This window comes from Nostoc sp. (genome assembly GCF_036917195.1).
GTDB lineage: Bacteria > Cyanobacteriota > Cyanobacteriia > Cyanobacteriales > Nostocaceae > Nostoc.
The window spans coordinates 1-57,671 of the sequence record NZ_JBALDG010000011.1; the positions used below are offsets into that span (position 1 = coordinate 1).

Sequence of the window (57,671 nt, forward strand, 5' to 3'; positions counted from 1 at the left end):
TCTTCTTTCAACACCCGATTGATGTCTAGCATTTTTCTGTCTCATTCCAGTTGCTAATCGTTACTCTACCTTATTAAGCGACAAGTCTAATATTTCCGATGATGCTGGCTTGCTGGAGATGTTGAGGGAAAACATCAGCTATTTCCGGTCAAAACCAATGAACATTCCTAAAATTACCATCCTACTCGACCAGGGTTATCATCCAGAACATCTGACACAGGAACTAGAAAAGGTATACCCGCAGATCATGCGGAAGATTAAGTTTGAGCGCTCGACCAAGCCTTCCACCCAAGAAAAGGCAGCGCAAGGCAAGTCAGGATTTGTCCCAGCAGTAGCTAGGTGGGTAATTGAGCGGTCGAATGCTTGGATGGGGCGCTGCAAGATCCTGGTCAAGAACTTTGAGCGAACACTATCGAATGCCACGACCAAGCTCAATCTTTGTTTTGTTAGGCTCATGCTTAAGAGACTCGCAGCTTCTTAGAGATATCAAATGGGTTCTATAAAGGATTAAGCATTGATTTGCAGCACGATTTTGCCCCGGACATGACCGCCCTGACTCAATTCCTGAGCTTGACGGGCTTCAGACAAAGAAAACGTCTGAGCAACAAGCGTCTTAACCTGCCCGGAATCGACTAAACTAGCAATTTCCTCCAGCAGCGAGGCCGAGGGTTTCATATTCATCATCTCTGCACGGATACCTCGTTCTTCAGCTTTTTGAGCATCGGGGGGAGCGCTAGTTGAAACCATAATGCCACCCGGCTTCACTACTGAATAAGAACGTGCTTGCGTGTCACCGCCTAACGTATCTAGAACTACATCAACATTCTCAACAACTTGTTCAAAGGGTGTGGCGTTGTAGTCAATCACTTGATCTGCACCCAGAGATTGAACAAATTCTGCATTTGCAGCTGAGGCAGTTCCAATAACGTGCGCTCCTTTCCATTTAGCAAATTGCACTGCGAACATGCCAACTCCGCCTGATGCAGCATGAATTAGCACGGTTTGACCTGGTTTGAGATCAGCATGATCAAACAGCCCTTGATAGGCAGTCATTGCTACCATCGGCACTGATGCCGCTTCCACAAAATCGAGCGTCTTAGGTTTGAGCGCGATCGCATCTTCTGGAGCCGTCACGAACTGGGCATAAGCTCCCATTCTCAGTTCGCCATAAACTTCTTGACCGACTTGGAGCGCTTTGACATCTGCGCCAATCGCTTCCACAATGCCTGCGATATCCATTCCAGGCGTAAATGGCAAAGGCATTGGAAAAATTTCTTTCATATAGCCTGCCCGGATTTTCCAATCGAGCGGATTGACTCCGGCAGCCTGAACTCGAATTAGTACTTCATTCGGTTGTGGTTCGGGTTGTGCGATCGTTTCTAGCGTCAGCACGTCTGACTCGCCATAGTTATGAATGCGGATTGCTTGTATCATATTACTCATCCAGATTGTTATAAACTGTCAAAAATGATCCAATCCTGAATCCCTTGGGTTTTCAAAACGGTTTGAGCGTTTTGAAGTTCATCGTTCGTTCCCTCAAGGACTATCAAATACTGTCCTTGTGCTAACCGCTCGTTGTAAAGCTTGATTTGCTCATCTGGGATGTTCGTGCCGATCGCGGCTCCGAGTAAGCCGCCTGCTACAGCTCCATAAAACGCTCCAGTCGCCAGTCCCACCGAAGCAGCTCTTGCTCCAACCAAGACAATCGAGCTAATGCCTGGAATCGCTAAGGTTACTAGTCCACCTCCTAAAAAGCCGATAATACTGCCCCAACTTCCAGCATCTAATGCACCATGCTCGATCCGCTCAATCGTGCGATCGCGGGCAAATTTAGCTTCAGACTGTACAGTTGCCTCTGTTGCTTTAAGCGTCACATCTTCTGAGTTGACGTGTTGAGCAACAACTGAAACTTTGTTCATCGGAAAATCAGCCGCTTTAAGTTGATCAAGGGCTGACTCAGTGTGTTGGCGATCAGGAAATATCCCGGCTGCATTTTTATGTTCTAGCGCCATATTTAATGTCCTGGTTGAAAGTTTGCGATCGCAAGCCCAATTTATGCCTACGAATTACTTTTCGAGGTAAGGAAATCAGTAAGCAAAAAACCTCCTTGGGTTTACTGATTACTGTTAGTTATATTAAAGCCAAATGCGGAGCAAGGATGGCATCAGAGTGTAATTAACTTTATGGTTAATCTTTTAGCTCGACTAGTGGCTTACACTTATCAAAATAGGACTTACGCAAAAACCCTCTCAAACTCTCATTTCTCTGTGACCTCTGCGTCCTCTGTGGTTCGTTTTCTGTTGCCTGTGCGTAAGTCCTAAAAAGAAGAAACCTTTATTCTTTGTTGTTAATTACAAATTAAATTGACTGTTTGCGCCAGTTGTGTTTTTTGAGCTTTGTTTGCCAAGACTCCATGTAGGTGTAGAAAACGGGCGTCAAATAAAGTGTGAGAAACTGCGAGAACACTAACCCCCCAACTACTGCTAAACCAAGAGGACGGCGTGTATCTGCTCCGGCTCCCAAACCGAGGGCAATTGGTAAAGTCCCCATGAGTGCTGCCATTGTGGTCATCATAATTGGGCGGAACCTCACCAAGCAGGCTTCATAGATAGCATCATAGGGGGTTTTGCCGTTTTGACGGGCAATGATCGCAAAGTCAACCATCATGATGCCGTTTTTCTTCACAATGCCAACCAGCAGGATAATACCGACGAAGGCGTAAATATTCAAGTCAACTTGAAATAGCAACAGGGTTAGCAGTGCCCCAAATCCAGCGGAGGGTAAGCTTGAAAGGATAGTCAGGGGGTGAATAAAGTTCTCGTAGAGAATCCCCAACACGATATAAATCACGAAGATGGCAACCAGCAGTAGCAGTCCTAAGCCCTGAATTGATGACTGGAATGCCTGCGCTGAACCTCGGAAGCCTGTACTAATAGTTGGTGGCAGTGTTTGACGAGCAAGTTGCTCAATCTTCCCAGTGACGTTACCGAGTGACACTCCTGGCTTAAGATTAAAGGAGAAGGTAACAGAAGCAAGTTGCCCTTGATGGTTGATAGTTAAGGGGCCCACATCTTTGGTCAAAGTTGCTATAGCGTTGAGAGGTATAAGTTGTCCACTGGGGGCACGAACTGAGAGTAAATCTAGAGCATTGGAATTTTGTTGATATTTTGGTTCCACGCCCATAATTACTTGGTACTGGCTATCGGGGGCGTAGATGGTGGAAACTTGGCGAGTGCCATAGGCATTACTCAGGGCAGTTTCGATTTGATTGGCGGTCAAACCTAAAGCCGAAGCGTGGTCACGGTTGATGTTTACTTTTACTTGCGGATTTTTGATTTGTAAATCGCTGTTGACATCTTGTAAATCTGAGAGTGATCGCAGTTTTTCTTCTAAAAGTGGAGCGTACTGGTAAAGTTCCTGAATATTGGGAGTTTGCAGAGTAAATTGATACTGCGCTTTTGTCTGTTGTCCACCGACATTGATGGCTGGGGGATTTTGCAAGAAAACTTTGATTCCAGGCACACCTGACAACTTAGGTCGGAGTTTTTGCACAACTTCATCAGCACTGAGACGGCCCTCATGGCGGGGCTTGAGTTCGATTAAAATTCTTCCAGTGTTGGCGGAAGCATTGGGACCGCCAGCCCCGACGCTGGAGTTGATGGAATCGACATTCGGATCACGGTAAGCGATCGCAGCTATTGCCTGTTGATGTTTTACCATTTCATCAAAAGATATATCCTCTGATGCCTGAGTAGTTGCAGTGATTTGTCCAACATCTGCGTTGGGAACAAACCCTTTAGGCACAATTATAAATAGATACACTGTTGCTACAAGAATCGCTCCCGAAATCACCATCGTTGTGCGGTGATACTTGAGTGATTTCTTCAAACTCCAATCGTATCCGCCTAATATCACATTAAAAACGTTTTCTGAAAAGTTGTAGAGACGACGGTTAAAATTTTGGATTTTGGATTTTAGACTTTCCTGCGGAACGCTACGCGAACGGCGTGAGCGCTCAGTCGAACGATTTTGAATTTTGGATTGGGAATTGAGAATTTCTCCCTCATCTCCCTCATCTTCCCCTGCTTCCCCTGCTCCCTCACTCTCCGGTTCATGATGAGGTGGACTCAAGAATCTGGAACACAGCATTGGCGTCAAGCTAAGGGAAATTACGCCAGATACCAAGATTGCAACGCTAATAGTAACAGCGAACTCACGGAACAGTCGTCCCAGAATGCCTTCCATGAACAGTATAGGGATAAATACTGCTACTAAGGAAATGGTCATAGATAAAATTGTAAAACCAATTTCTTTAGAACCATTTAGGGCTGCTTCCATCCGGCTTTCGCCCATTTCCATGTGGCGGACAATGTTCTCCAGCATGACTACGGCATCATCAACCACGAAACCTACTGAAAGGGTCAACGCCATCAGTGACAGGTTATCGAGCGAGAAGCCCAGTAGCACCATGACCGCAAAAGTCGCTACTATCGAAAGCGGTACTGCCAAACTGGGAATGAGTGTAGCAGAGATATTGCGGAGAAACAGAAAGATTACCAGCACCACCAAGGCAATGGTGAGCAACAGCGTAAATTGTACATCATCCACCGACTCGCGAATTGACTGGGAGCGATCGTAGAGAATATCTACGTTCACAGCTGCCGGAATTTGTGTGCGGAAAGTAGGTAGCAGTTTCTTGATTGCATCCACTACTTGAACGGTATTAGTTCCCGGTTGGCGCTGAATTGCCAGAATGATCGCCCGGACGCCAGAATTTTGGATTGAGGATTTTTCCCCTGCTCCCCTGCTCCTCTGCTCCCCTGCTCCCCTGCTCCCTACTCCCTGCTGCTTACTTTCCTTCTTAACAGGAAAATACCAGCTTGCTACCTTGTCATTTTCCACACTGTCCAGGACTTGCCCCAGTTCTCCTAGCTGCACTGGTGCGCCGTTTTGATAAGCCACACTTAGGGAGCGATAGCTGGCAGCATCGTTGAGTTGACCGTTTGCTTGGATCGTAGAATTCTGTTGCTTCCCGTAAAGTGTTCCAGTGGGCAGATTGACATTTCCGTTAGCGATCGCATCAGCTACTTCATCAATTCCGATTCCCTTAACACTCAGTGATTCGGGGTCAAGCTGAATCCGTACCGCGTATTTTTGGGAACCGTACACCTGCACTTGCGCCACTCCATCCACCATTGACAGGCGTTGTGCCAGCAATGTCTCAGCATATTTGTCTACAGTTGAGAGGGGCAGAATAGATGAATTGAGCGAGATGTAAAGGACTGGCTGATCTGCCGGATTTACCTTTCGGTAAGACGGGGGATTAGGCATATTCGTGGGCAACTGCCTCGCTGCCTTAGAAATAGCAGACTGCACATCTTGTGCTGCCCCGTCTATATCCCGATTTAGGTCAAATTGCAGCGTAATCTGGGCACTACCCAAAGAGCTGCTAGAGTTCATTGAACTCACTCCCGCTATACTAGAAAACTGCTGCTCTAAAGGAGTTGCTACTGAGGCAGCCATCGTCTCTGGACTAGCTCCGGGCAGGTTAGCTGTTACCTGAAGTGTCGGATAATCCACATTGGGCAGATCGCTAACGGGTAGCTGTTGGTAACTGATCAGCCCAAATATCAAAATGCCAACCATAACTAGAGTTGTCATGATTGGACGCCGGATGAATAGCTCGGAAATGTTCATCGCGCTCCCTGCCTCTTGCTTCCTACTTCCGGTTTCACTTGGACTATGGCACCAGCCACTAGGTTGAATTGTCCATCAGTAACTACTTGCTCACCTGATTTCAACCCTTGCTTGATCACTGTTTCGTTCTTAACGGTGTCACCGACGGTAATTGGACGCATTTCTGCTGTTTTGTCGGGTTTGACTACATACACAAACTGCCCCTGCTGTCCACTCTGTACCGCCTGAGAAGGAATAGTAATAGCATTTGGTTCTTCGCTCAGTTTGAGGACTACATTGACAAACTGCCCTGGAAAAAGTCGCTCATCAGCGTTGGCAAAATTACCCTTAAGTTGAATCGTACCTGTTTGGGTATTGACTCCACTATCAACAAAGGTGAGTTCGCCTCGTACCGGATGCCCTGCATCTTTAGGAGGTAAAGCATCGACTTCTAACTTACCGTTAGCACTGTATTTTTTGATGTCTGGCAGCAGTCGTTGAGGAATGGAAAAGTTGACGTAAATCGGGTGGATTTGGCTAATCGTAATCAGCGAATCCTCGGCATTTGCAGCATTTGCTTTGACTAAGTTGCCTTGAGTTAGTTTCAAGCTACCCGTGCGTCCAGCAATTGGTGCGTAGATGGAAGTATAAGAAAGCTGAACTTTGGCATTGTCGATCGCAGCTTCATCTGATGCTACTGCTGCCAAGGCATTTTGTACATCTGCTTGGGCTGCCGCTACCGCTGCCTGAGCATTTGCTACTCCACCTTGATCTGCCTTCACCGTTGCCTGTTGAGCATCAGCAGTAGTCTGGTACTGTTGGGCCTGTTCTTTACTGATTGCCCCTTGCTTAAGCAAACGAGTATAACGTTGAGCTTGCACATCTGCATTTGTTGCCTGCGCCTTATCCTTGACTACATTCGCTTTTGCTTGGTTCACATCGGCAATGGCTTTGAGCACATTTGCCTGTGCCTGTTTCACCAGCGCTAAATCTTTGGCTTTGGCAGCATTAGCTTGCATCAGCGCGGCTTGTAGAGAGCGGGAATCAATTTTAAATAACAAGTCTCCTTTGTTAACGTTCTGTCCTTGCTGAAAATATACGCCAGTAAGTTGTCCGCCCACCTGAGACTTGACAGATACCGTGGAATATGCCTCTACTGTTCCAGTAGCCGATAGTTGTATTGGAATCGTTTTTTGAGTTGCAGTGGCAACCACAACTGGCACAGCTCGTTTTTTTCCTGCTTCTTTTTTACTAGATTCGGCTTCGGAAGCATTACACGCACTACACAAGTAGGCCAGACTTAATATAAGTACCGAGAACCGCCCTCTTTGAATAATGCTTTGAAAACGAGAAACAATTTGAGCAGCCAAGGACGAAGGCTTTGTCGTCTCAACAGGGGCTAAACAGCGCATATCAACAATCTGGGGGAAAGGGGAAAGCACAGACACGTACTAGCTTGTCGTTAGACATCGCATTTTCTGCAAAATGGTTGGTTGCGATTAATTCTAATTAGAAAAGCATAATATTAGTTAATCTAAACATTAGTGTACTAATAATTTATTGTTTAGCCTACTCCTTTTGGAGATAAATTGTTGTTAAACTCTTGTGACTTTGGTACTAAGCCATTGTGACTTTGGTACTAAGGCGTTGTGACTTTATTTGTATATATAAGATTATGTTGCAAAAATTGTTTGAGAACAAATAAAATAGCCTAAGCAATAACTTTATTTTACGAAAGCGATCGCTGTTTGTCGTTAAGCCAAAATAAATCTTTTAACTGAGACATTCAACAGAAGCGATCGCCCTCAACTGAAATTTAAGCAGCACAAAAAATCGGGGCAGGTTGTAAACCCGCCCCGATCGCTTCTGATATACTGCGCCCAACGGCTGTTGCTACAGGCTTTAAACTATCAACTAGATGCACCATATCTTCTAAAGAAAGTGCTTGACGGGCATCAGAAACAGATTTTTCTGGTTCTGGGTGACATTCAATAATTAATCCATCTGCACCGCAAGCGATCGCAGCCCTAGCCACAGGTGCCACCAGTTCCCGTTTTCCGACGGCATGGGAAGGATCTACAATCACAGGCAGGTGAGTGATTTGCTTGAGTGCTGCCACTGCCCCTAAATCTAGGACATTGCGAGTGTAATCATCGAAGCTGCGGATACCGCGTTCGCACAACACTACATCAGGATTACCGTGGCTGAGGATATATTCAGCAGCCATGACGAATTCTTCAATTGTCGCTGCTAAACCACGCTTGAGCAGTATTGGTTTACCAGCTTGTCCTAAAGCTTTGAGCAAGTCAAAGTTTTGCATATTGCGGCTACCAACTTGAAGCATATCAGCGTGGGCGGCGACTACTTCAATTTGGGAAATTGACATCACCTCGGTGACAACTGGCATATTGTAATGCGATCGCACTCTTGCCAAAATCTTCAATCCTACCTCTCCCATACCCTGGAAGGCGTAGGGAGATGTGCGGGGTTTGTAGACACCACCACGCAAGCCCTGCACGGATGCAGTAGAGAGATTTTGGGCGACTATCTCCATTTGTTCTAAGTTTTCAACGGTGCAGGGGCCGCCGATAATTACCAGTTCTTCGCCCCCGAAAGCGACTTTTTCTGAAAGTTTAACAATTGTCTGATGGTTCGGATAGGATTGTGTGGCAAGTTTGGCATTAATCATGGTTCCATTCTCCTAAAAAATTAAGTATTGGGCACTATACCCCGATAAGAAAAAAGCCCAGAACCTTTGAGGAGTTCCGGGCGCGTTCTGATTCATTGGCATGACGCTATTTACCCGGAACTTATTCTGGGCCAAAAGTAAAAGCCATAAAACCAGCTACTGAAATAAGTCATAACGATGAAATTCTCCTTAAAAAAACAAAAACCGCAGAGTTCGCTCTGCGGTTCACCGGGCGGTTTCCGTTAGGAAACTCGATTCACTCCCGGTGAACCACCCTAAACCAAAAAGAAAAATAAGAATTTGTGTTAAGCATTTGCGGGGCTTTTGCTGGAAAATTCAATAACTATACCTATGTAGGGTAACATTAACAGAAAAAGTCGGTGGTGTCAAGACCCCCATAAACCATGAAAAAGCGATAGACTCAGTACAACTGTAGGAGTCAAGACTATTGACATGCTCACGCCTGCTGAAGCCACGGTGATTCCAACTTCACAAGACGCGAGTTTTCTGGTTCTGCGAGTCGGCTTACTTGGGTATCGTTGCCGTTACCTAAGTAGAGGTCATCCACTTAAGAGACGTTAATTCCGGTATGCCCTACGGTACTCAATCCAATACGAAAAATATTCACCGCAGCATTATGATTCACAAGCTAAAACCGTTCCACATAAACAAGCGTGAGTCCTAGTGCTTAGAGGGATTGAGAAGTTAAAATATATAATTCTCCTGACTTATCACCTCACTTTGCGAAAGCTGATTGCAGACAATTGACAATCACCATACATTATTCTTACCCAAGTCCTTATTGACCAGATTAACTTTTTAGGATCATCAGTTTCATTATGCCCAGTTCCAAAATCTTAGCCCAATCTTTCGACTATTATGGAGTTTACCCCTGCCCAGTCTGTCGGATAGGTAAGATTTCTCATATGCCATTAATGGAAGCTATGGCTTGTGACTTTTGCCAAGAGATTTTTACAGTCAACCTAGAACTACAGCAAATCAAAATGCCTTCTAGGCAACCACCCTTAGTTTGGCGTTGGAATGGGTTTAGTTGGACAGAAGCCCAGTTGGAAGGTATGGAATTAGGTTGGGGTTATGGAGTAGCAGCAGCAGCTTTTGTAATTCTTCCCACTACTTTAATTGGTATAGTAGCTTACTATTTTCCTGCTAATCTCAAGGAACCCATTACCTGGATGCCATATATTTGGACTATATTAACTTTCTTATCACATTTATCAATTATTGTTTGGATTTTTATTGAAGTCTATCAGATTCCAGTTGCAGCATATTTGAGAGCGATCGCTCGATGGAGAAATGGGGAGATGGAGAGATGAGGGAGTGGGGGGCTGGCGTTGCAGAGGGAAGTTGTAGTAAGTCTTTCTCCTTTGCCCCTTTGCTCCTTTATCTGTTGTGCCCCATGACGCCAGTCGCCTCTCCTAAGGGAGACGCTGCGCGAACAAGTCGGGAAACCCTTGACGCTCGATTACTCGCTACCGCTACGCTAACGGCAGTGGCTCCCCAATGCCCCATAATCAATGACATAATGATTCAGCGGATAGATCGACTCCATAACTCATAATTAAGTTGATTGTCCACCAAAATATCGTATGAGCGATCTGGAGCAGTACTATAGAATTTTGGAATTAGAGCCTGGGGCAACACTTGACGAAGTGAACCAGGCTTACAAAGATTTAGTCTTTGTTTGGCATCCCGATCGCATTCCCAAAGACAATCTCCGTTTACAGCAGAAAGCACAAGACAAGCTGAAAGCTATAAATGAAGCTCGTGAAAAGTTGCGCTCTCTAAAAACCAAACCTCAAACCACGCTTAACTCACCACCACCTGAACCACAAAAACCATCTCAAACAACCCAGCAACCACCAAAGAAAAGCTCAGACTTGAGTGGCAAAGACTACAGTCGGGCAAATTTGAGCAATAAAGACTTATCTGGCAGAAATCTAAGTTATGCCAATTTGAGTGGTGCTAATCTCAGTGATACTTTTATGCACAAAGTTAACCTCAGAGGTGCGAATTTATCTGAAGCAAATTTATTTCGGGCAAACTTACTTTTAGCGGATCTGCGGGAGGCGAATTTACGTGCTGCTAATTTGATTGGAGCGGATCTCAGTGGGGCCGACTTGCGGGGAGCCGACTTGACAGGAGCGCGGATTCGCTCTGGTGAGCGCCTTTTGGTTAAACTAATTGGTACTAACTTAGCTGGGGCAATTATGCCTGATGGTGCAATTTACCAATAATTGAGGTTGCGGCAAAACACAGAATTGATGTGACACTTGAGGGTGCCGAATGTGGGATATATTCCTGGTGTATTCCATACCAAACTCTTAATACACCCGCGATTAATGCAATCGTACTTGTCAGCAGCTTGCGGTAGCTTGCAATTATAGGCAACACCTCTACCCCTACTCGCCTATGAACAATAACGGTGTTAGGATATCTTTCACCAGCGGAATCTGACTTATGAAATTAGTTTGCTCCCAAAGCGATCTTAGTACAAACCTCTCACTCGTCAGTCGTGCAGTACCTTCACGACCAACTCATCCTGTACTTGCCAATGTGCTGCTACAAGCGGATGCTCAAACTAACCAGGTAAGCTTAACAGCCTTTGATCTCAGCTTGGGAATCCGCACCAGCTTTAACGCTGAGGTATGGCAAGGAGGTGCGATCGCACTTCCTGCTAAATTACTTGTAGACATCACCTCTCGTCTTCCAGAAGGCGAAATCACTCTAGATGATGAATCAGCCCTTACAGGTGCAACATCCGGTGGAGAAGGTTTAATTGTCACACTCACACCCAAAAGTGGACATTACCAAGTCCGAGCAATGGGGCCTGAAGAATTTCCGGAACTACCTGTAATTGAAAATACAGAAATAATCCATCTCACCACCACCGCATTAATTGAGGGATTACGGGGTTCATTGTTTGCTACTAGTGCTGATGAAACCAAGCAAGTACTCACTGGAGTACATTTAACAGTTAAACAAGATACCCTAGAATTTGCAGCTACCGATGGACATCGCCTAGCAGTGGTAGAAACTAGCAACGAGCGTCCTCTAGGCGGAACTAGTCAACTAGAAGTGACAGTACCAGCTAGAGCATTACGCGAACTCCAACGAATGTTAGCTCATAGCGCCTCATCAGATGAACCTGTAGCTTTATATTTCGATCAAGGTCAAGTTGTATTTTCATGGCAAAATCAACGCTTGACTAGTCGCACATTAGAAGGGCAATATCCTGCCTATCGACAACTAATCCCGCGCCAATTTGAGCGACAAATTACAATTGAACGGCGGCAATTTGTAAGCACTTTGGAGCGGATTGCTGTACTAGCCGATCAGAAAAATAATATTGTTAAGGTCAGTATTGATAGCGAAGCTCAAGAAATTACCTTATCTTGTGAAGCTCAAGATGTGGGAAGTGGTAGAGAATCAATGCCGGTCCAGATTTCTGGGGAAAACATAGAAATTGCTTTTAACATTAAATATTTGATGGAAGGCTTAAAAGAGTTACCATCTTCCGAAATTCAAATGCATTTGAATCAAAGTCTAACTCCAGTGATTTTTACACCATTGGGTGGTTTGAAAATGACCTATTTAGCTATGCCTGTGCAACTTAGAAGTTAATCGGACTTATACCAACCAATTCTATGTGAGGCTGTACATAAACGCCCTCAGACTAGAAGCTTTTGTCGTTACCCACATTTTTGTAAAAATCAAAGTATTGCGCTCACCCGACATCCCGCTCTGCACTGAAGTGCAAGGCTGATAGCCTAAATCCACTCAAGTGGATTAAAATCATCTACTCAGTCCGCTTTGGTTTAAACATTGTTTCTAATTAAAACTTTATCTCTTTAGTGGCTCCCAAACCTACGGGAGTTGATTGTGCGATTTGGTGATTTGTCTAATCGGAATTTCAATCCAAAATTCTGTACCTAACCCTGGCTGAGAATCACATTTAAACACACCACCGTGTTTATCCACCACAATCTGATAACTAATTGACAACCCCAAGCCAGTGCCTTTCCCCACTGGCTTAGTAGTGAAAAATGGGTCGCAGATTCTTGCCTTTATAGCTTCGGGTATTCCTGAGCCATTGTCTGCAATGCGAATTACTACGCTCTTGACATAGCCTTCAAGCTCACCAAGAGCAGTACGGATAGTAATTTGATGGCTATGAGGTTTCGATTCAGATTCCCTGTAATCTTCTAGGGCATCGATCGCATTGCTTAAAACATTCATAAATACCTGATTCAGTGGGCCAGCATAGCACTCTACTAAGGGCAAGTCACTGTACTCTTTGACTAATTTAATCGCCGGACTTTCCGGTTTTGCTTTCAAGCGATGCTGCAAAATTAGCAAGGTGCTATCAATGCCCTCATGAATATTAACTGGCTTTTTTTCTGCGTGGTCAAGGCGGGAGAAATTCCGTAAACCCAAGACTATTTGACGGATGCGATCAATCCCAATTTTCATAGAAGATAGAGTTTTAGGCAAATCCTCGATGATAAATTCTAAGTCTATTTCTTCTGAGCGATCGCGAATCTCAGGGTTGGGGTTAGGGCAGTTTTGCAAATATAGGTCTAGTATACTGAGTAAATCTTGGGTGTAATCATTGACATGGTTGATGTTGCCATAAATGAAGTTCACCGGATTATTAATTTCGTGAGCAACACCAGCTACCAGTTGACCTAGTGAGGACATTTTCTCAGTTTGGATCAGTTGGGTTTGAGTTTGCTTTAAATCATGCAGAGCTAGAGCCAGCTTTTCTGTCTGCTCCTTAGTCTGATTATGCAATTGGGCTTGTTGGAGTGCAACCCCAAGCTGATTGGCAATTTGAGTGATGAACTTAATTTCTGAGGCTTCCCAGTGGCGGGGTGCAGAGTTCTGGTAAGCTGCTAGTAAGCCCCATAGCTGTTGCCCGATAAATATGGGTGCGATCGCATACGCCTTTACTTGTAATTGCTCCAGAGCCGCAATATGACACTCCGAGTGACCAGACTGATAGATATCATCAACTATATAGCTTTCATTATGGCGATATCGTCCACCTTGAGTTTCCTGTAAATAGCTATCTTCCCAAACTGTCTTGAGATCAGAACCTACAAGTTTTACCCAACCATCACCCACAAACTCGGCGATATATTCACCACTCCAATCTGGATGAAAGCGATAGACAGCCACACGATCCGCTTGCAGTGATTTGCAAATTTCTTGAGTGGTAGTCTGAAAAATCATATCTAAGTCAAGAGATTCTCGGATTTTCGCAACAACTTCAAACAATACCCGTTGTTGTTCTGCCGCTTGTTGCAAATCAACAGCCTGATGCTTGGTTTGTTCAAGTAAATCAGCTTGTTCCAGTGCTACAGAAAGCTGTGCAGCAACTTGGGTAGCAAACTGGATTTCTGAGGATTGCCATTCACGCGGTTGGTAACACTGGTGAATGCACAACAAACCCCACAGTTCATTACTTTTAGCCAGTGGCAAAACTAAATTGGCTTTAACTTGGAGTTGCTCCAGCATTTGGACATAACAAACATTCAGCTCAGAGTTGTGGATATCAGCGATCGCGTGGATGCGTCCCTGACGATAGAGGGCATCATACTTCTTCTTAAAGCAGGTGTCTTGAATTTTTAATGTTAAAGCAGAAGTAAACTCTGGCAAAAGATCCTCTGAAACAATTTCACCTTCATCGAGTTGGGAATTCGCGTCAAAGCGGTATACTACTACTCTGTCAGCATTCAAAGAGCGACGGACTTCACACACAGTTGCGGCAAAAACTGTATTTAGATCAAGAGATTCCCGAATTTTGGCAACAACTTCAAACAATATATGTTGTTGTTCTGTCGCTTGTCGCAAACTTAAGGTCTGCTGTTTTGTTTGAGTGAGTAATTCTGCTTGCTGAAGTGCTACTCCCATTTGGGCAGCAATCTGACTGAGAAAGTTAACTTCAGAGGCTTTCCATTGTCGGGGGCCAGTGTGTTGATAAGTTGCCAGCAAACCCCAAAGTTTTTGTCCAACAAAAATCGGAGCAAGCACAAAAGCGTGAATTTGAAACTGTTCTAGATTATCGATATGACACTGAGCAAACCCCATACTGTAGATGTCATCGACTGCAAATGTTTCATTGTTGCGGTAACGTCCTCCTTGTGTGTCTTGTAGGTAGGTATCATTCCAAACTGTATTGATACCTAGTTCAGACTCATTCGACCAGTATGGATTAGCAGCCTCAAAATCCCCGACAAATTCACCACCCCAATTAGAATCAAAACGATAAACAGAAACGCGATCGGCTTTGATTAATTGACAAACCTCTTTAGTGGTTGTTTGAAAAATGGTATTTGTATCAAGAGATTCCCGAATTTCGGAAATGACTTTAAACACAGCCTGTTGTTGTTCAGTTGTCCGTTGTAATTCAACTGTGCGTTTTTTAACTTGTTTTTCTAAATTTTCATTGAAGGCTTGCACTTGTTGGTATAGTTCATATTGCTGAACTGCTGAAGCAAAGTGTTTACCGAGGTCTCTAGCCAGTTCAATCTCTTCGAGCGTCCATTTTTGAGCTTGTGCTTTTTTAGATTCGCGCCAAACCTCAAAGGATTGTCGGGGGTACAGTTGCCTTTGATCGCTGTCATACTGCCCCGCCCACAGCGTTTCTGTATCGATTTCGTCGCGGAAAATACTTAAATAGCCCAGCAACTGCTGACGATACTGGAGTGGGATCATCAACATGCTGCGAATTTTAGTTGGTTGAAAAGCAACTTGCAAAGTTCGCAAGCTAGGAGTTTGATATATATCTAAAATCGGCCAAACATCGTAGTTACTAGACTTGTAGTATTCCTGCCAGACGCTATACTGCTCTATGAGTGGATATATGGTTTGTTCTGGCATCACAGGTTGCTGTCCACAAATATAAAGCTTGATACAAGTATTTCCTGGTATTAAGCATTCTGTTAAGCTGGTCAGGCTGCCATTGTGGGAATCAAAAGTTGCATTTCTAATGCAAAGCCTACCACCAACACCATCAAAGGCAGCAACAGCCGCTTCTAGGGCTGGCTGTAATATAATAGTGGGTAGTGAATGCAGCAGGGTAGCAATGCGGTTAATGATAGTTTCTCGTTCGGCTGTTTTGCGGACTTGAGTCAGCAGGGTACTTTGAGCGATCGCTACTGAAAGTTGATCTACTACCATCTGCACAGCTTCCAGTTCATATTCTGAAATCTGGCGTGAGTCAGAATGGTGAGATACCAGCAGCCCCCAAAGTTGATCTTGATAAATAATGGGTGCTACTACAGAAGATTTGACCCCCATCGCACTCAAGTACTCAACATGACATGGATCTACAGGGCGGTAACGGATATCTTCTGATATAGTTTCTCCATTTTCCAACTCATGCAAGTGACTTTGACCAATCTCTTGAGTATCAAGATTAACAACAGAACGCACTCGTGATTTAATAAATAGTTCACGCGCGGTGGGCGGAATATCATCAGCAGGAAAGTTCAGCCCCAATAGCGACGGCAACCGATTTTCGTAAATTGACTCAGCAATCACTTGACCACTATCATCGGGATGAAATTTGTAAATCATCACTCGGTCAGTTTTTAGTAGCGATCGCACCTCTGCCGTTGTCACTGTGATAATTTCTTTCAACTCTAAGCTTCGTCGGATACGGTTTGTAATGCGGCGTAGTAAACTTTCTTCATGGCGACATAAGGGCAAATCTTGTTCAGGGTTGGAGATCATTGCTTATAGCAAAATAAATTAATAATTTGCAAACTGAAATAATTAAATCTAAAGCCATTTTTAAATTTATTTCATTAAATTGTCTTCAGTGAAACTACTGCCAAATCCCGAAGAAAAATATTTATTTACCTTTTATAAAAATTTACCAAAAACTCATAAAAACAGACGCTAAAAGAATTGCGTCTGTACTAGTTATAAGAAAAGATTCTTGCTTTTTAAGTTTGAGTTTTTGTCAAATATTGCCGGAGCAACAAAATTAAACTCTTATGTTGTCAGTAAAACGAATTTTAAGATAGTCGTCTTCCATCTTTGCCCCTCCTGGTTGTAGTGCTGCTAGGGCTTGCGGCAAAACTAAGTTACGACGGTGATTGCCAATAGTAATGTTTAATTCGTCCCCATTTTTACTCAGTTGAACTTGGTTTTTAGGAATACCAGGTAAGTAAAGTTCTAAACTGTATTGGTTTTGCTCTTGCACGACTTTCATGGTCGTTTCTTTATAATAAACCTGAGTCGGATCTTCATCTTTATAAAGGGTTTCCTTCAGGCGTTCTAATGAAGCCAATCCGCACATTTCCTCAGAAAAAAGTGGGACTTCTTTCACAGGTAGAGGGTGGAAATTATCATGAATTTCCTGACGATATTGCTCCTGACTTTCCTTCCAACGTTGGAAAAATGGGTCTTGGACAACGCTAGGAATAATCCGATTAGCCACCACTAAATCTGTTGCAACATTATACAAACTCAAATAAGCATGGGCACGGAGAGACTCTTTAATCACCATCTTTTCAGGATTAGTGACCAGACGCACTGAGGTTTGAGTATTGTCTGTTAATACTTTTTCCAGAGCTTCAATTTGTTCATAAAACTCATAAGGTGCATCCATCACCTCTTTATCTGGTAGCGAAAAACCAGCAATTGGTCTAAAAAAAGGTTCAACCAGAGGGCGAAGTGCTACGGAGATGTTTTGAAATGGTTTGTAAAAACGGCGCATATACCAGCCACTGACTTCAGGTAAACTCAGCAAGCGCAGTGCTGTGCCAGTGGGGGCTGAGTCGATAATTAAAACATCAAACTCACCTTCATCGTAATGGCGTTTCATCCTTACCAAGCCAAAAATCTCATCCATGCCTGGTAAAATTGCCAATTCTTCTGCCTGTACGCCGTCTAGACCCCTTGCCTGTAAAACTTGGGTAATGTAACGTTTCACAGCACCCCAATTTCCCTCTAATTCTTGCAGCGCATCCAGTTCTGCACCCCAGAGATTTGGGCGAATTTCCCGGGGTACATGTCCCATTTCTATGTCAAAACTGTCTGCCAGGGAGTGAGCGGGATCTGTACTTAAAACCAATGTTTGATAGCCTAATTCTGCACAACGGAGTCCAGTTGCAGCAGCAACGGAAGTTTTGCCCACGCCGCCTTTGCCGGTCATTAAAATTACACGCATAGATGCTTCTGTCCTGCCTAAGGATTTTTTACATTTATTTACATTATCGACTGTTTAAGGAAAATAAATTAGTAGGCAAGGTTTTGAGTTTATCAAACTGATTATCAATAGTGTCAGTTTATTGATAGACTTTTAACAGAAAATCAAGGATTTTAAAAATAATTTTCCGTTCTTCTGCGTCCATTTGATTGCCAGTTCGACTTGTGTGTACACGGTAGCCCAATTTATCAGGGAGCGGGTGCGGTCTTCTCCCTACAGCCCTTCCCTAATGGGACGCCTTGCGGCGGCATCCTACGGCAGGCAGGCGTTAGTTTCTCCCTTGGGGAGAAGGGGAGACTATTTATTCCAGAGACTTAAAAATGCTTGAGAGATAACTGGGGTAATCTGACTTTGTAAGTGATTTAGTGCATCACGATGATTTGCATTGTTGTCATCATAATAAGTGAACAAATTCGTCAGCTTGACAATCTCAGGATTTTGATCGTTTGTCCCCCTCCATTTATTAGTAACTTTGTATAAAACGTCCTTAGGTAGATTTTGTTGTAAGTTATTTAGGGCTGCGATGTAAGAAGGATTTTTAGGATTCTTTTTGAATTGGAAGCACAAATCTATCAGCTTAAGTTGTGATTGTGGCTGGGGCTGGGGCTTATTTGTTAGAGTAGGTTGCTGTAGAATTTGACGCTGTTCAATAGTGGCAATGCCATTTTCAGTTAAACCCTGAGATTTCTGAAATTTCTTGACTGCTGTATAAGTGGCTGGCCCATAAAAGGGCTTGTCTAGAGGAATTTCGGCATTGGTTGCAAAACCATGAAACTTCAATCTATTCTGAAGCCCTTTGACTGTATCTTCCATTACAGTTCGAGTCTCTGAATCAGCGTTACCATTTACCACAAGTTTTTGTGAGTACTGTTTCTGAAACTTTTTAATCGCTTCTTCGGTAGGATCATCAGTCAAGGAGTTATTGTTCCTCTTCCAGGGAGCAAATTTTGTGAGATCAGGCTTAGGATCAATTTCAGGAGCTAAATATCCCAGCCCAATCAATATATGACGGATGACTTCAGGGCTACTAATGGTCATGCTTCTTGATTCCTTTGCTACTAAACTACCATTTAATGTATCTTGTTTTACAAAAATTACGTAAGTAGAAATAAATAAATCTAACATATCTTGTTTAGAAGGCGTTCTAAAAGTTAAGCAATGTGTGATAACAAGGTGCAACTCTTTGAGACGTTTGGCGTAAGTGACTACACACTGGTAAAAAGAAAGGTGGTTTTAAGTCTTAGTAAGCGATCGCTTATTCTCAACTATTGATGATACTACGCAATGTTTCCTTTACACCAGCTTGCAAGCGGCTCTCTGTACTTGTGCGATCGCTCTTTGCTATTTTGCTACGTTTGTAAAAGAAAGTTACGATTGGCAACGAAGAAAAAGGGGTAAGCGATCGCTTCAAATTGCTTCAAAATAGCGATCGCATCTATTACAGCAGATTTCAACTTAGTTAAGTACAGTGCTTTAGTCTACAAGCCAGATAAAAAACCTTTTTGACTCCTAACCAAAGGCGGAGCGTCTCCGGCTTTGCTCTTAACTCCTGCTCTAAAAGGTTGTTTGAAAAGTGTTTCCCTGGTGACTTTAAGCACTTCCAGATCCCCCCCTAACCTCCCTTTTTAAGGGGTACTTAGAGGGATCTAAAACTTTTGATACTGAGAAGAGAACTTTTCAAACATCCTCTAAAGGACTGACAAAAAATAAATTATCCAAAATTGTTTGTACATTTGTAGGGGCGTAAGGCCTTGCGCCCCAAAGATGGGATGTTTTTTTAACTGGAAGTCCCTAATGATAAGTAGCTGCACAAAAATATTCACAGTCATTACCAACGAAGTAAAGCAATCCTAAACCGCAAGCAAATTGCAACTTTACAAGACGCTACGCATAGCTTGCTTCTTCATAGGAGTGCGTTTCACTTCGTTACATTTACAATGATATTGTGTAATTAATTCTGTCCGACTACTTACTTAACAGTTTGAGCGCTCTTTTTTGATTTTTGCTTTACGCCACCTTTCAAACGGGTTATCCTGCTTCTGCGGATGCGCTCGCTTTTGCGAATACCACCCGCCATCTCATATTCGATGCTATCGTTACCGTACTTGAAAGCAACCCCCATCAACATTTTCGCAGTAAGATTACCTAAGCTTGTTTCCAACTCTTCAATCTCGGTTCGGTAAGAATCAATCATCGCTAGAGCGCTGTTATACTCATCAATTTTGGTGCGTAACTGCTCAATTAGTTGTGTGAAGTTTTTTAAGTTGTGAGTATCCCCAAAATCTATCGTTGGATCAATCGCCTTCAGTCCAGAGGCTCTTAACTCAGCCTTTTCTAGAATGCGGGATATTAATTTTTTACGAGTCATAAATTTACTCTTATCAAAAGCTTATAAAGCTAGTTTGCCCTACAGTGACTATATATCGCAGCAGTATAATCCGCAAAACATTTGCGTTGCGGTGAATCCAGCGCTGTAGGCGGGTTTCACGCCGTAGGCGACTGGTGAATCCCAAGGGCGTCTCCCCCATCCCCAAAGGAGGCCCCGAAGCCCCCCGTTGTAGCAACTGGCGTTTGAGGAACGAAACCCAACATTATCAAGACTTTGTTGGGTTGCGCTGCGCTTAATCCAACCTACGATTCTTCTTAAGTGAACCGTATTGCTACGCGAACAGCATCCCTCTTATTTCAAGAACTGCTGCGATCGTTGTTAGCTATTTCACCATCTTGGCAAAAGGGAACTGCGATCGCATTACCTAAAAGAAAATCAGTCACTAAAAGCAATGAAACCGCGCTATTCAAGGGACACGATAAAAAGTGTGTTAACAAATGCGATAGTAGTCAAATAACAAGAAATGCAAGCTTGAGACAAAAGTATTGTCAAGTACAACTGATATTGGCACTCTAATTAGCTCTTAAAAAAGAAAACTTACCATTGATACCGTTTGGTTCCATTTTGAGTTGTGCAACGTAAAACTCTTTTTGAATTACATCACCTACTGGTGTAAAAGCAATTTCACCGAGAGGAGTTTGATATTTTCCTCTTAGTAACTCTTTATTCAATTCTGTACGCAACTGTGGCAGTGTCAATTTGTTAATGTTGCTTTTTTTATCTAAAGATTGAAGAGTTTCTACATATATCTGTAACGCAGCAAAAGCTTGAGCACTTACTTGGGGTGGTTCTCTATGATATTGTTCAAGGTAGGCTTTGCGAAATGCGGTGTTAATTTCACTGGCATACACAGGGCTATAAGCTTGAGCCACAATCACGCCATCACAAAGCGCTCTGCACACAGAAAATATATGGGATGTGTTAAAACCATTGCCACCAACAATTATTCCTTTATAACCAAGTTCTCGTAATTGTTTAACTAAATTACCTCCATCTACAGCTAACCCGGATATAATCGCTAAATCTGGTTTTAAATTAATAGCACCGCTGGCTTGAGCTTGAAAGTCGGTATCTGTAGTTTGAAACTTTTGGACTGTGACTAAATCTAATCCTAAATTTCTAACTGCTTTCTGAAAAATTTCTGTTTCCGACTTATTGAAAGCGTCATTTTGAGCGTAGAATACAGCTACTCTTTTCAGATTAGGATTTTGTTTGAGTGCAGCTTTCACCGAATAAGGAGCGACGACAGCAACAGATGAAGAAACACGAGTTACATAATCACCAATTTCGGGAATGCCTTTAGCAGTGTTTGATGCTCCAATAACTGGGACTTGATTGCGTTCTGCTACGGGATCAGCGCTAAAAGCTTGTTGTGATAAAGTAGGGCCAACAATGCCAACAACTTTATCTTTACTAATTAAAGTTTGAAAAGCGTTAATGGCTCCAACTTCATCGCCACCAGTATCTTGATAGACTAATTTAATTGGTCTACCATTGATACCTCCTTTGTCATTAAAATACTTCTGGGCAATTTTTACTCCATCAGTTCCCTCCTGACCAAGTAATGCTACATTGCTCGTTTGTGCGAAGGCGATACCGATAGGAATAGGATTAGCTACACCTGTTGTCGCTGTTGGATTATTTGCGGAATTCGCTTCATTACTGCCACTTTTACCACAAGCTACCAGCAGCATAGAGCATGTAAATAGTAAGGCAGTTTGATGTGCGATCACTTTTTTCATAGATGTATGACGATGATATTTGTTAGGATAATACTGGATTGTAGTGTATTACATGTAAATGAGAAATCCTATAGTTGACTGATCAGCAACCGAAGCAGAAAAAAGTCAGATTCACGTCTAGGCTCGTAAAACACGGGAGCAAGTAGAACAGGGTTATTCTGGTTCCTTGTGAGCAGAAAACCAAGTCTCTGGCGAGGAGGTGAAAGATTGTCTTGAAGGCACTTGTTCCGCCGCGCCTGTCGCTCAAATTGAAAAATCCTCAAGTTTAGCAGCGATCGCATTGCAGGGGTAGTGGGTCTATACAACAGCCTATAGCGCTTCTCAATTGAGTCAAATACAGACCTAACAAGAACAGCCCCTTCCCTTGTAGGGAAGGGGAGTAAGAAATTCAAAGCCTCTCTCCTTTTAGGCTACGGTGTACACACAAGTATGACCAGCATAAGTTTTAACTCTTCTAGTTGTTTCGTAGGGTGCGTTATGGAGACGCCGAAATAACAAATGGGTTCCCCGAAATAACAAATGCGTTCGCCGAAATAACAAATGCGTTCGCCGAAATAACAAATGAGTTCGTCGAAATAACAAATGCGTTCGCCGAAGTAACAAATGAGTTCGCCGAAATAACAAATGCGATCGCCGAAGTAACAAATGAGTTCGCCGAAATAACAAATGCGATCGCCGAAATAACAAATGAGTACGCCGAAATAACAAATGCGTTCGCCAAAATAACAAATGCGTTGGCTAGCAAGAACCGCAAATCTTTGGTGGATGAAGTTTTTCCGACTTGTGTGTACACCGTAGCCTTTTGACTTTTGATTTTTGACTTCCCGATAGGGCGTGGCATCCAGCGTTTTTACAATTGGGCAGGACTTTAGAGGAATGTGCGGCGAAGTACTGCACAATACTTCTCGAATAAGGGTTAAGTTGTCCTAAATTCAGATCCCCCCGCCTACGGCGACCCCCTTAAAAAGGGGGTAAAAGAAGGTTAGAAGCCCCCCTTTTTAAGGGGGGTTGGGGGGATCTGCAACGACTAATTGCGCTAACCGAGAAGTATTGAAGTACCGCAGGTTTTGTCAGAAGTACCGACCACAGGCGAAACCAGAACAGCGAAACCACTGGGGGAGCAGCTTTTTACCATCGGTGATCAAAGGTGGGCAAGCTAAAAAGTCGTCGCCTGGACAGATGAGCCTACCTTGGGACAAGCAGAAGTTAACTGAAAGTACGGAGGTGCATGAGATAGCAGCAAAATTTATTCAGGCAAACTGTTATCAGCCACCAGTGCCAGGTATCGGATTTATGAAATGCTGATTCTTGCGTGGAAAATGAGGCTGAAATAAATGTTTACAAATTTCTGAAATCCTTATGTTTTACACTTTGCAAGTCGCAATGCGAGAAAATAAGAGATCGGAGATCATAATTGAGGTCATTGGCTGCAATTGAGAAAAACAAGATAGGTAGGCTACCCCTTGGAACAGATTTGTATTTTATACGATTGTACAGTTCGTCATGTGACACGTAGCTACCTCTGCTTGTGTCCGTCTGATTGTCTTTAGGTCTTTTTTCATCATACCATCCAACTGCCTTGGCAAACTGAATATAATTTTTATAATAAAAGTTATTCCAGTCCTCTGGTTTTATACCAAGTCTATTCCCAGTTTTGATCCATATCTCCTTTTGCACACCAAAGCCAAAACGATTGTCTGCATTCACCCAAAGGTGGTCTATTTTTTGTAGGTCTGGACAAGAAAAGCTATTGATGTTGTGATAATCCATATATCCTTGTTCATCCTTTTTAGTAATATTGAACACGAGTTCGGATGTTTTTATATCAGCCGACTTCCAATTTTTAGCTTTCAAAAAATATTCAAGTTGAGCATATAAATATTTAGTGAAAGATGTTTCAACTTCTCTCCTAAATTTTAATTCTGTAATATTTTGAAAGATTAGGTTAATTAAACCTCTATAAACTGATTGAATATTCTCGTCTGTGAGCAACTGGTTCTCTTTGGTAAAATCAGTTTTATATGGATAAATTGTTAAAATATGAAATGCTATAGTGTAAGATTTTATAGCTTTTTTGATTTGTTCCTCTTGGACTAATAAATTACCTTGACTTTTTTGGAATAATACTTGAATTTGTAAGCCTTGACTGGAATCTAAAACTTTTTTATCAGCTTGGGATAAATTTGACTGGCTTTCTTGAATTTCACTTCTAGCATTACTCAATTCCTTCAGTTGTTGGTAGATTTGTGATTTAGCAGAAAATAATAGTACTTGTTTAAGTTAATGATTATCGATATTAAATGATAACGCTGCTATTCTTAAAGCTTCATCTGAATCTGATGGACTGTCATTTTGTAATTTTCCAGCTAGTGCTACAAGTTGGCGAACGTTTGCAACTTCTGTTTGAGCTTCTTCATTTTTTGCATTGGTTTGCTTCAGTTGTTTTTCTTGAGTCTTTAGTTTTACCAAAATTGCTAATTCTTTCTTTTGAGATTGACTAAGTTGATCATTAGTTTGAAAGAGTTCCCTACTTTTCTCTTTTAAATTCTGTCTCGCCCTTGCTGTATTTTCTTCAGCCTTTTTTGCTTGTTGCTTTGCTTCTCTAGCAATTTTGTCATCTTCATTTACTTTTTGTTTTGCTGATTTTTCGCTTTCTTTAGCTTGCCCTTCTAACTTCAAAGCTTGTGCAGCTCTATCTTTAGCCTTTTTTTCATTTTCCTGTGCTTCTGTAGCCTTTTGCTGGGCTTTGGTCAAATTTTTTTGAGCTTCATCAACTCGTTTCTTTGCTGCCGAGACATTAAAATTAGCTAGTTTAACCTCCTTCCTAGACCATATCCCTAAAGCTATAGCTCCTAAAACTGCTACAACCAAAACAACAATCCCAATACTAATCCTTCGTTGAGCTTGACTATTAGCCTCACTGAGTAATTGGTTTCTTACCTCGACTGCTTTCTTGTCCTTCCTCTCTCTTGACAAAGCTGCCTCTTGTTCTTGAGCAGCAATCTCTTCCTGAATTTCTTTCTCTTTACTAGCCGCTAAATACTGCTTATCCTGATAACTTAAATTTTTATCCCTGGCCCATTGTTCTACTGATTGTAATGCCTTACCTCGCAACAGCCGTGATTCATCAGCACCTCCAGAAGCGACCCAAAAGCGAAAACTCTCTGAATAAGGACGCAGGTTATTTAATTGATTTTCAACCCAATTAAAATCAAATATTTGCCGATAAATCTGATTATAAATTTTCAGCTTACCTTGCTCTCTAATCACTAATCCTGAAAGTTGTAACTCACTTTGCTCTAATGTTTCATCTGCTGTTATAAGTGATTGTTCTTCACTCAGCCTGATTTGCTGATATAGTTCTAGTAAGTAACCTGCTTTTTGTTCATCTCGTAAAATTCTGGCTTGAATTGTTCGCAAATGCTCAGGCTCATCCTGTGATTCCCAACTTTCAATAATCCGCGACTTGACAATTTGTTCAACTGAAGGAGGATTTTCTTGCTCAGATTCCTCAACCAGAAACTGACAAAGCTTTTGAGTCAAAAATGGTTGTCCTCCCGTCCACTGCAAGATTTTTTGCATTATCGCTTGGGGACTGCTGAATTTACTGCCTAGACCACTTTCTAATGGTTTAACTTCGTGCAATTGAAAACCTTTGAGGGAGATAGCCTGACCAATATTAAACGGAGTACGCTGTTTATCTCCAATCAAATTACTAGGTGATGCGACCCCTAATAAACAGAACGTGAGGCGATTATATTCCAGGTTATCAACACGCTTGTTATAGCAGGCGCGAATTAATGCAAAAAAGTCATCTGTAGGAAAGTTTAGACTAAGGACGCTATCGATTTCATCAATAAAAATAACAATATTTTCTTGGACTTCAACAAGTAATACTTCTTCCAAAAACTTGCGAAATCTCGTCACTAATGTATTTAACTGGTTCTCTGACCACCAATCACCAAAATCTAAATCTAATCCAAAACTATCAATGAGTGTGTCGATTAAATCTGCATACCATTGTTCGGGAGGTACATTTTGAATACCTCCAGCCGAAAGGTCAACTGCTGCACACTTTACACTGTCCTCTCTCAATCGCTGCATGGTTCGCACACGTAAGCTAGACTTACCGCTTTGGCGCGAATTTAGTACGTAACAAAACTTTCCTGCTTTTAGTCCTTCGTATAATTGGGCATCAGCTTCTCTTGTGACATAGGTACTGGCATTTTCAGGCAGACTTCCAGAGAATATGTATTGGTCAACCATGATTTACCTACTCCAAACGAGTTGAGAAATACTGACGATACAAATCACAACCAGGAACACAATCATTGCTAGAAAGTTTTACTAACCCCAAACTATGCAACTTAAAGGCAACTTCAGTATCTAACCTCACAGGTGTATTTGTCATCACTACTTTTTTATACCCTAACTCCAACTGAGGATTATGTTGTAAATGCCACAGTTGTTGTCGCAAGTGAGCGCTGAAAATTCCCTGCTCTGTTGGTGCAAGTCTTAGCAGTTCTTCTAAGGTCATTTGCTGGCTTTTGAGGTGAGCGATGGCTTGTTGCATCAGATAGGGATGTCCCCCTAACAAGTCTATCAACCTACTTAAGTCCTGTTTCCCCAACAGCCCTAACTCATTCTGCTTGGCGAGTTCTGTTACTTGTTGCAGATTAAATTCGGGTAAATCAATCGCCAGTCCTACATTAAAGGGGGAATGATTACTATCCAAAGAAGGGTAAGATTCAGTAGAGTGAACTACTACTAACCGCAGTTTCTTCCAGATATTACCAATCTTGTCCCCTTGTTTAGCTGCTTCATACCACCCACGCAGGAGTAAACAGAATTGGGGAAAAATCTCTGGATAATCAAACAGTCTCTCAAAGTTATCTATAGCTAAAAATAAGGGAGTATCAGTAACCGATAATAAATATTTTTGGAAATAGCGAGTGCAGTTCTTATTCAGTCCAAAAACTTCTTGCCAGTGTTTATCTAGTTGGGGTTCTAGTTCCAAAGTGTCAGCAACATCAACACACAACCATTGTAGAAATGTTTTTAAGTTAGCCAGAATATCGATATCAGCAAGTTGTAAATCTATTTTTGCAGTTTGATAACCCTGGTGTCTTGCATAGTCTAAGGTTTTCTCCAGCAGCAATGTTTTACCCATTCTTTGCGGGGCTTTGAGACGAATTAACGCTCCTGGTTGCACAAGAGCCTCATAGCATTTATTTTCAATGGGTGGTCGTTGAATATATATAGTTGTATGTGCCCCCATTGCAGAGTTCTCAGCCGCTTGTAACTGTTGTTCAATTGCATCTAACTTGTCACTAAGCTCCTTCAGGGTGCGTTCTTCTGACTGAAGCTGGTGTTCATATTGAAACTTGCGTGATGGATCTGTTTCAATAATCCATGCATTTCGTATCCTTGCAATCCTCTGGCTTTGGAGTGCGTAGGCTTTTTCGAGTGAGTCTTGTTCTTGCTGCGTAGGCGAAGCCCGCCGTAGGCATCGCTCTCTTTGGTTTTGTGATGGGGCCGGACTACCTGATGCCGCCGTCTGCTGCCCAAGGTGAATATTGTAGATGTCACCGCCAATTCGCCCAGCATTTACAGACTCAGCATTAATCAACCCACCGCCAAACTGGGAATTGCGTAAGTCGTTGTCGGCTTGCTTCGGGTCTTCTGAGTCGGACATGGGTTTGATTTGAGCGTTCTTAAGCGTCTCTGTTCTGAATGTTACCACCTAATTGCTGTACGTCAAATTCCTTAAAATTCCCGGAGGTCTGCCTTAGTTAGATCGGGTGTTACTTCTGGATGTTCTTGCCGCCATTGATTCCAGGTTTTTACTCCTTGCCTAAGTATTGCCAGATGTTTCTCATTCGCCATCTTGAGTTAACCCCTCTGCTTTATCTATGCAAGAAAACTACTCTGCCTCCTGCCAACCTTCTAAAGTTGCCACAAGTATGTTGACAAGAGGATGATCCACTAGCTCCTTGAAAGCTTCTGTTCCACCTGCTTTCAAAGCCCCAATAACCCGCACTTTCAAAGTAGGATTACTATCAATTTGCTTGAGTGCTTCTGTGACCACTATCTGTTTTTCTAGTGGAGTATTAGTAGGGTAACTCTGCCCCAATTGGTTGAGAAGCTTCTGAATCTCTGCGGCGGCTTCTGCCAGATTTTGCCGTTGCTGTGGGGTGTAGTTAGTAATGTTACCGCCAATTTGTTGTGCATTTACGGAGTCAGCGTCTACAATACCACCAGCAAATTGAGCGCCTTGCAAGTTAAAGTTAGAAGTTTTATTATTCACTTTTTGCTGGTTATTATTGCCTTGAACGTTGTTGACGTTGCCGCCAACTGAACCACCAACTGAAAAGCTACCGGGATTGTTAGTCATAGTATTTACCTGTTCAACATTTGAATAAAAGCTAAAATGCTCTAACGCCGTCATCACCATATTTTCTAATCTGCGGATTTGATTATCTTTTTCTGCTAGCAGTAATTTAATCTCCCGCTCCGGCAAACCTTTTATCTGATTATACGTGGTAAAATATTACATGCTCAGTTCCGACTTATCAGCCATAGCTGCGGTTTTGGCATGAAGCAAGAACTTATCTTCGCCTCGTACTTCCATTCCTACAATCCCCAAATCTGCTTCTGGGTAATTCTTAGCTAACTGTTTGAAGGAAATTGCGATCGCACTTCAACTACTTGCATATTCCAGTACTCTCCCAAACTCCCAGCGCCAAGCAGTCTCTACCAGTATTTCTTTGCCGTTGATGAATTGGATGAATTCTTACCCATTGTCATAAGAAAATATCTGAGTAATATATTACTCATTGTTCGGTAGGCAAAAAACCAAACTCCGATTTAATATTCCAGCGCTTACCGTCGTGAAGCAGTAGGGTTAGTTTGTGGGCAGTAAACTCAAAATGCAACTGACGCTTTTCAAACTCTGGCCAAGCAGCTTTAAAGTTTTGCTTTGTTAAATCCCGAAACGCAACCGTCATGTGGGGCGCAAAAGGGCGGGTTTTAGAAACCTTGTCAACAATTCCCAAGTTGCTTTCTGTATAAGCCATTAAATCAGCTTGCAAAGTCAAAACTTCTTGACTTCTGACTACATTGATGTATATGACACGAGGTACAAAAGCATCAAACCCCCTGAGTGTAATTGCTACTGGCTGTTGTCCACTAGCAAACTCTTCCAAGGATGCTTCTAGCAGTGGCAAGTTAGCATCTGCCCATTCAAAGGGCGGTTGCAGGGTAATATGAGGCGGAGACTTTAGCGCCCCGCTACTAGCATAGTGATCGGCAAAGTACTGCTTAATCTGGTTAGCGTAGTCTTGAATGTCTTCCGGTGGTAAAAGGGCGACAAAAAAACGGCTCATCTAATTTTATTCCTTAGTAATTGGTGGTCAGTGGGAAAACTTAAAAGAAGGCGGATCGAGTTGGCGCTTGATCCGCCATGTTGTGTTAACAAAGAGAAAACTAAATGAGCGATCAAATTATTCTGTCCGATGAGGATGTTATTTCTATGGCTCAGGATGCTAACTTAACTGAGGCTTCAACATCGACAGGTGAAGAATTGATGGAACGTCTGAAGTATTTGGTGCATAGGAGCAGCAACTTAGAAGAGGACAAGGCTTCAGACTGGTTTGGAGATGGTGTCAACTGTAAGCTTTTACTGGCTCAGGGTGGCGGCTGGCAAAAAGGTAAAATCCGAATTCTTTTTGAATTTGTTCTTGACAAGCCGACACCAACAAAACCACTGATTCCCACTAACTCGACATCTCCCCTGGATGATCTGCGATCGCACTTAGAGGTCTAATAGTTACAGATGTGTCGCCTGCTAGCAGACAGTAGGTGACATATCCATGAGAAAGCCGTCCTTGTCAGAGCCGCTAGGATGGCTTTATTCGTCTTCTTCTCTGTTTTGACCTTTAAATCTTCAGTAAATTACTATAGTTAGTGTATATTGCTACTCAAATGCTACTCAAAAATAGTAATAACTTAAGCAGGATGTCTGTTGCAACTGGAGTTAAGAAGCAAATGCCTTGGTTTGTGAAAATTGAAGAAGGCAAAGTCGATAAACCTACCTTTGACCAATATGTACCTGCCCACAAAGCCTACATTCAGGACTTGATTGCTAAAGGACACAAAGCGCGAACAGGCTACTGGGCAGAGCAAAGAGGCGGGATGTTGCTGTTTGAGGCAGCCTCAAAGGAGGAAGCAGAAGCAATTGTAGCTGATGATCCATTGGTGCAACATGGCTGCGTCAACTATCAGCTTTACGAATGGCGAATTGTTATGGAATAACACACACTTACTGACTTTTAATGTTATGCTTTTAAAAGACCTGGATCTATGCGATTGCAACACCCAAATCTTGTCAGAACCGGAAGGTAGCAGCAACACGGGAGGCTTGTGATAGGCGTAGTCTCCGGGTCGCCCTATTTTTAGGAGCGTTCAGCAACAATGGCTGGTTTTGGAGATATTGTTCAAAAAGCTTTTTACCTCGGTGTTGGATTAGCTTCTTACGCAGGTGAGAAAGCAGGGGGGAAATTAGCCCAAGTGCGATCGCAAGTCCAAAAACTGGCAGATGAAATGGTGGCAAAGGGCGAAATGAACACAGAAGAAGCCCGCCGCTTCGTTGAAGATATGATGAAGCAAGCCCAACAGGCCCAAGCATCTGGTGAAACCTCACCAGAAACACCCCCTTCTGAACCTCGCCGCATTGAAATTTTAGAGGAAGATGAAGAACCAAGGGTGAAAGAGGGAGCAACTGATGAGAATGTGGATAAATTACGCCAAGAAGTGCTAGACCTGCAAAATGAGTTAAAACGATTGCAACGCGATTAATAAAAAATATTCTTTGATCGAAATATTAGTAATAAGTAGCACTTCAGATAGAAACTTGAGTAAGATACATTGCTTAATGTGTACTCTAGTGCTTCCAGCCAGATAATACAAACCGTCCTGTTTATAGCCTGTTAAGGGCGTCAATTTTATGGAACAGTGGCAAAAAGATTTAGCAGAAATCGTCGAAACAGTGGCTGATGAAGTAGAGCGTTTCTTCCTGGGAATGAGTGAAATGGTAGACGCTTTTTTTGAGCTAACGGAAGAAATCACGGAGCAAGTCCCTAACATTGTCAGTGAAGTCGATCAGTATTTACAGGATTTGGCTGAACCAATGTTGGAAGCTTACTGGGAACTGGAAGACATTGTAACAGATGTAGATCCGGGCTTTCCTTATTCAGTTGAACCCACAGCCGAAAAAAATCCTGCCTGCATCGGTTGTACTCACTACCACGGTCAGGTTTATGGTGGTAATTTATTAGTTTGTGCTATGCATCCTCACGGTTGTGAAGATGAGAATTGTCCAGACTGGGAGAAGGAAGAGTATTGAGATGCTGAGTAAGGATTTACGATTTATTAATCTCCCCATCTCCTCCTTTACCCAAACTAGCAAATAATCATACTTTAATAACTTATGAGTAATTCCTCACCTGAAAGTGTATCCCAGGCAAGCCTAGAAATGAAGTATGGCGAACGCGACATTGCCGAAGGTAAATTAATTACCTTTCCGAATCCGCGTGTGGGGAGGCGATATGACATTAATATTACTTTGCCGGAATTTACTTGTAAATGTCCATTTTCCGGCTATCCTGACTTTGCGACAATTTACGTTACCTATGTGCCTAATGAGCGGGTAGTGGAATTGAAGGCGCTTAAGCTTTACATTAACAGTTACCGCGATCGCTACATTTCTCACGAAGAATCTGCCAATCAAATTTTGGATGATTTTGTAGCTGCTTGTGATCCGTTGGAAGTCACGGTGAAAGCAGATTTTACGCCTCGCGGTAATGTACATACTGTGGTTGAAGTGCGTCACCAAAAGTAATATCATCACTGATTAGCGTTATTCAGCAATTTTATTGACGGCAGATTGCACTTGAAGCACAACTTTTTTAGACAAAGGAATATATCCAAGTTCCAAACTAGATTTTTGCCCCTCAATCACAACCCAATCAACAAAGTTTTTCAGCACTTGAGCTTTGACTCGGTTTGGATATTGGTGATAAGTTAAAAGCCAGCTGTAACTGACTATGGGATAAGACTGGGCATCTGTAGGATCGGTGATAAAACCAATCAAATTATTATTGGGTAATTTCACTGCCTCTAAGGTTTGAGCTACAGATTCTGATGTCGGCGTAATATAATTACCAGATTTATTTTCTAAAGCAGCCACAGGAAGTTTATTTTGTTTGGCGTAAACATACTCTACATAGCCAATAGCTCCTGGTATCTGTTGAATCAGGGCGGTAACACCTTCGTTACCCTTTCCACCAATTCCCACTTGCCATGCTACAGCTTTACCAGCCCCAAGTTTCCTTTTCCATTCTGGACTTATAGCACTTAGGTGTTGCGTCAACACGCTCGTAGTCCCACTACCATCAGTTCGGTGTACGACTTGAATCGGTAAATTGGGCAAACTTACTCCTGGATTAGCTGCGGCTATTCTTGGATGATTCCAATTTGTAATTTTTCCGAGGAAAATATCTACGTAAACTTGGCGTGGTAGCCTTAGAGTCGTTGGCACATTGACTTGAGGCGACTGCTGTGCAACTGGTGTGAGGTTATAAGCCAGTACAATAGAACCGGCAGTTATTGGCAAAGCGATCACTCCCCGTTTTATCTTGGCTGCTTCTTCATTTGTAATTCCTACATCACTAGCTGCAAAGTCCACAGTACCTTCAATGAGTTGTTGCACTCCAGCACTGCTCCCTATAGCTTGATAGTTAATTTCCACATTGGGATTTTTCTGATTGTAATCTGAAAGCCAGCGCTCGTACAAAGGCGCGGGAAAACTTGCTCCGGCACCAATGAGGGAAACATGCTTGATGTTTCTATGATCCCCAGTGCAAGAAGCAATACTCAACGAAACAGCGATTAGGGGTAGAAGGTAAACGCGTCCCTTGGATTGAACTTGAGGAGACATGGAAATCTTTTGTTCCAATCTTTAATAAACACCTCTAATAATTTTTCAATTTGTAGCCATGTAAGCGTAATTAATTGTAAATAACTTTGAAACGCAAAGGGGCGCAGAGGTTCACGCAAAGGTAGACAAAGTTATCACTTATGCTCTGCGTTCGTCTGTGATTTACTTTGCGCTCCTGTGCTTTTAAACTTCAATTGGCGTCTCTTTCTCCTCAGCTTTTGGCTGTGAACTCAGCCGATCTAAAATCTCCAAAACCTCTTGTTCAAAAGCAACTTGGGCGCGATTAGTTTTACCACCCACATACAAGCGATCGCCTTTTTGCAATGCCCATATTTGCGAATGGGAGAAGTAACTCATCACCACACCCAGCATTAGCAAGCCAAACCCTGAGTAAACAATTGGTATGCCTGGATCGGCTTTAATTTGTAAGCCAGTGCTACCAATCACATCCAGAATTTTCAGCTTCACGCCATTGACTTCGGTGGACATCCCAGTGCGGACAGTATCAACAAGTTTGCCAGTGGGATCATAAATTAATACCATCCCTTGCAAGTCTTTGGCTAACAGGGAGACACCCTCACTCAAATCAGGTTTAGTCGGAACCCACGTTCCCCAAATGCGCCCGTTACCGTTGGTGTTCAATTGCGCCATTGGTAGTTGAAAAATCGGGCTGTTGTTAAATTGGACGCGAACAGCTGCAATTCCCCAATCAGTTTGGTAGAAAGTTACACCATGATAGCGCAGAGGCTCGTTGACAAAAATTTTCTTGTGATCAACCTCCTTTCCCTGATTATTCAAGACAGACATATCCGAATAAAATTGATCAATGCCGCCAGATGGAGTGTAGTCAATCCAAAAACGATTGACGCGCACAGACCAATCTTTGGGGACTTGGGCTGCTGCTAAAGGACCAGCATCTACAATATTTCTCACCTGAAATGTATCGCCACTGGCAACCATTTCCTGAGCCAGAAACCCAGTCATCGCCCCCCAAATTCCCCCTAGCAGAATAGCTACGATGCCAATATGAACGATAATTGGGCCGATGCGTCCGACTATTCCCTTGCGGGCGTAGAGGAGATTTTCTTTTTCTTGATCTGGAAAAATTTTATAGCGGCGTTTCTCTAATATTTGGCTGAGAGAATTCAAAGAACCAGTATCTAGTTCTGCACTCAAAGCTAATTTTTGAAATTGCCGTGGTTCTTCGTAATATTTCCAGCGCTGGGCAGCTTTTAAGGCTGGTAACTGACGAGTAAAAGAACAAGCAGTTAAGCTAGTGCCAAATAAGATGAGTAATGCCAAAAACCACCAGGTACGATATACGTGGTCTAACCCAACTACCTGAATTACCTTCCAAGTTAAGAAACCAAATAAAGCTGGATGTTCTGGGTAGTTAGCCTGGTAGAATGCGGGTGAGCGACCTTGCTCAATTACAGTTCCGGTGGAACTAAAGATTGCAATCAATAGAAATAGTGCGATCGCTAGTCGTAAGTTGGTCAGTACAGGCAAAAGCTCCTGCCGTAAGAATTGCCCAGGTACTGCCCACCATTTTAATTCTTTGTCCGCTGAATCTTCTAAAGTCATTATGTGTAAAATATTACAAATGTATTAAATAATATAAATCTCAATTAGGCACTATCAAGGATTGAAATTAAAAACTGCCAATGGGAATCCGAGAAATTAAGGAAAATACACCGAATCCTACCAACAGCGCCCCGCTGACTGGGTTAATCCAACCAGACCAGCGACGCAATTCCAGTAACTTTTTAATTGAAGCTGTAAAAGTACCCGCCAAAATCAATGGTGCTACATAACCGCCTGTGTAAGAAAGTAGCAAAACAGCGCCTAAAATTAAGTCTTGTGTATTGGCAATCCAACCTAGTAAGCTAGCTAAAACAGGCGTGCTACAAGGGGATGCGACTAAGCCGAAAGTCAGCCCCAGCAAATAGGAACGCAATCCTGCTGGTAAATCTGGCGAAATCCAATTCGTTTCACCCAAGGATGGAAATTGCAGAGGTAGAGCTTCTAGTAAGTTCAGCCCCATGAGAATGGCGATAATGCTGACGATAATCGGCAAACCAATTCCCACTTGACCGTAGACTTTTCCCACCAAAGCTGCTAAGATTCCTAATCCTGCCAATGTAGTTGCTAATCCGAAAGCAAACCAAGTTGATTGAGCAGCTGCTTGCAAACGGCTTTTGGCTTCATAACCACCGATGTAACCAATGGTAATTGGCAGCATAGAAAGCATACAGGGTGTGAGACTAGTGAGCAAGCCAGCTGCAAAGATGATACCAATACTTGGCACACTCAGGTGTGTCAGTTGGTTAGAAACGAGGCTGTTGGCAAATTGTTCTAGTTGGTAAATTTGGGTTTGCAGATTATCAAGCATGGGGAGTTTATGAGCGGGGAATGCTTACTCTGCTTGAATTTTAGCTTATTTTTGGTTTTTTTAGTTAGCAGAATTGATTATCGTAACCTAATATTATCTAAATTTAATCTGCCCAAGGAAATGTATCTAAAATACAATTAATCTGGATTATTCCTGAAGAAGTACGCCTGGAGTATTTGGCATGATGATTGCATTACCTGGATTTGAAATTGTCGCTTTGTTAAAAGCAGGGGTAAAAGCAGTCATATACCGTGGAATTAAGGTTAAAGATCAGTGTCCGGTAATTATCAAAGGGCTACGTCCAGAACAGTGTATACCCAATAATATTGAGCAACTTAGACATGAGTATGCGATCGCTCAAAGATTAAACATTGCAGCAGCAGTCAAAGCCTACGCCTTAGAGATGCACCAGGGAATCCCTTATCTAATTATGGAGGATTTTGGGGGGCGATCGCTTGACCTGTTGTTAGACCAATTTCAACAGCCTGTTCCATTTTTAAAGATTGCTATTGAAATCACTAGCAGACTTGCACAAATTCACAGCCATCACATTGTTCACAAAAATATTAAGCCACAAAATATTTTAGTTAACCTCGAAACTAATCAGGTCAAGATTGCTGATTTTGGAATTGCTGCTTTCATTCCCTATGAGCAGCAAAGAGTTAGCAGTTCCAGTCGCATTGAAGGCAGTCTACCATATCTGTCACCTGAGCAAACCGGGCGGATGAATCGAGGGATTGACCATCGTAGTGATTTATATTCACTGAGAGTCACCTTCTATGAAATGCTCACAGGTCAGCTACCGTTTCAAGGCAAAGACCCCTTAGAGTGGGTGCATTGTCATATCGCCAAATCTCCGCCATCCCCGAAAAAGCTAAACTCTGATATTCCCGAAATGCTTTGTGAGATCATCATAAAATTGCTGTCCAAGGTTGCAGAACAGATGAGTGGTGTTGTGCTTGATATCACCGATCGCAAACAATCTGAAGCCAAACGTATTCAACTGATTCAAGAGCAAACCGCCCGTCTGGAAGCAGAAGTCGATCAGCAACGAGCAGCGTTTTTGGCTCAAGTCAGTGCAACACTCGCATCTTCCCTCGATTACGAAAGCACGCTAACAAGCGTGGCAAACCTGGTTGTGCCTTACTTCGCCGATTGGTGCAGTGTTAATCTCCTGCAAGACAATCAAGCAATTAATCAAGTAGCAGTTGCCCATCGAGATCCAGAGAAAGTGAAACTCGCGTGGGAACTCTATCAGCGTTATCCCAGAGATTTTGATGCAGCTGAAGGTGTGGCTAAGGTGCTGCGTACAGGACTTGCAGAAATGGTAACTGAAATTTCAGATGCAGCCCTAGCAGCAGCCATCCAAGATCCAGAACATCTGCGAATTCTGCGTGAACTTGGTTTAAAGTCATGTATAATCTTGCCCTTGATGGCACGTGAAAGAATTTTTGGGGCAATTTCCTTTGTGACTGCTGAATCAGAACGTCGTTACAGCATAGCTGACTTGTCACTGGCAGAAGATGTTGCTCATCGAGCTGCGATCGCCATCGATAATGCCCGCCTTTACCAAGAAGCGCAGCAAGCACAAACAACAGCAGAGCGAGCATTAGAGCGAGTTGCCCGTCTCCAGTCGATCACAGCTGCCCTTTCAGAATCGCTGACACCAGCCCAAGTATCTCAAGTCATTGTCGAGCAAAGCATGGCTGCCTTGGGAGCTAGTTCAGCCCTCGTCGCTTTGCTGAATGAAAACAAAACTGAACTGGAAATTGTGCGTGCGGTTGGCTATAGCCAAGATTTGCTGGACACTTGGCGGCATTTTGCCATAGATTCACCATTTCCCTTAGCAGAAGCCGTGCGGACTGGGCAACCTATTTGGGGACAAGCGAGACAAAATCAGATAGCTCGTTACCCTCATCTAGCTGAAATTTACGCCCAATATGACATTGATCCCTGGATTTCTATTCCATTGATGGTAGAAGGTTGGGCAGTTGGAGGTATAACTTTGGGATTTGCCCAGCCTCAACTACTTAGTGGAGAAGATCAAGCGTTTATCTTGGCTGTTGCTCAACAATGCGCCCAAGCGATCGCTCGCGCCCACCTTTACGAAGCCGAACGAACGGCGCGAAACGCTGCTGAATCAGCAAACCGGATCAAAGATGAATTTTTAGCTGTGTTGTCCCATGAACTGAGAACCCCGCTTAACCCAATTCTGGGTTGGACAAAACTGATGCGAACCCGCAAACTTGACCAATTAACAAGCGATCGCGCCCTCGAAACCATTGAGCGCAACGCCAAGTTACAAACCCAATTGATTGAAGATTTGCTTGATGTCTCCCGCATCCTTCAGGGTAAACTTAATCTCAACTTCTACCCAATTAATTTGGTATCAGTCATTGAAGCTGCGATCGAGACAGTGCGTTTATCAGCACAGGCCAAGTCCATCGAGATTCAGACAATTCTTGAATCTGGTGTCGGGCAAGTTTTAGGCGATGCCAATCGATTGCAACAAGTCATTTGGAATATCCTTTCCAATGCGATTAAGTTTACTCCCACTGGGGGACAGGTAAAAATTAAATTAAAGCAGGTTGGCTTACAGGTACAAATCTGCATAACTGACACAGGGAAGGGGATTGTACCTGAGTTCTTAGCTTATGTCTTTGATTATTTTCGTCAAGCAGATAGTGCCACAACTCGAAAATTTGGCGGTTTAGGTTTAGGATTAGCGATCGTCCGGCATCTTGTAGAACTTCACGGGAAAACTGTTTAAGCAGAAAGCCTGGGCGAAGGACAAGGAGCAACTTTTACCGTCATACTTCCATGCTTACAGGATAAAAGCAAAGGAATCAAGGATGCAAAAGATAACTCCTCACTTCTGGGAGATCAATCCTCACCCTTGTCTGGCTTACAGATTCTCGTGGTGGATGATGATGCAGATATGCAAGAATTTTTGTCCTTCATGCTAAAGCAATATGGTGCAACTGTGACCACTGTAACCTCAGGCACTGCAGCTTTAACTGCACTGAGTCAATCCCAGCCAAATCTGATCATCAGCGATATTGGGATGCCAGAAATGGATGGTTACATGCTGATGCGACAGGTGAGGAGTCTAAAACCAGAGCAAGGCGGGACAATTCCAGCGATCGCCTTAACTGCCTATGCTGGTGAGATGGATCAGCAGCAAGCGATCGCTGTCGGATTTCAGCAGCATATTTCCAAACCTGTAGATCCACAGAAATTGGTAAAGGCAATCGTGTTATCAGGGACTGCCAAAAAATAAATTATCCAAAATTATTTGTACAACAGAGAAGCCATGCCGCAGGCTTTACGCTGCGCTATCGACAATTCCATTATCCAAAATTGCTTGGCTTCCACCTGACCCCACAGGATGACGCTAGCTAAACAAGCGATTAAACTATGGGTAATATCAAACAATTGTTGCTTTTAGCACCACTTACATAAATTTAATTTCATTGTTAAATCTAAAATCTTATCCTGCTATATAAAATACCGATTATGTCAGTGTATCAAGGAAGTTGTGGGGAGACCGCCGATATGATTATTGGTGTTCACAACCAAGAAAACCGCGAATTACAAGCAAATTCGGCTCCTGTAGGTACTCTTGCCACAAGACAAGGAACTTTTTCTACGTTTCTTGCTCCCCTGACTCAGGATACTTTTAAACAGGTCGTTAAGGATGTCGAGCAAAAATTACAGATTGTCCATCAAACCCTGTCAATGCTGGATTCTCACGGGTTTGAAACTCTTCTGCAAGAAATGTTGCATTCGATTACCTTGAAAACCGGGGAATTACTAGGGGCAGACCGGACAACGATATTTTTATTGGATGAAGAAAAACAAGAACTCTGGTCAATTCTAGCTGAGGGGGAGGGTGATCGCTCTTTAGAAATTCGCATCCCCGCTGATAAAGGCATTGCTGGGGAAGTCGCCACCTCCAAGCAAGTTATCAATATTCCCTTTGATTTTTATAATGACCCACGATCGCATTTTGCCCAAGAACAAGAAAAAAGAACTGGCTATCGCACTTACACCATGCTGGCTTTGCCATTGTTGAATGAACATAGGCAATTAGTTGCGGTAGTGCAATTACTGAATAAATTAAAATCTGGGAATAATCACGATGCTCCACTTGCAGAGCGCATTGATACCAAAGGTTTTATCTGTGCTGACGAACAATTATTTCGAGAATTTGCCGCTTCGATTCGCCTAATTTTAGAATCCTCACGCTCTTTTTATGTAGCCACCCAAAAACAAAGAGCAGTGGCGGCGCTGATGAAGGCGATCAAGTCCCTCTCTCAAAGCAGTCTGGACTTAGAAGACACGCTGAAGCGGGTGATGGATGAAGCCAAGGAACTGATGAATGCTGATCGCAGTACCCTATGGTTAATAGACCGCGATCGCCATGAATTGTGGACGAAAATCACCCAGGATAATGGTTCAACTAAGGAGTTGCGAGTCCCCGTAGGTAAAGGCTTTGCTGGTCTAGTAGCTGTTTCTGGCAAAAAACTAAATATTGCCTTTGACTTGTACGACGATCCTGATTCGGAGACAGCCAAACAAATTGACCAGCAAAATGGCTATCGTACCTGTAGCTTGCTTTGTATGCCAGTATTTAATGCCAATCAACAACTGATTGGCGTTACCCAACTCGTAAATAAAAAGAAATCAGGAGATTTTCCCCATTATAATCCAGCTGATTGGCCGAAAGCTCCCGACTGCTTCCAAGCTAGCTTTGACCGTAATGATGAAGAATTTATGGAAGCTTTTAATATTCAAGCGGGAGTAGCGCTGCAAAATGCCCAGTTGTTTGCCACAGTCAAGCAACAAGAACAAATGCAACGGGATATTCTGCGTAGTCTTTCCAATGGAGTGGTTTCCACTGATAAAACTGGATTAATTATCGCCGCCAATGAAAGTGCCAAACGTTTGTTAGGACTGGGGCCAGAAGACCGTTTAGAAGGTAAATTAGTTACTGATGTGATCGGCATCAAAGAAGGTGACTTTAGCAAGTGGTATCAGGATGCTTTACACGCAGTTGACTTAAAAGGTCGCCAGCAATATTACCCTGATCGCACCCTCTTAGGCACTGGTATTAACCAGCATAGTATTAATTTATCGATTAATACAATTGCCGATGCTAGCGACCAAGAGCAAATCCGTGGGGCGCTGGTGGTGATGGAAGACATCAGTGATGAAAAGCGGCTCAAGAGTACGATGTACCGCTACATGACCCAAGAATTAGCCGAAGAATTGCTGAAACTAGATGACGCTAAACTAGGAGGCGATCGCAAAGAAGTTTCGATTTTATTTTCTGATATTCGCGGCTATACCACTTTGACAGAAAACTTGGAAGCAGAAGAAGTGGTGAGTATGCTTAATGAATATTTTGAATCAATGGTGGAGGCAGTCTTTAAACATAAAGGTACTCTTGACAAATACATCGGCGACGCCATCATGGCTGTGTTTGGTTCTCCCCTACCATTAGAAGAACACGCTTGGATGGCAGTACAAACATCCTTAGAAATGCGCGATCGCCTGCACGAATTTAATCAACGCCGCTACGCAGCTGATAAGCCCGGAATTAAAATTGGCATTGGCATCAATTCTGATACCGTGATTAGTGGGAATATTGGCTCTAGTAAGCGGATGGAATTTACCGCTATTGGCGATGGTGTTAATCTTGGCTCCAGACTAGAAAGTGTTAGTAAACAGTATGGTTGCGATATTATTATTAGCCATAACACTTTTAAACCATGCCAAGATCATATTTGGGCTAGGGAACTAGATTACATTCGTGTCAAGGGCAGAAATGAGCCAATAGCCATATATGAATTACTGGGTTTGCGTTCTGATTCCATTGAAAGCGAAAAACTACAAGTGATTGAGCACTATCATAAAGGGCGCGAGTATTACCTCAAGCGGCAGTTTACCTTTGCTAGAGCCGAGTTTGCCAAAGTTTTGGCCGCAGACAACCATGACAAAGCTGCTATGTTGCATCTGTTGCGTTGTCAGCATTGGTTACAATCACCTCCAACAGATTCAGATTGGGATGAAGGAGTCTGGACATTTCAGGAAAAATAAGTAGCCTTGCTAAATTGACGGCTGAAGGATGGGTGACCTTTTTTGAATTAAAAATTAAAAATTAAAAATTAATAATTTTGAAGAATAATAATTTTTAATTAATTAATTTTGGGTACAGAGCAAGCACCCTGCAGGAATTAAAAATGTAAAATTAAAAATGTAAAATTAGGATTTCTTCAATTTTTAATTAATAATTTTTAATTTTTAATTGATTGTGGTGGGTTCAGAGCCAACACTGATAGCGCAGCTCTCTTCTCTACGAGAGGCTGCGCCAACGAGTCTGCGTTCCTTGCGCGTCTCGTAGAGAGCGGATTACAATTTTTAATTAGAGTAATCCAAGGAAAAAATGATCCAAAAATAGGGATACTGAGAGAATAATTAGTGTGCAGTATGGTTTATGTCTTCAGAATCGTTAATCCAACTAAGTGAAAGTCTCAGGTCGTTGTACATCAAGACAGCACAAAAGCTAAAGGGAAGTGACCGAAGACAATTCATGGCAGAGGTAGTGAAAGGATGGGGACGAGGAGGAGCAACAATTGCAGAACGAGAATTAGGATGGAATCGACGGACAATTCCTAAAGGAATGCAGGAGTTAGAGCATGGAATGTCGATAGCAGACTGATTCCGGCTCAGAGGCAGCTTTCCCAACTGAACATAGACTGCCAAACTTACTAGAAGATATATGCTCAATTGTAGAGCCACAAAGCCAAACAGACCCAAGTTTTGAGAGTACAAGGTTGTATACCAGGGTGTCATCCGCGCAAGTCCGTCATCAGTTGATAGAAATCAAAGGGTATCAAGATGAAGAACTCCCAACAACTGAGGTAATTCGACAACGATTGAATCAACTAGGTTATGGCTTAAAAAGGGTGGCTAAAACAAAACCAATCAAACAGATACCAGAAACAGAAGCAATCTTTAAAGAAGTTAACCGCATTAATCAGTTCTTCAGATGATGAGCAAACAACACTGAGAATTTCTATAGATGCCAAGCTGGGAATCAAAATTGGAGAGTTCGATAGAGGTGGAAAGACTCCTGTCAAAACAGTGGCATATGACCACGACTTTTCAACTTGTTGAGCACTTACCCCTTACGGGATTTTTCTGCCTGAAGAGGGCGAGTTATTTCTATTTTTCCTACAGTCCAAACTGACTGCGAAATGCGCCGGGGGGAGTATCCCCCCGGTCACTTTCGCGCTGATTGTATCGTTGACATACTTGAACAATGGTGGATGAGTGTGCTAGACCGATGCAGCTTAGATTCGGAAATTAGTCATCAACCAAGATAACGGACCAGAAAACCATTCTCGGCGAACTCAGTTTATGTATCGTATCCTTGAGTTCTCTGACAAATTTCAACTGACAATTCAACTAGCTTATTATCCTCCAAATCACAGTAAATATGATCCTGTCGAGCACGCTTTTGGTTGGCTTGAGCAACATTGGCGTGGTAGCTTACAAGGGCAGTGTTGATACCGTACTCCAGTTTGCTTCTACCCTAACTTTCAAGGGCAAAAATCCTGTGGTTACTTTGGTTGAGCAGATTTACCATACAAAAGTTAAACTTACACAACAAGCAATGGCAGAAGTCGAAAAACAGATATACCGCTTACCAAGTTTGAAAAAATGGTTCGTTGAAATCTTTTGTCGAAGTGACTGAAGTTTTGGATCATTTTTTAGTTGGAATACTCTTAGTATCCTTTGGGTTGGCGTTAATCTCTGATTTGCCCACCAACTTGAAGCCGACTTTCTCCACAGCAGCAATTACCCCATCAAGAGACATATAGCCAGTTTTGATACTCTCTTCCAAAGAAATGCCTGGTTTTGCACGGTGTTCTTCCACCCCCAGGATGCCCCCCGGCTTGAGTGCTTTGTAAGCCGCCGCGTAAACCTGCTCGGCATATCCAGCCTTAACCCAGTTGTGAATATTACGGAAGGTAAGAATCATGTCCACGGAATTGTCTGGGGCTAGGGAAAGTTCATTTGGAGGATTAATTTCAACGACTTTGACCTTACCAAAAATCTTTGGCTCACCTGCTAGCTTCTGTTGGAAAGCTAAAGCCTGTTTACTCGTGCTGGGAGCAAAGTTGGTAACTATGAATTGTCCCTTTTGCTGTAGAAACGGGGCGAGAATCTCGGTATACCAACCACCCCCCGGCCACAATTCAACCACGGTCATATTCGAGCGCAGACCGAAGAATTCAAGAGTCTGTGCTGGGTGACGGTACTTGTCTCGGTCACGATTTGCAGCAAAGCGATGACTGCTGGTAAGTACAGTTTGGAGCGTGGTTGTGTGGTCAAAAGCTTTGGCTTGTTCGCTCTCGTTGGCTAAAACACTGGTGGGCATTATGAATGCTAACAAAAAAAACCTAGAGTTAGGCCTTTTAGCAAGCCTTGGTAGCAGGTGGGATTTTGTGCAAATTTCATAGCTGTTTTTTCTACTTTCCGCTTCAGCATAAAGGCAAATAGGGTTCTCATAAATGGTGAGTATTGCACACTTTTGTGCTATTGTTTCTGACAAAACTGGAGGGAATGCAATGTGATGCGATCGCTGAGAAATTTTCCTCTTTGAATCGAGGGCGATCGCAATCAAGAAGTTTACGCATGGCTCTGGGTTTGAGTATGAGTAACTGCTTGACTGATTGATTCACCCAATAAGGTGAATGTTTAGCCTTTTTGCAATTGCAGATACTGCATTAGCAAAGATGGCAACATCTTTACCAACGCTCCAAGGAGCGAATAATGCAGATTTTTCTCCAGCGATGTTGTGGAAATTATGCAAAAATTAGCTAAATAATAAGGTTTGACAATTCTTTTAGTGACACATGATAACCGGATTCTTGATATTGCCGATCGCATCGTCTATATGGAAGATGGTATTGATGTCAGGGCAAAAGCGAACGCCGCTTAATCTAACCAATTTATAACTGTCATTCTGATATTCTTCCCCACTCCAATATGACTCAGTTAATCTCGCCACCCCAAGAACCGATTGATAACGCTGTAGCAGAGAAAAAAAAGGGTAAACTGTCTCCTGGCGTGCTTATCCCCGTAGCCCTATTACTCATAGGTGCAGGTGTAATAACTTGGTTTTTTCTCTTACCGCACTCGGAAACTAACGCGCTGCGCTTCGGCGGTCGCATTGAAGGCTATGAAACTGATATTGGTGCAAAAGTAGCGGGTCGAATCGAGTCAGTAGCGGTGCGAGAAGGGGATGCAGTCCATAAAGATCAAGTGATTGTGAAGTTGGATGATGCAGAGATTCAAGCACAACTTCAGGGCGCAGATGCCCGTTTAGATTCCATTCGCAAACAAGAAGAACAGGCGCGGTTGCAAATCAATATCCTAGAAAGTCAGATTATGGAAAATCAGCTTTCTTTACAACAGGCGCAAGGAGATGCCAAAGGTCAGATTTTTCAAGCTGAGTCGTCGGTTGCTTCCAGTCAGGCGCAACTAAATCAAGCGATCGCTCAAGTAGAACAAGCCAAATCGGAATTGAAACTCACGCGAATAAATCGCGATCGCTACACTAAATTGGTTGCTGAAGGAGCTGTCACCCAGCAACAATTTGACCAAGCCCAAACAAGCCTTGAAACTGCCCTTGCTACCCTGAAATCACGTCAAGCAGCAGTAGATTCTTATCGAAAATTAGTCAATTCTGCCCAAGGACAATTGACCCAAGCCCAAAGCACGGCGTTAAATCCTTCTATCCGTAACGCCCAACTAGGTGGATTACGCGCCCAATTGGCACAGACGCGCTTAAAACTAGCCGCCGCTCAAGCTGATGTCGCTAACGCCAAAGCTTCCCAGCAAGAAACTAAAGCTCAGATTGCTTACCTAAATGTGAAAAGCCCAATTGAAGGCGTAGTCGTCAGCCGGAGTGTAGAACCAGGAGCAGTTGTTACCACTGGCAAAACCCTGCTCACAGTAATTGATCCCAAAACAGTTTATTTACGTGGTTTTATCCCCCAAGGCGAAATTGGAAAACTGCGAGTTGGTCAGTTAGCGAAGGTATTTCTAGATTCAGCCCCCAAAGAACCCTTGAGTGCTAAAATTGCTGCCGTTGACACCGAAGCATCTTTTACCCCTGAGAATATTTATTTCCAGCAAGACCGGGTTAAACAAGTTTTTGGTGTCAAAATCACCATCGACAAGCCCGATGGTTTAGCCAAGCCAGGAATGCCAGCGGATGCTGAGATTATCATCGCACCAGAGGCGAAAAAATGATCGCCGCACTACTTCAATCCCTAATCCAAAATTCTTATGACTACCATCACGCCATCTGCTGATCGGGGCGATTTCCTAACTCATCCCCAAATTGATGCAGAAGTAATTCAGGTAGAAGGTTTATCCAAACGTTATGGAAAATTAGTCGCGGTTAAGGGAATAGATTTTGCTGTCCAACGGGGAGAAATCTTTGGCTTAATTGGCCCCGATGGTGCAGGAAAAACAACCACCTTCCATATTTTGGGTGGGGTCATGGAAGCATCTGCTGGCAATATCCAGATTTTGGGCAAACCACCCCGCGATGCTCGTTTATCTATTGGTTATTTGACACAGCAATTCTCACTGTATCTCGACTTAAGTATTGATGAAAATCTGCGTTACACTGCGGGATTGCGGGAAGTTCCCGAACAGCAATTCTTTGGGCGTCGTCAGAAATATCTGCGATTAATGAGTTTGGATAAATTTGGCGATCGCTTGGCTGGTCGCCTCTCTGGTGGGATGAAGCAGAAATTAGCTCTATGCTGTGCCTTGATTTCTCAACCTGAAATTCTGCTGTTGGATGAGCCAACTACAGGAGTTGACCCGGTATCTCGGCGAGAATTTTGGGATGTTCTCGCCACCATTGCCGCAGAGGGAGTGACAGTAGTTGTGGCGACACCTTATTTAGATGAAGCCGAAAGGTGCGATCGCATTGCTTTGATGTATGAAGGCGAAATTCAGCAAATTGGCACCCTTTCTCAGTTGCGAGAGAGTCTGGGTTTACAGCGTTTGGAAGTTCGGACTCAGCACATTGAAGCAGCTGAACGAGTATTACATGAGGCGACAAATAGCAAACACACATCAATTGTTGATGTGCAAACCTTTGGCGATCGCCTGGATGTGCTAGTTAAAGATGTCGCAGTCGGTACAGCGGCAGTTCAAACAATTTTCACTCAGCAGCGGCTACAACTTGACAGCATTCAAACTACTGACGCTACCTTAGAAAACGTTTTTGTTTCCCGTCTGCGTGCAGCTGGCAATGACCCAGAATTTATGGCTTTTCCCAGTACAAAAAGAAGGTCTGAGGAAAGAGAAATTACATCTATTGCTATTGGTGCAAATAGACTCAGAAAGGTGTTTGGCGACTTCCAGGCGGTTAAGAGTGTAGATTTGGAAGTTCGCTATGGTGAAATTTACGGGTTACTAGGAGCGAATGGTGCAGGAAAGACAACTACGATTAAGATTCTCTGCGGTCTTTTAGAACCAACATCCGGGAAAATTTCTTTAGCTGGACAAACTCAAAATCTGCGTAGTAGGGCTGTGCGCCAACGCATCGGTTATATGAGCCAAAAATTCACCCTCTACGATGATTTGACTATTATCCAGAATCTGGAATTTTACTGTGGAGTTTATGGTGTACCAAGTCGGTTACGCCGCACCAAAATTGATTGGGTACTTGCCACTTGTGGTTTAGTTGGCAGAGAAAATATGCTCACAGGACAATTACCAGGAGGATGGAAGCAACGGGTAGCTTTTGGCGCTTCAGTGATGCACGAGCCAGAAATTTTGTTTTTAGATGAACCGACATCAGGAGTAGACCCCTTAGCACGTCGTCAGTTCTGGCGATTAATTAATGAGTTTGCTAGAGCAGGTACAGCAGTACTGGTGACTACCCATTATTTAGAAGAAGCAGAACAATGTAACAGGATGGGGTTTATGGTGGCGGGTGAAGTGGTGACACAGGGTTCGCCGAGTCAGATTAAAGCTGCTCAACCCGGTCAACTTGTAGAGGTTGTAACCGATAAAACCCAAGATGCCTCTGATTTACTCAAAACTGAGTTTGCACCGTGGCGAGTATCAATTTTTGGCGATCGCTTACACCTTGTTCTCGATCATCCAGACTCAGATATTCCCTATATCCGCTCAATTTTACAAACACAGAAGATTAATATTCGCTCTTTGCGACCTATTCCCTTTTCTCTTGAGGATGCATTTATTGGTATTGTACAACGTACCCAAGAAGAGGAGAGGGGGTAGGGGGAGAATTAATAACTAAGGACAAATGACCAATAAAAATGAAACGAATTTTATCTCAATGCCGCAAGGAATTAGCCCAATTTCAGCGCGATCGCTTTACTTTAGCACTAGCATTTCTCCTACCATTTATCAGCTTAATTATCTTCGGTTTTGCTATTCGATTAGAATCTAAAAATATTCCCTTATTTGTACAAGATTTTGACATCAGTCCCCTCAGCCGTGCTTATACTGAGCGGCTATTTGCAACCAATCAATTTGAACAAATTAATAATCATAGCTTTCCGCTTCTCAATTCAAATGCAAAATCTACAATTCAAAATCCTCAATGGGCAATTGATCAGGGACTTGCAAAAGCTGCTGTGGTCATTCCGCCAGATTTCAGTCGTCGCATTAAATCTGGTTTAACTAGCACAGTACAAATTTTAGTTGATGGAACTGATGTTAATAACGCACGAGTTATTAAAAACGGTATTCAAGCAACAACAAGGTTCTTTCTTCAAAATTCTGGCTTCCAACCTTCATCTGATAAAGTTATTGCCCATATTCGCCTCTGGTTTAATCCGGGAAGAAAAGAGTCTCTTTCAATAGTGCCTGGTGTTTTTGCAGTAATTTTGTGGATTTTTCCCTCATTATTAACAGCAATTACTATGGTGCGCGAAAAAGAAAAGGGGACAATATTACAAGTATATACTTCTAGCCTCAGTGCTGAAGAATTCCTTTTAGGAAAAGCTTTAGCTTACCTACTAATTGGAATTAACGAAGCTTCACTTATTATGATTATGAGTGTAATAATTTGGCAATTGACATTAGCTGGAGATCCAACGCCATTATTAATGGGTACACTAATGTTTTTGATAGATAGTACTATGTTTGGTTTATTAATTGGGATTCGCTCTCCCACTCAAAATGCTGCCGTCCAGACTATTGCGTTACTAGGTTTTTTGACATCTTTATTACTAAGTGGATTCATTTATCCGCTTAGTAATATACCCTTTCCACTCTCACTAATTACTTATATTGTTCCAGCACGTTATTATATTGAAATTACTCGTGATGCCTATGTACGCGGCACTGGGTGGGCAGGGGTCTGGTTATCATTTTTAATGCTAGTTATCTTAGGGTTATTGCTATTTAATGCAGCCCGTGGGATATTAAAACGAATGCAATTACCAGATTAATCATTACCAGAATATTATATTTATTCTTTTATACAGAAGTTTGCAACTAAATCAAGTACAGCACCTCACCCTGAAAGCCAGATAAAAAGCTTCTTTAACTGCTGTACAGACGCGATTAATCGCGTCTCTCCTCCTAACTCCTGTACAGACGCGATTAATCGCGTCTCCTAACTTCTACTATATATACCCTTTTATAATTTAGAACTAAATTAACTATGAAATTAATCCAAAGATTGTTCAATGGCCGATTCTGGAGTTTAGCAATTAAAGAATTTCACCAAATATTGAGGAGTAAAGAAACACTAGTATTATTGATAATTCCTCCCACAATCCAAATGCTAATTTATGGGTTCTCTCTGAATCCAGATGTGCATTATCTGAAATTAGGAATCGTTGATTATGCTAATACTTATGAAAGCCGAGAGCTAGTTGCTGAATTAACTGAAAATAAAGTCTTTTTAGTTGAAAAATATATGTTCAACGATCAGGACTTAGGTGAGCAAGTGCGACAGGGAAAAATTACAGCAGGATTGGTAATTCCCTATGATTTTAACCGCCATTTATCTGAAGAAAAACCAGCCGAAATACAGGTTTTAGTTGATGCAGTAGATGCTAATACTGCTGGAATTGCCCAAGGTTATTTAAATCAGATTATTTATCAATTTAATCAGCGCTTTTCATCTAATCAAGCACCAGCATTAATTAACCCGGAAACAACCTTTCTTTATAATCCTGGACTAGTGAGTAGTTGGTTTTTCATCCCAGGAGTTTTGGGAGTAGTTTTAACACTAATTAGTTCTTTGGTTTCTTCAGTCACAGTTGTGCGAGAAAAGGATACAGGAACTCTTGAACAACTGTTAATGACTCCAGCAGAAGCTTGGGAAATTTTGTTAGCTAAAATTGTGCCGCTGTTTATTCTGTTGATGGGCGATGTCATCTTAGCTTTAAATTTGGGAAGATTAGTTTTTGGAGTGCCTTTTCGAGGCAATGCTTTTCTATTTTTAGGACTATCAGGACTTTATTTATTTGTAGGAATTGGCATTGGGATTATGCTGGCAACAATATGTCGTACTCAGCAACAAGTTGTACTGACATCATTTTTTATTAATTTACCATTGATTCAACTTTCCGGTGCAATCTCTCCCGTTGAAAATATGCCTTTAATATTGAAGTATATATCGCTACTAAATCCTCTACGTCATTATGTAGCGATTGTCCGGGGGATACTGCTCAAAGGCTCAGGTTTGGACGTACTTTGGTTGAATGCGATCGCACTTTTGGTTTTTGCAATAGTGCTTTTATCTATCAGTATTAACCAATTTCGTCGTCAATTAAGCTAACTTTCATTGGTAGCTAAATTCAGGACTAGCAACACTTATAGGACTTACACACACTCTACGATTCTTGGCGTTCTTCTCTAACGAGACGCTTCGCGAAGGCATCTTGGCGGTTCGATAAATTAAGCTTTTTGGCGATTTTTGCGTAAGTCCTAACTTATCATCAACTTTTAGCACTGCCACAATATTTAAGTCAAACTATACTGCATATAAACCACTACCGATCATTTTTTTCGTTTCCAGCCTCCGGCTGGAAATGCATTAAAAGCGGCTTTGCCGCAAATTCAAGAGGCAAAGCCTCACATTAGCCATTCCCAATTAGAGACTGGGAACGAGGTAACTATGACTGCTAAGGAATTGTTGCAACGTTACGCTCGCTGCCGGGGAACGGGATTTCAGAGGTGTTGACTTGAGTGGAGCTAATTTGAGTGGGATTAATCTGACTAACGCTGACTTAAGCAGCATCGACCTGACTGGATCGGATTTGACTGGGTCTGATTTGAGTGGCAGTAACTTGATGTACAGCAAGCTGCGAGGTGTGAGGCTCATTGGTTGCAAATTCAATGGCACTAACCTCTTGGAAGTTGAATGGCGAACCACCGATTTTATGGATGTCAAATTGTCCGGAGCCATTAATTTCTACTTTGGATTGCTGGAGAATGTTTTGCTTTGCAACACCACGATGCCGGATGGCAATGTCATCACTGAAGAGACTTATTGGAAAGCCTGAATGATGGTAGGTTTCTCTGCTTGCTAGCAGAGAAGAAACTAACGCATCTCCCTTGCTATTGCTATCGATATTGCTTGACCAGTTACTTTCGATATAAAAAAATTGAGTATTTTTAACAGGTAAAATCTATGTAAATTACTTTTTAAAAAATCTTAATATTTCTCAACTAAGTTTAAAAAATCTTGGGATTGGATTAAGAATGAATTAAGAGCGATCGCTTTGTAAAGGTTAGTTGATATTTCTTGTCAAACAGCGGAAGAAGTTAGAAACTAAGAATACAACACATGCAATTATTTTATGACTGCTATTTCTAGCCTTGAATTCAAACGACCAATTTGGCAAACTGCGATCATATTGACTTTGGGCTTTTGGCTCAGTGCTAGTCTAGTTTTAGACTGGGTAATTATGCCTAGTCTTTATCTTTCTGGGATGATGAGCCAAGCAGGTTTTACGACAGCAGGCTATACGATTTTTTGGAACTTCAATCGGATGGAATTATTATCTGCTGCTGTAGTATTGACTGGGGCACTAGCTTTGGGCAAAATCCGATATCACTGGCGTATTGGCAGTATTGTTTTATCTGGGCTGCTACTAACTATAGCTATGCTTGACACGTATTTCTTAACTCCGCAAATGTGCGCTATAGGAGTTCAACTCAACCTATTTGAAGCTGCTGCTGCTATTCCATCGACAATGAATTTACTACACGGCAGTTATTGGGTACTGGAAGTAGTTAAGCTGGTGGCTGGTGGTACACTTTTAAGCTGGTGCTGGCGGGAGCAATTTTAAGTAAATGACGAAGTATAACAGTGAGATTATTCACTTCTAAATCTCACGTCAAAGACGCAAAGAAATTCTTTGCGTCTTTTTGCTACATATATCTTATGGGTTAATGAATGCGATGTCTACCACAGGCTACGCCTACGCGTACAACTTTGTATTTATATTTGTGACTTTTAAAACATGAGATTTTTATGGTAAATTGCTACCATAAAATGATTTACTCATTTATAAGTGTAATTCAATAAGCAGACAAAATTGTTTTTTCCTGTACATTTTCAGTCTTTCAGGATATCTGAACAAATAAATACTAGAAGATTATATTAATTAGTTTTCATGTTTACTTTACTGATTTATCATGAAGTTTATATATTTCTGCTAACTTTTTTTGAAAATTATAGTAATCTGAATTTTAGTGAGTACGTTACTTGTTATCTACCATCTAGCTGAAAATAGCTATTTTGCAAGTATGTACTAGCAATCAAGAATATCGCTGTAAGTTCTTGAATTTGTCACTCCAGTGTAGGGTGACTATTTAGCCCCACACAACATTAGAACCCGTTTCCAGTGCTGATGAAGAGATTCCCTTCTGCTGATTTGGTCGCCTGTGCATCTCACCACACACCATCATGGCGGCAATTATCAGCTAACTCATTCTTGGTCGGAGGTTACCATTCTTGTTGTACAAGTGATAATTTTGCCCAATCCCAACACTAAGAGTTGCTCTACAATCACAAACCTAAGTTAGACATTGAACTCTTTATTGGGGATTAGAGACTGAGGACTGGGAAGATTTGGATGGGGATTAGAACCCCAACCAAGAACAAAAGTAAGAATTTCTTCCCCAGTACTTAATAGCGGAGCGCCCATTCGTGAGAGGCCAGCGCAGTGAGGGAGTGCGGTCTTGTTCCTACAGCCCTTCCTTCGCTAACGGGACGCCTTGCGGCGAACAGGCATCCTACGGCAGGTGCTAGCCTCTCAAAGATGGGAGAAGGGGAGCCACTGCGGTCTTCTCCCAGGGGAGACGCCAAGGGCGATAGCGAACGCAAGAGCGTCTCTAAGAGTTGCGGTAGCGAGTCAGACGCTCCTACGTCGCTCTAAGCGAACGCAAGAGCGTCTCGTAAAGAAGCCATGCCGCAGGCTTTACGCTACGCTACCCTTGCGTCTGGGGTTTCCCCAAGTAGAGGAGCCAGCCGGGCGGGTATCCCGACTTGAGCGGACTGGCGTCAAGTGGCGTGAGACGATGCCGCGCATAACGCAGCCTCAACTTTAGAAGTTCCCCTCAAGAATAAACTTCTAGCAAAAGTGCGGACGACTTTCGTCACGGCTACAAAAACATAGTTCGTCAGCGCGGACTTAATGCCTAAAAGCCTTGAGGAAATCCCTTTACGTCTACATTCTTGTAGGTTTTGGTCGCTCTAAACTTTAGCATCAGGGGCAAAACAACTCTTGTAAGATAACTAAAGTATCTGCAATTTTAGGCTGCAAAATACGGATAACAATGATACTTTTGTGACTGATGGGCGAGAGCCAATGGTGTGTGCGTCACACTTGAGCTACTGTTAGATCGGCTAGATTAGCGAAAGATACAGAAAACCAATCTAATTTTTGAAATACTATATCCTGGCAACCAGTCAGGCGATTTTGCTATTGGGCTATAACATGAATTGGTTTAGTTGTAATTCGTGCCTTATAGCTTAACAGAGATTGGTGAATTAGGAGTTGGGGGGTGTGGAATCTCTGTACTAACTCAAATGTGACCGCTATATTTATCTGATAGTGCTTCCAACAAAGTCGCGGTGAATTCCGAAAAGGTAATTCACTAATTTTGCCTGCAAATGTTAATTTTATTCCAGAGCCATCCCAATGAAGACACTTCCGATTAGTAGATATAGATTTTTCCAAAAGCTCCAGCCTTTATCTCTGTTGAAAAAAATCACTGGTAAGTCGGTTACTGGTTGTTTGCAGGTGTTTAGCACGTCAGGCTGTTGGTCTATATATGTGGACGAGGGTAAACTCATTTATGCCTCCTACTCAGAGAAAATGTTTGAGCCACTTTACAGAAATTTGCAACGCTTGAGTCAGGAAATTTCTACTCTCCCTGGCGGAATCAAAGAACAGTTGCGGGCGATATTTGAAACTGGTATTGAAAATCAGGCAATACCGAACCCAGATTATCTGGCTATTTGCTGGTTAGTCAATCAGAAATATATCAGTCCCTCTCAAGCGGCGATACTGATAGAGGAATTGGCCTTAGAAGTTCTGGAGTCATTTCTGAACTTAGAAGAGGGAAGTTATGAATTTATTCCTGAAAGTTTTCTGGATGACATGCCAAAGTTTTGTCATCTAAATCTCCGCTTACTAGTTGAACAATGTCAAACACCCCGAAGCGTTGGCGTTCGCGTTAGCGTCTCTGAAAGAGAAGCCTCTCGTAGAGAAGCGGCTTATCATCAGACATTGCCAACTTCTCAATCGCACCCCTCACAATTGTTCCAAATAAATGAGCTAAAAACTAAAACTACACCAAAGTCGTCTAGAACAAACAGCTATAAACCGTCAGCCTACTCTATTAATACTAATGAACATAGGGAGCAACGAATCACCCAACCACCTGTTGATAAAAAAGTCTACACAATCTTTTGTATTAATGACAGTCCTACGGTATTGAATGCTATTAAGAGTTATTTAGATGAGCAAACCTTTTCTGTTGTTGGAGTCACAGATTCTTTAAAAGCTTTAATGCAGATTATTCGCACAAAACCCGACATAATTTTGTTGGATATTTCAATGCCTAATTTAGACGGATATGAACTCTGCTCTTTGCTGCGTAAACACTCACATTTTAAAAATACACCCGTGATTATGGTGTCAGGAAAAGTAGGATTTCTAGATAAAGCTAAAGCTAAAATGGTCAGAGCATCAGGCTATTTAACTAAGCCTTTTACACAAGGCGATTTACTAAAAGTAATCTTTAAACATATTATTTAATTTACTAATATAATAAATAACTCCATGAAAGCCAACATATTTTTTTGGAGATTTAAGGTTGAGTATTACCTGGATTGCTACTATTCTAGTTATAGAATATTGTCTGATTAAATTGAAATTAATTAGTCATTATCTCAGGGATCAGGTTTAAATGTAATTAAAGTAATTAGTGCTAAATAAGCTGTAGAAATAATCTTAAAATAAAAGCCTGATGCGATTGTTGCGGATGTAGTAATACCAGGAATAAGTGGATTTTAATTGTATCGCTTCATCAAAACAAATCCGACCAATCAAAAAGTACCTATTGTAATTTGTAGTAGCAAAAATCAGGCATTTCACCGCTTGTAGGCAACAAAGCAAGGTGCTGACGCCTATATAACTAAGACATATACGCCTAAGCAGCTAGTGAGAGTCATTCAATCGCTTAAGGCATAAACCTGCAAATCAGTTTGTGGGATATAGCAATCCTAAATGAGTTATGAAAATTCGCGGTATCCAGATCCCCGACTTATTTGAAAAGTCGGGGATCTAACTTTTTAGTCACCCGTACCCCTACGGTAATCTTGCTATGCGTAGTGTTCCGCTCTTAAGGAGAAGGGTTAGATATAGTCCTTGAAAGTGAGCGATGAATCGCTCACTACAAACCTTTTTTTAAGTTAAAATTGAAGTAGCTCTGAAGAAGTGATGCCTCCCCCAGTATTTCCAAAAGCGATCGCTCCATAACTTCACTGACAAATTTATTACCTTGTAAGTTGAGGTGAATGTGATCGTGATACAAACCTTGCGGGTTGGTAGTTGAATTGAATAGCGGTAAAAAATCTATATAGTTAATTTGCTGTACCTTGGTAAAATCGTTCAAGCGCTGCCGTGCTTTAATTTCGTAATCGCGGGGGCCTGGTTCACCAATTTCTCGCAGCAAGGGAGTCATGACTAGTATAAATTGGCTGTTAGTTTGGCGAGTCAGGGCTTGAATTTTGCTGATCGCCTCCAGATTAATCCCAACGCGATCGCCTGCTTCATTATGCACTGCTTTCATTTCCGGAATTGGCTTTTGCTTGAGGATATAACGTTGCCACACTTCCACTAATGCCAGGGGAGGTTTACTGTCTGGATAGTTCCGATCGCGTCCTACCGGTAAGGAAGTGGGAGGAGTAGCAAACAAATCATCGGTATTAATTAATAACACTACCACCTGCGCGTTAAAATTGCTAAACTTCTGTAAATAAGCTAACTCGTTCCTTGGCCCCCAAGAGTTAGCTGAAGCATTCAGCACTTCTACTTCCTGATAATTACTATTAGTGAATGATGCCAGAGAACGCATCATCATCGTGGATATTGTATTAGTCTGATCTGTCCACCAGCCACCATTAGCAATAGAATCCCCTAACAGTAAAACTCTCAGCCCAGAAGGTGCAGGTATCTTTTTGATCGGACTACCTCGCATAGAATACTCATTAATTTCAATGCGATTACCAAAACGACGGGTACGCTGGTTAGGAGCCAATAAATAACCAATCTGCTCATCACCAATGTAAATCAGGGGATTACCAAAGCCAAAGAGTGATCGCAGTCCGATCTCGACTACCACAAACAATCCCACAACCACCGCCAAAATTACGATCAGCGCCACTTTCACCTACCCACACTCTTTTATACCGAGTTGCTTTTCAACGATCGTAACTGACGTATTGGGCATTGGAAAGAGGCAGAGGGGCGGGGTACAGAAGGGAAAACTTTTCTCCCCTGCTTCTTCCCGACTGCCCAGGAATCTGACTAAGCGGATTAATATGTATTGAAATGTGTTTAATAAGCTTTAAAAACAGCAATTATATGCTTATTAACTGTCTATCTAATAGTTTACCAACGTTTTGATATATTTGGGCTACTTTTGTGTAAGAGTATAGCAGTGTTTTCTAATGATCTAAATTTGTATTATAGGTATTACTATAGCTACAATTTTCAGCGTTTTATCAATTAATTTCGCAAAACTTCGCAATTTTTTTTTCGGGGGTAGGGTAGGATGATCAAAATAGCCACACGTAAATATTTAGGCAAACAAAATGTCTATGACATTGGGGTTGAGCAAGACCATAATTTTGCGCTCAAAAATGGCTTAATAGCTTCCAATTGCTTCAATAAATCCCATTCGACTGCCTATGCTTATGTAACTTATCAAACAGCATATTTAAAAGCTAATTACCCATTGGAATATATGGCGGCACTGTTGACGGCGAACAGTGGCGATACAGATAAGGTACAGAGATATATTACTAACTGTAGTAATATGGGTATTTCCATAGATCCGCCAGATATTAATCGTTCTGGTGTCGATTTTACACCGACAGCGGGAAAGATTCTGTTTGGATTTTCGGCGGTGCGTAATGTGGGACAGAATGCGATCGCCTGTATTTTGGAAGCGCGAAATGAGACAGGATTTAAATCCCTTGCTGATTTTTGCGATCGTGTCGATTTACGTGCTGTTAACCGCCGGACTCTGGAATCGCTGATTTATTGTGGAGCCTTTGACAAAATTGCACTAAACCGCCAACAGTTAATTAATGACTTAGAATTAGTGTATGATTGGGCACAATCTCGCGCTAAAGATAGAGCCAGTGGTCAAGGGAATCTCTTAGATTTATTAGGCGAGGGATTTTCTTATACTCAGAATAAAAAAGCCAATAATGCCTTTGAAACTGCTCCAAAATCTAAACCTGTGATGGATTTTACCCCACAGGAAAAGTTGCAAAAGGAGAAAGAATTATTAGGCTTTTATGTATCAGATCATCCCCTGAAATCCTTACGGCAAATAGCACCACTTTTAACTCCAATTAACCTTTCACAACTGGGAGAACAAAAGGAAGAAATAAGGCTTTGTGCAGTTGTCATGTTAAATAACGTGAAAAAAGTGGTTACTAAAAAAGGCGATCAGATGGCAATTTTGCAAATAGAAGACCTAACTACACAATCAGAAGCTATTGTTTTTCCTAAAACCTATGAACGCATTAGTTCCCTACTCAAAGTTGATACTAGATTGATTATTTGGGGAAAACTAGATCAACGCGACGAGCAAACTCAATTTATTCTAGAAGATGCAGAACCAGTGGAAACAGTGCAAATGGTGATGGTAGAATTAAATCCCCAGCAAGCAGGTAATATCGAAGAACTACATCGCTTGAAAACAATTTTGC

At 42.3% G+C, this 57,671-nt stretch carries 46 protein-coding genes, 1 other RNA gene and 3 pseudogenes (1 of these 50 running past the window's edge); 30 read left to right on the forward strand and 20 right to left on the reverse strand.

What is annotated here, in order from left to right; genetic code table 11:
- The first annotated feature begins 157 nt into the window (after window positions 1-157).
- Entirely contained in the window at window positions 158-481 is a 324-nt protein-coding gene (locus V7K40_RS02370) for an IS5/IS1182 family transposase (protein ID WP_334956357.1), read from the forward strand.
- 26 nt (window positions 482-507) lie between these two features.
- On the opposite strand, the gene V7K40_RS02375 is transcribed toward V7K40_RS02370, so the two are convergent.
- From V7K40_RS02375 to aroF, 5 genes are all read right to left on the reverse strand, one after another.
- Window positions 508-1,434 carry an NADP-dependent oxidoreductase gene (locus V7K40_RS02375; RefSeq protein WP_334956359.1) on the reverse strand — a complete coding sequence of 309 codons (927 nt, stop codon included), beginning with the start codon at window positions 1,432-1,434 and terminating at the stop codon, window positions 508-510.
- 17 nt (window positions 1,435-1,451) lie between these two features.
- Window positions 1,452-2,012: a DUF1269 domain-containing protein gene (locus tag V7K40_RS02380; RefSeq protein ID WP_334956361.1), complete on the reverse strand. Its 561-nt coding sequence runs from the start codon at window positions 2,010-2,012 to the stop codon at window positions 1,452-1,454.
- Window positions 2,013-2,358: 346 nt separating this feature from the next.
- Complete coding sequence (locus V7K40_RS02385) at window positions 2,359-5,697, reverse strand: efflux RND transporter permease subunit (RefSeq protein WP_334956363.1); 3,339 nt, start codon at window positions 5,695-5,697, stop codon at window positions 2,359-2,361.
- Window positions 5,694-7,124, reverse strand: a complete 1,431-nt coding sequence (locus V7K40_RS02390; RefSeq protein ID WP_334956365.1) for an efflux RND transporter periplasmic adaptor subunit — start codon at window positions 7,122-7,124, stop codon at window positions 5,694-5,696. Before V7K40_RS02390 ends, V7K40_RS02385 begins: the two co-directional genes overlap by 4 nt.
- A 368-nt stretch (window positions 7,125-7,492) precedes the next feature.
- A complete protein-coding gene (aroF, locus tag V7K40_RS02395) occupies window positions 7,493-8,365 on the reverse strand; it encodes a 3-deoxy-7-phosphoheptulonate synthase (protein ID WP_334956367.1) in 873 nt (290 codons plus the stop codon).
- 839 nt (window positions 8,366-9,204) lie between these two features.
- On the opposite strand from aroF, the gene V7K40_RS02400 reads away from it, so the two are divergent.
- The 3 genes from V7K40_RS02400 to dnaN all read left to right on the forward strand — a co-directional run bounded on the left by V7K40_RS02400 (window position 9,205) and on the right by dnaN (window position 12,007).
- Window positions 9,205-9,699, forward strand: coding sequence for a hypothetical protein (locus V7K40_RS02400; RefSeq protein ID WP_298908187.1), 495 nt, complete (start codon window positions 9,205-9,207; stop codon window positions 9,697-9,699).
- A 273-nt stretch (window positions 9,700-9,972) separates the two neighbouring features.
- A complete protein-coding gene (locus V7K40_RS02405) occupies window positions 9,973-10,620 on the forward strand; it encodes a pentapeptide repeat-containing protein (protein ID WP_334870594.1) in 648 nt (215 codons plus the stop codon).
- 223 nt (window positions 10,621-10,843) lie between these two features.
- The gene (dnaN, locus tag V7K40_RS02410; RefSeq protein WP_334956370.1) at window positions 10,844-12,007 is read left to right on the forward strand and encodes a DNA polymerase III subunit beta; all 1,164 of its coding nucleotides are present in this window, start codon (window positions 10,844-10,846) and stop codon (window positions 12,005-12,007) included.
- 243 nt (window positions 12,008-12,250) lie between these two features.
- On the opposite strand, the gene V7K40_RS02415 is transcribed toward dnaN, so the two are convergent.
- The 5 genes from V7K40_RS02415 to V7K40_RS02435 all read right to left on the reverse strand — a co-directional run bounded on the left by V7K40_RS02415 (window position 12,251) and on the right by V7K40_RS02435 (window position 21,737).
- A complete protein-coding gene (locus V7K40_RS02415; RefSeq protein WP_334956372.1) occupies window positions 12,251-16,123 on the reverse strand; it encodes a GAF domain-containing protein in 3,873 nt (1,290 codons plus the stop codon).
- A 256-nt stretch (window positions 16,124-16,379) separates the two neighbouring features.
- A complete protein-coding gene (locus V7K40_RS02420; protein ID WP_334956374.1) occupies window positions 16,380-17,567 on the reverse strand; it encodes a TRC40/GET3/ArsA family transport-energizing ATPase in 1,188 nt (395 codons plus the stop codon).
- Between the two features lie 336 nt (window positions 17,568-17,903).
- The gene (locus V7K40_RS02425; protein WP_334956376.1) at window positions 17,904-18,644 is read right to left on the reverse strand and encodes a peptidoglycan-binding domain-containing protein; all 741 of its coding nucleotides are present in this window, start codon (window positions 18,642-18,644) and stop codon (window positions 17,904-17,906) included.
- A gap of 931 nt (window positions 18,645-19,575) precedes the next feature.
- On the reverse strand, window positions 19,576-19,974 hold the full coding sequence (locus V7K40_RS02430) for a hypothetical protein (RefSeq protein ID WP_334956378.1): 399 nt from the start codon (window positions 19,972-19,974) through the stop codon (window positions 19,576-19,578).
- Between the two features lie 533 nt (window positions 19,975-20,507).
- A complete protein-coding gene (locus tag V7K40_RS02435) occupies window positions 20,508-21,737 on the reverse strand; it encodes an ABC transporter substrate-binding protein (protein WP_334956380.1) in 1,230 nt (409 codons plus the stop codon).
- Between the two features lie 470 nt (window positions 21,738-22,207).
- Here V7K40_RS02435 and V7K40_RS02440 point away from each other — a divergent pair, with 470 nt between their 5' ends.
- Complete coding sequence (locus V7K40_RS02440; RefSeq protein WP_334956382.1) at window positions 22,208-22,543, forward strand: hypothetical protein; 336 nt, start codon at window positions 22,208-22,210, stop codon at window positions 22,541-22,543.
- Window positions 22,544-22,787: 244 nt separating this feature from the next.
- Window positions 22,788-23,042 carry a hypothetical protein gene (locus V7K40_RS02445; RefSeq protein WP_334956384.1) on the forward strand — a complete coding sequence of 85 codons (255 nt, stop codon included), beginning with the start codon at window positions 22,788-22,790 and terminating at the stop codon, window positions 23,040-23,042.
- A gap of 33 nt (window positions 23,043-23,075) precedes the next feature.
- On the opposite strand, the gene V7K40_RS02450 is transcribed toward V7K40_RS02445, so the two are convergent.
- The 5 genes from V7K40_RS02450 to V7K40_RS02470 form a co-directional block, all read right to left on the reverse strand.
- A complete protein-coding gene (locus V7K40_RS02450; RefSeq protein WP_334956386.1) occupies window positions 23,076-23,960 on the reverse strand; it encodes a GUN4 domain-containing protein in 885 nt (294 codons plus the stop codon).
- 57 nt (window positions 23,961-24,017) lie between these two features.
- Window positions 24,018-26,003 (reverse strand): AAA-like domain-containing protein, encoded by a 1,986-nt coding sequence (locus V7K40_RS02455; protein WP_334956388.1) that lies wholly within the window; start codon window positions 26,001-26,003, stop codon window positions 24,018-24,020.
- Between the two features lie 7 nt (window positions 26,004-26,010).
- Complete coding sequence (locus V7K40_RS02460; RefSeq protein WP_334956390.1) at window positions 26,011-27,480, reverse strand: AAA-like domain-containing protein; 1,470 nt, start codon at window positions 27,478-27,480, stop codon at window positions 26,011-26,013.
- A gap of 180 nt (window positions 27,481-27,660) precedes the next feature.
- The gene (locus V7K40_RS02465; protein WP_334956392.1) at window positions 27,661-28,257 is read right to left on the reverse strand and encodes a hypothetical protein; all 597 of its coding nucleotides are present in this window, start codon (window positions 28,255-28,257) and stop codon (window positions 27,661-27,663) included.
- 313 nt (window positions 28,258-28,570) lie between these two features.
- Window positions 28,571-29,122: a 2'-5' RNA ligase family protein gene (locus tag V7K40_RS02470; RefSeq protein ID WP_334956394.1), complete on the reverse strand. Its 552-nt coding sequence runs from the start codon at window positions 29,120-29,122 to the stop codon at window positions 28,571-28,573.
- A gap of 104 nt (window positions 29,123-29,226) precedes the next feature.
- Between V7K40_RS02470 and V7K40_RS02475 the strand changes: the two genes are divergently transcribed.
- From V7K40_RS02475 to queF, 6 genes are all read left to right on the forward strand, one after another.
- Entirely contained in the window at window positions 29,227-29,562 is a 336-nt protein-coding gene (locus V7K40_RS02475; RefSeq protein ID WP_334956396.1) for a KGK domain-containing protein, read from the forward strand.
- Window positions 29,563-29,783: 221 nt separating this feature from the next.
- On the forward strand, window positions 29,784-30,050 hold the full coding sequence (locus tag V7K40_RS02480) for a YciI family protein (RefSeq protein WP_298908409.1): 267 nt from the start codon (window positions 29,784-29,786) through the stop codon (window positions 30,048-30,050).
- Window positions 30,051-30,087: 37 nt separating this feature from the next.
- An RNA gene (ffs, locus tag V7K40_RS02485) (signal recognition particle sRNA small type) lies at window positions 30,088-30,184 on the forward strand.
- 25 nt (window positions 30,185-30,209) lie between these two features.
- The gene (locus tag V7K40_RS02490; RefSeq protein WP_334956398.1) at window positions 30,210-30,593 is read left to right on the forward strand and encodes a phasin family protein; all 384 of its coding nucleotides are present in this window, start codon (window positions 30,210-30,212) and stop codon (window positions 30,591-30,593) included.
- 148 nt (window positions 30,594-30,741) lie between these two features.
- Window positions 30,742-31,140 carry a hypothetical protein gene (locus tag V7K40_RS02495; protein WP_298908137.1) on the forward strand — a complete coding sequence of 133 codons (399 nt, stop codon included), beginning with the start codon at window positions 30,742-30,744 and terminating at the stop codon, window positions 31,138-31,140.
- An 84-nt stretch (window positions 31,141-31,224) separates the two neighbouring features.
- The gene (gene queF / locus V7K40_RS02500; protein WP_334956401.1) at window positions 31,225-31,635 is read left to right on the forward strand and encodes a preQ(1) synthase; all 411 of its coding nucleotides are present in this window, start codon (window positions 31,225-31,227) and stop codon (window positions 31,633-31,635) included.
- Window positions 31,636-31,653: 18 nt separating this feature from the next.
- Here queF and pstS read toward each other — a convergent pair whose 3' ends face one another.
- The 3 genes from pstS to V7K40_RS02515 all read right to left on the reverse strand — a co-directional run bounded on the left by pstS (window position 31,654) and on the right by V7K40_RS02515 (window position 35,125).
- Window positions 31,654-32,733, reverse strand: coding sequence for a phosphate ABC transporter substrate-binding protein PstS (gene pstS / locus V7K40_RS02505; RefSeq protein WP_334956403.1), 1,080 nt, complete (start codon window positions 32,731-32,733; stop codon window positions 31,654-31,656).
- Between the two features lie 183 nt (window positions 32,734-32,916).
- Entirely contained in the window at window positions 32,917-34,317 is a 1,401-nt protein-coding gene (locus V7K40_RS02510; RefSeq protein WP_334956405.1) for a cytochrome c biogenesis protein, read from the reverse strand.
- A 67-nt stretch (window positions 34,318-34,384) separates the two neighbouring features.
- Window positions 34,385-35,125 (reverse strand): cytochrome c biogenesis protein CcdA, encoded by a 741-nt coding sequence (locus V7K40_RS02515; protein WP_334956407.1) that lies wholly within the window; start codon window positions 35,123-35,125, stop codon window positions 34,385-34,387.
- A 184-nt stretch (window positions 35,126-35,309) separates the two neighbouring features.
- Here V7K40_RS02515 and V7K40_RS02520 point away from each other — a divergent pair.
- The 6 genes and pseudogenes from V7K40_RS02520 (at window position 35,310) to V7K40_RS02545 (ending at window position 42,887) form a co-directional block, all read left to right on the forward strand.
- Window positions 35,310-38,405, forward strand: a pseudogene (locus V7K40_RS02520) (ATP-binding protein).
- A 236-nt stretch (window positions 38,406-38,641) separates the two neighbouring features.
- On the forward strand, window positions 38,642-41,227 hold the full coding sequence (locus V7K40_RS02525) for an adenylate/guanylate cyclase domain-containing protein (RefSeq protein WP_334956409.1): 2,586 nt from the start codon (window positions 38,642-38,644) through the stop codon (window positions 41,225-41,227).
- A 397-nt stretch (window positions 41,228-41,624) separates the two neighbouring features.
- Window positions 41,625-41,849: a hypothetical protein gene (locus tag V7K40_RS02530; RefSeq protein ID WP_334956412.1), complete on the forward strand. Its 225-nt coding sequence runs from the start codon at window positions 41,625-41,627 to the stop codon at window positions 41,847-41,849.
- 115 nt (window positions 41,850-41,964) lie between these two features.
- Window positions 41,965-42,183 carry a hypothetical protein gene (locus tag V7K40_RS02535; RefSeq protein ID WP_334956414.1) on the forward strand — a complete coding sequence of 73 codons (219 nt, stop codon included), beginning with the start codon at window positions 41,965-41,967 and terminating at the stop codon, window positions 42,181-42,183.
- A gap of 367 nt (window positions 42,184-42,550) precedes the next feature.
- Window positions 42,551-42,700 (forward strand): hypothetical protein, encoded by a 150-nt coding sequence (locus V7K40_RS02540; RefSeq protein ID WP_334956416.1) that lies wholly within the window; start codon window positions 42,551-42,553, stop codon window positions 42,698-42,700.
- On the forward strand, window positions 42,630-42,887 hold the full coding sequence (locus V7K40_RS02545; protein ID WP_334956418.1) for a hypothetical protein: 258 nt from the start codon (window positions 42,630-42,632) through the stop codon (window positions 42,885-42,887). Before V7K40_RS02540 ends, V7K40_RS02545 begins: the two co-directional genes overlap by 71 nt.
- Before the next feature lie 9 nt (window positions 42,888-42,896).
- On the opposite strand, the gene V7K40_RS02550 is transcribed toward V7K40_RS02545, so the two are convergent.
- Window positions 42,897-43,574: a methyltransferase domain-containing protein gene (locus V7K40_RS02550; protein WP_334956420.1), complete on the reverse strand. Its 678-nt coding sequence runs from the start codon at window positions 43,572-43,574 to the stop codon at window positions 42,897-42,899.
- Between the two features lie 161 nt (window positions 43,575-43,735).
- Here V7K40_RS02550 and V7K40_RS02555 point away from each other — a divergent pair, with 161 nt between their 5' ends.
- The 11 genes and pseudogenes from V7K40_RS02555 (at window position 43,736) to V7K40_RS02605 (ending at window position 54,918) form a co-directional block, all read left to right on the forward strand.
- Window positions 43,736-43,873, forward strand: coding sequence for a hypothetical protein (locus V7K40_RS02555; RefSeq protein WP_334956422.1), 138 nt, complete (start codon window positions 43,736-43,738; stop codon window positions 43,871-43,873).
- Window positions 43,874-43,890: 17 nt separating this feature from the next.
- On the forward strand, window positions 43,891-44,016 hold the full coding sequence (locus tag V7K40_RS02560; protein ID WP_334956424.1) for a hypothetical protein: 126 nt from the start codon (window positions 43,891-43,893) through the stop codon (window positions 44,014-44,016).
- A pseudogene (locus tag V7K40_RS02565) lies at window positions 43,989-44,138 on the forward strand (ABC transporter); the annotation flags it as partial. The gene V7K40_RS02560 and the pseudogene V7K40_RS02565, both read left to right, overlap by 28 nt.
- A 47-nt stretch (window positions 44,139-44,185) precedes the next feature.
- Window positions 44,186-45,454 carry an HlyD family efflux transporter periplasmic adaptor subunit gene (locus V7K40_RS02570; protein ID WP_334956426.1) on the forward strand — a complete coding sequence of 423 codons (1,269 nt, stop codon included), beginning with the start codon at window positions 44,186-44,188 and terminating at the stop codon, window positions 45,452-45,454.
- 36 nt (window positions 45,455-45,490) lie between these two features.
- Window positions 45,491-47,470, forward strand: a complete 1,980-nt coding sequence (locus V7K40_RS02575; protein ID WP_334956428.1) for an ATP-binding cassette domain-containing protein — start codon at window positions 45,491-45,493, stop codon at window positions 47,468-47,470.
- 38 nt (window positions 47,471-47,508) lie between these two features.
- A complete protein-coding gene (locus V7K40_RS02580; protein WP_334956430.1) occupies window positions 47,509-48,648 on the forward strand; it encodes an ABC transporter permease in 1,140 nt (379 codons plus the stop codon).
- Window positions 48,649-48,863: 215 nt separating this feature from the next.
- Complete coding sequence (locus V7K40_RS02585; RefSeq protein ID WP_334956432.1) at window positions 48,864-49,988, forward strand: ABC transporter permease; 1,125 nt, start codon at window positions 48,864-48,866, stop codon at window positions 49,986-49,988.
- 406 nt (window positions 49,989-50,394) lie between these two features.
- Window positions 50,395-50,715, forward strand: coding sequence for a pentapeptide repeat-containing protein (locus V7K40_RS02590; protein WP_334956434.1), 321 nt, complete (start codon window positions 50,395-50,397; stop codon window positions 50,713-50,715).
- Window positions 50,716-51,012: 297 nt separating this feature from the next.
- Window positions 51,013-51,504 (forward strand): hypothetical protein, encoded by a 492-nt coding sequence (locus tag V7K40_RS02595; RefSeq protein ID WP_273769091.1) that lies wholly within the window; start codon window positions 51,013-51,015, stop codon window positions 51,502-51,504.
- 1,857 nt (window positions 51,505-53,361) lie between these two features.
- Window positions 53,362-54,483, forward strand: coding sequence for a response regulator (locus V7K40_RS02600; protein ID WP_334956436.1), 1,122 nt, complete (start codon window positions 53,362-53,364; stop codon window positions 54,481-54,483).
- A gap of 58 nt (window positions 54,484-54,541) precedes the next feature.
- Window positions 54,542-54,918, forward strand: a pseudogene (locus tag V7K40_RS02605) (response regulator).
- A gap of 202 nt (window positions 54,919-55,120) precedes the next feature.
- Here V7K40_RS02605 and V7K40_RS02610 read toward each other — a convergent pair.
- Window positions 55,121-56,119, reverse strand: coding sequence for an SGNH/GDSL hydrolase family protein (locus V7K40_RS02610; RefSeq protein WP_334956438.1), 999 nt, complete (start codon window positions 56,117-56,119; stop codon window positions 55,121-55,123).
- Window positions 56,120-56,503: 384 nt separating this feature from the next.
- On the opposite strand from V7K40_RS02610, the gene V7K40_RS02615 reads away from it, so the two are divergent.
- Window positions 56,504-57,671: the 5' portion of an OB-fold nucleic acid binding domain-containing protein gene (locus V7K40_RS02615; RefSeq protein ID WP_334956441.1), read on the forward strand. Its footprint extends 182 nt past the window's final position; 1,168 of the gene's 1,350 nt are visible here — the first part of the coding sequence; the start codon lies at window positions 56,504-56,506; the stop codon falls past the right edge of the window.

Excerpts from the sequence above, each read along its gene's own strand:
- V7K40_RS02370 (WP_334956357.1), top strand. The coding sequence starts at position 158 with ATGAACATTCCTAAAATTACCATCCTACTCGACCAGGGTTATCATCCA.
- V7K40_RS02375 (WP_334956359.1), bottom strand. The coding sequence starts at position 1,434 with ATGATACAAGCAATCCGCATTCATAACTATGGCGAGTCAGACGTGCTG.
- V7K40_RS02380 (WP_334956361.1), bottom strand. The coding sequence starts at position 2,012 with ATGGCGCTAGAACATAAAAATGCAGCCGGGATATTTCCTGATCGCCAA.
- V7K40_RS02385 (WP_334956363.1), bottom strand. The coding sequence starts at position 5,697 with ATGAACATTTCCGAGCTATTCATCCGGCGTCCAATCATGACAACTCTA.
- aroF (WP_334956367.1), bottom strand. The coding sequence starts at position 8,365 with ATGATTAATGCCAAACTTGCCACACAATCCTATCCGAACCATCAGACA.
- V7K40_RS02400 (WP_298908187.1), top strand. The coding sequence starts at position 9,205 with ATGCCCAGTTCCAAAATCTTAGCCCAATCTTTCGACTATTATGGAGTT.
- V7K40_RS02405 (WP_334870594.1), top strand. The coding sequence starts at position 9,973 with ATGAGCGATCTGGAGCAGTACTATAGAATTTTGGAATTAGAGCCTGGG.
- dnaN (WP_334956370.1), top strand. The coding sequence starts at position 10,844 with ATGAAATTAGTTTGCTCCCAAAGCGATCTTAGTACAAACCTCTCACTC.
- V7K40_RS02415 (WP_334956372.1), bottom strand. The coding sequence starts at position 16,123 with ATGATCTCCAACCCTGAACAAGATTTGCCCTTATGTCGCCATGAAGAA.
- V7K40_RS02420 (WP_334956374.1), bottom strand. The coding sequence starts at position 17,567 with ATGCGTGTAATTTTAATGACCGGCAAAGGCGGCGTGGGCAAAACTTCC.
- V7K40_RS02425 (WP_334956376.1), bottom strand. The coding sequence starts at position 18,644 with ATGACCATTAGTAGCCCTGAAGTCATCCGTCATATATTGATTGGGCTG.
- V7K40_RS02430 (WP_334956378.1), bottom strand. The coding sequence starts at position 19,974 with ATGACTCGTAAAAAATTAATATCCCGCATTCTAGAAAAGGCTGAGTTA.
- V7K40_RS02435 (WP_334956380.1), bottom strand. The coding sequence starts at position 21,737 with ATGAAAAAAGTGATCGCACATCAAACTGCCTTACTATTTACATGCTCT.
- V7K40_RS02455 (WP_334956388.1), bottom strand. The coding sequence starts at position 26,003 with ATGGTTGACCAATACATATTCTCTGGAAGTCTGCCTGAAAATGCCAGT.
- V7K40_RS02470 (WP_334956394.1), bottom strand. The coding sequence starts at position 29,122 with ATGAGCCGTTTTTTTGTCGCCCTTTTACCACCGGAAGACATTCAAGAC.
- V7K40_RS02475 (WP_334956396.1), top strand. The coding sequence starts at position 29,227 with ATGAGCGATCAAATTATTCTGTCCGATGAGGATGTTATTTCTATGGCT.
- V7K40_RS02480 (WP_298908409.1), top strand. The coding sequence starts at position 29,784 with ATGCCTTGGTTTGTGAAAATTGAAGAAGGCAAAGTCGATAAACCTACC.
- V7K40_RS02490 (WP_334956398.1), top strand. The coding sequence starts at position 30,210 with ATGGCTGGTTTTGGAGATATTGTTCAAAAAGCTTTTTACCTCGGTGTT.
- V7K40_RS02495 (WP_298908137.1), top strand. The coding sequence starts at position 30,742 with ATGGAACAGTGGCAAAAAGATTTAGCAGAAATCGTCGAAACAGTGGCT.
- queF (WP_334956401.1), top strand. The coding sequence starts at position 31,225 with ATGAGTAATTCCTCACCTGAAAGTGTATCCCAGGCAAGCCTAGAAATG.
- pstS (WP_334956403.1), bottom strand. The coding sequence starts at position 32,733 with ATGTCTCCTCAAGTTCAATCCAAGGGACGCGTTTACCTTCTACCCCTA.
- V7K40_RS02510 (WP_334956405.1), bottom strand. The coding sequence starts at position 34,317 with ATGACTTTAGAAGATTCAGCGGACAAAGAATTAAAATGGTGGGCAGTA.
- V7K40_RS02515 (WP_334956407.1), bottom strand. The coding sequence starts at position 35,125 with ATGCTTGATAATCTGCAAACCCAAATTTACCAACTAGAACAATTTGCC.
- V7K40_RS02525 (WP_334956409.1), top strand. The coding sequence starts at position 38,642 with ATGTCAGTGTATCAAGGAAGTTGTGGGGAGACCGCCGATATGATTATT.
- V7K40_RS02530 (WP_334956412.1), top strand. The coding sequence starts at position 41,625 with ATGTCTTCAGAATCGTTAATCCAACTAAGTGAAAGTCTCAGGTCGTTG.
- V7K40_RS02540 (WP_334956416.1), top strand. The coding sequence starts at position 42,551 with ATGTATCGTATCCTTGAGTTCTCTGACAAATTTCAACTGACAATTCAA.
- V7K40_RS02545 (WP_334956418.1), top strand. The coding sequence starts at position 42,630 with ATGATCCTGTCGAGCACGCTTTTGGTTGGCTTGAGCAACATTGGCGTG.
- V7K40_RS02550 (WP_334956420.1), bottom strand. The coding sequence starts at position 43,574 with ATGCCCACCAGTGTTTTAGCCAACGAGAGCGAACAAGCCAAAGCTTTT.
- V7K40_RS02560 (WP_334956424.1), top strand. The coding sequence starts at position 43,891 with ATGTTTAGCCTTTTTGCAATTGCAGATACTGCATTAGCAAAGATGGCA.
- V7K40_RS02570 (WP_334956426.1), top strand. The coding sequence starts at position 44,186 with ATGACTCAGTTAATCTCGCCACCCCAAGAACCGATTGATAACGCTGTA.
- V7K40_RS02575 (WP_334956428.1), top strand. The coding sequence starts at position 45,491 with ATGACTACCATCACGCCATCTGCTGATCGGGGCGATTTCCTAACTCAT.
- V7K40_RS02580 (WP_334956430.1), top strand. The coding sequence starts at position 47,509 with ATGAAACGAATTTTATCTCAATGCCGCAAGGAATTAGCCCAATTTCAG.
- V7K40_RS02585 (WP_334956432.1), top strand. The coding sequence starts at position 48,864 with ATGAAATTAATCCAAAGATTGTTCAATGGCCGATTCTGGAGTTTAGCA.
- V7K40_RS02595 (WP_273769091.1), top strand. The coding sequence starts at position 51,013 with ATGACTGCTATTTCTAGCCTTGAATTCAAACGACCAATTTGGCAAACT.
- V7K40_RS02600 (WP_334956436.1), top strand. The coding sequence starts at position 53,362 with ATGAAGACACTTCCGATTAGTAGATATAGATTTTTCCAAAAGCTCCAG.